This is a genomic window from Halomonas sp. PR-M31, assembly GCF_001039575.1.
Classification (GTDB): Bacteria; Pseudomonadota; Gammaproteobacteria; order Pseudomonadales; family Halomonadaceae; genus Modicisalibacter.
Window position 1 is genome coordinate 1 of record NZ_JIBT01000004.1, and the last position, 54,144, is coordinate 54,144.

Here is a 54,144-nt window from a genome sequence, read left to right on the forward strand (position 1 = left end):
GCCGGTCATTAGCTCATCAGAAGGAATTTCGCCTTGGGCCAAACGTTGCTGAGCGCGTTGAAAGGTGGCAACTCCCTCTCGTCGCACGAGATACAAGCCAATGAAACCCGTGGCAAGGATCAGTACAAGGGTAGCCAATAGCCCGATCTGCGCACCCACTGAAAACAGGATCACGAAATCGAGCAGAGCAAAGAGCGTGAAAGCGAGAAGAATCGGCATAGCGGCTCCAGGTCACGTTACTTCTTCAAGAATGGAGGCGGCTGGTGATAATGCAAGTCTTGATGAACGAAGCGACTGCTAGAAAATAGCCTTCATGGGCACGAAGCAAGACTGGAAAACAAGTGTTTTTTGCATTATGCTGCGATGCACAAAACATTTAAGCGCTGGAGGTAAAAATGCACATCGACGACAAGGTGATTGCGATTACAGGTGGTGCCCAGGGTCTGGGGTTGGCCATGGCCAAGATGCTAGGCGAGCGTGGAGCACGTATTGCGCTCATCGACATGGATGCCGCGAGACTCGATCAGGCAGTCAATGCCTTGGCTGACTCTCATGTCGAGGCCCTGGCATTTGTGGCGAACGTGGCTGATGAGTCTTCCGTTGTACAGGTGTTTGCGGATATTCAGGACAAGCTTGGCCCCGTGGCAGGACTGGTCAACAATGCGGGTATCACTCGGGATGGGTTGCTGGTCAAGGCCAAGGATGAAGAAATCGTTTCGACGATGTCACTGGAGCAGTGGCAGCGGGTGATCGATGTCAATCTAACCGGCGTGTTTCTGTGTGGCCGCGAAGCTGCTAGCCAGATGATCGAAACCGGTACCCAGGGTGTCATCGTCAATATTTCCAGTATTTCTCGAGCCGGTAACATGGGGCAAAGCAACTACGCTGCCGCCAAGGCGGGTGTGGCTGCATTGACCGTCACTTGGGCCAAAGAGCTGGCGCGATATGGAATCCGCGTAGGGGCTGTGGCACCAGGCTTTATCGAAACGGAAATGACCGCATCGATGCGGCCCGAGATTCTGGAGAAAATAACCAAAGGCGTGCCCCTGCGTCGTTTGGGTCTACCGGAAAACATTGCGGATAGCGTGCGCTATATTTTTGAGAACGACTATTACAGCGGCCGAGTGCTGGAATGTGATGGTGCGCTGCGGATCTGAACACCAGACGGGGATCAGCGATTCAAGTGCAACGAGAGACGTCTATAGCGATTCTCGCTGCACTGAATCAGGCTATTCAATAAGCGATTTGATCACGTAGCGATTCTACGGTGGCATCACCAATACCGTTGATCCGACTCAAGTCCTCTGCACTGTTGAAAGGACCGTTGGCTTCACGATCTTCGATGATTGCCTGAGCCTTTGCCTCGCCAATTCCAGGAAGCTGAGTCAGCATTTCCGCATCGGCACTATTGATATTAATACTTTGGGTTTCTTGTGCTAACGCCAACGAGGCGAAGCCAAGAGACAGGCTCAACAAAACTGCCTTTAAAAGTGTTTTCATCTTTGTTCCTTTTTTATGACCAAGCTGTTTGTACGGCAAAGCAACCTTATAGAAACAATTTTGTTACAAAAATAGATTATTTCGTAATTTTTTGTAGGAAATTGACTTGCTCGGCCGACGACATTGGCTCATGAACAAATAGCCATTGCTCATGCTTGATGCTCGGTTAACATGTTGGACTGATATACTGATGCAAACTTTGTTTGCGGAGCCTTCATGTCTTCTCCTGCCTCGCCGATAATAATCGCGCTGGATTACCCTTCCATGGATGCAGCCTTGTGCATGGCGGATCAGCTCGATCCTTCATGCTGTCGTGTCAAGGTGGGCAAGGAGCTGTTCACTCGTGCCGGCCCAAGCGTGGTAGAAGCTCTTCATGGGCGCGGCTTCGAGGTATTTCTGGATCTCAAGTTTCACGATATTCCCAATACCGTTGCCGGTGCCGTACAGGCTGCGGCGGAGCAGGGCGTCTGGATGATCAACGTGCATGCAAGCGGTGGGCGGCGAATGATGGAGGCTGCCCGGGAACGCCTGGAGGCTAACCGTCTGACGACTCACCTGATCGCGGTAACCGTGCTAACCAGCATGGAGCGAGGCGATATGGCGGATATCGGGTTGGATATCGACCCTCTCGATCAGGTCGAGAGATTGGCGAGCTTGGCCAATTCCTGTGGCCTGTCCGGTGTCGTGTGCTCACCGCAGGAATCGTCACGACTGCGCGAAACCTGTGGGGAGAAATTTTTCAAGGTGACGCCAGGGATACGGCTCGCCTCTCACGAAGATGATGATCAGCGCCGTACATTTACACCGAACGAAGCGATGAGCGCCGGTAGTACGCATCTCGTCATCGGTCGCCCAATCACCCAGGCGAAAGACCCCATGACGGCATTGATGGATATCGAGAATAGGCTTCTCACTGATTCTCCAGGCCGCTGATCGGTTTGATCGATCCCCATTTACGACAGCGTGGGCAGTGCCAATGCAGTTGCATGCCTGAAAAACCGCAGCGGTGACAACGATAGCGCGGGCTGCCCTCGAGTAACTTGGCGACAGGCTGTCGTAAAAGCGCCATTTGTTCGTATTGAGGCTTTGTTGCATCGAGCAGATAGAGATCCATCAAGTAATCGATACCGCGTAAACTGGGATGGATGTTCAGTTGCTCGGTGGCGAACGCGATGGCACTCAACCGATCCCCTCTGCGCTCCAATGACTGCGCAATCATGATAACGGTGCTGGTGTTGAACGTATGATCGTTCAATGAGTGCAGGTACTGTTCCAGGCCGTGTTCGTCTTCGAGCTTGAGATAGGCGTCGCGCAGAGGTTCGAGAATGATGCAGGTGAAATCTCGATCCTGCTCAGGAATCTGCTTCAAATAGCGAATCTCGGCTTTATAATTACCCACCTCGCGCTCAATGACTGCAAACAGCCAGTTGGCACGGATGCAGCTGGAATCCGTGGATAGCGCTTGACGCAAGAGTTTGCGTGCTAGAGATGGACTGGCTGCCTCCAGATGTTTTTGCGCCAATTCACAAAGCCAATGAGCTGCAGCGCATCGTATATCCTCGTCCTGACGCAGCAGCTGTGGAGACGCGACGTCCAGCGCCTGCTGCCATTCTCGCTCTCGTTCGAAAAGGTCCACCAACAAACGTTTGGCAGAACGGCGCATGTCGTCGTCATGAGCGTCACGAGTCAATTGCTGGAGAAGACGCTCGGCGCGATCATGCACGCCAAGCTGCAAGAAGTCGCGAGACAGCTCCAGCTGGACTTGATCGCTTTGTGTCGCACTCAGGGCGGGACGCGCCAACAGGTTCTGATGGATCCTGACGGCGCGATCGGCTTCGCCACGGCTACGAAAAAGCGTTCCCAGCGCAATATGCGTATCGACGGTATCGCTATTGACCTCCAGCGCCTGGATGAAGGTCTCGATAGCACGATCGGGTTGCTCATTAAGAAGGTAATTGAGCCCGGTGAAGTAGTCTCGGGGTAGTATGTTCTGCTGCTGCGAATTGCGGACTGGCGGTTCGCGCTGTAAACGACCTAACCACCAGCCGATGGCAATTGCCACCACCAGCAATGCCAGCAGCAAAAGATCGAGCATTTAGGGGCTTTCCTTGAACTCCTGGATGCGTAGCCGATCGAGTTCCTTGCGCTGCTGCTGATTATGACGTTGAGCACGGGTCAGAAGAGTGCGCAGGCGTAGATAAACGCCACTCATTGCCAGCATGCCCAGAAGAACGCCAAGCGCCAGCGCCACCAACAGCCACAATGACAGCGAGGCAGGGGGCAGTTCCGTCCAGATCAGATTGAGCGGCAATGCTTCTTGATTGTTGACGGCAAAAAGAATGCCAAGCAACAGCACCAGCAGAAGGATGATGGCTAGCAACAGCCCTTTTAGCCAACGCATAGAGGTATCCTTTTAAATTTCGGTGACAGTAGGGCGTCAATATCCCAAGGCACGACTGGCGTTGACCTGTTCACGCAGTTCCTTGCCTGGTTTGAAGTGTGGCACGAATTTACCTTCCAGATCGACGGCTTCCCCTGTCTTGGGATTGCGGCCAAGGCGAGGCTCACGGAAATGCAGGGAAAAGCTACCAAAACCACGTATCTCAACGCGCCCCCCGCTCGCTAGAGCGTCGGTAATATCGTCAAGAATGATGCGCACCGCAGCCTCGACTTCCTTGAGCGATAGCTCTGGTTGGCGCATGGCGATTTGTTCGATCAACTCGGACTTGGTCATCGGATGTCTCCGTGCGGCGTACTCTACCGCCAATAGGCCGGCAGGTATTGTTGTCTCAATGAGCATACTGCTCAAATCTTGAAAAAACAACGCACTAGCATAAGGATAAAAGACTGTTTGTCAGTTTGACGGCAGATTCCTGAATTCGCTACTGGCCTCGGTTATACTGCTCATATTCAAATCTCAACTCGCGGGGTCGGATTGTGAGCGAAGATGTTGTCCTTAAACGATTGTACTGGCACTCGCGCCGCGGCATGTGGGAGCTCGATCTTCTGCTTATTCCTTTTCTGAAGCATCGCTACAGTGAGCTTGACGATGCGGATAAAAAAGCCTATCAGGAATTGATCAAAGAAGAAGACCAGGATCTTTTCACCTGGTTGATGCGCCGCGAGTTTCCTCAGGAAGACTCGTTTCGTCGGATTGTCAAGATGATCATCGACTATGCTGAAACAACCGGCAACGATCAATATCGCGCCCTCTAGGCTATGTTGGTGGGCTTCGCTGTTGCTGGCTATGGCAATGTGTCTTCTTGTTGCGCTTTACGGACCGTCCTGGCTGGCTCTCGTGACGAGCCTTCTTTTGAGCTTGATTCTCTGGCGCGAAAGGGAGCGGCATGCGCACTGGCAGCTGCGCTGGATACCCGGTTTGGGCGGCGGTTGGCAGGCTCGTGAAGCTTCTTCTGACGATTGGCAGCGCGTGACGCTACACTGTGATTACCTGGGTCCATGGTTGGTGGGTGTCCGAGTCGGTAAGCAATATCATTGGCTATGGCCGGATAGCATGGACCAGGCAGCGCATCGCTCTCTGCGACGGCGTCTGCTGTGGTCTGCCTCAGGAGGCTAGCGTCGCTTTTGAAGCTGCCGGCACTGAGGTGTCATGATGGGGATAATCGCGATTGTAATGAAGGCCACGTGATTCGTGGCGCTCACGGGCCACTCTCAACAGCATGTCAGCCAGGACGAGGGCATGATGCAGTCGGTTAAGTGCCAGGCAGGATGCTTGATCTTGCCAATCTTTTTGCAAAAGCCCCGCACACTCCTTGTTCAGGCGTTTCAATGATTCCTCACCGGCAGCAAGCCCTTCATTACTGCGCACGATGCCCGCGCACTGACTCATCGTTTCGCGCAGGGTAGTAAATGCCTGATCGATGTTCTCGCTGCCTGTGGGTTCAGAACTCACATTCAAAGACGAGAAGGGAATAATCGGTTCAGCACGTCTTTCAGACGTGACCTTGCGTAGTGCTTGCGCCGCAGAGCGAGCGAATACCAAGCATTCCAGCAGCGAGTTGCTAGCCATGCGATTGGCGCCATGCAGACCCGTGCAGGCCACTTCGCCGATGGCGTAAAGATGGGCTACGTCACTGGCACCCTGCAGATCGGTGGCGATACCGCCACAGCTATAGTGAGCAGCGGGCACTACCGGGATGGGGTCCCGAGTGATGTCGAGTCCACGACTCAGGCAATGGGCGTGGATGGTGGGAAAGTGTTCTTGTATCCGCGCTGCCTCGAGATGGGTGATATCGAGCAGCACGTGAGATGATTCATGACGCAGCATCTCGGCATGAATGGCGCGAGCGACAATATCGCGTGGTGCGAGTTCGGCCCGTTCGTCGTAGTCCGGCATGAAGCGTATACCGTGAATATTCCGTAATAGACCGCCTTCGCCACGCACCGCTTCGCTGATCAGGAAGGGGCTTCCGTCCGGATCGTACAGGCAGGTGGGATGAAACTGCTGGAACTCAAGATTCATTAGCGTGGCGCCAAGTGCCGCTGCCATCGCCATGCCTTCGCCGCAGGCTGGCGCAGGACTGGTGGTGTGTTGATAGAGACCGCTTGCGCCGCCGGTGGCCAGTACGATGTCCTGGGCTGCCGCGAGCTGAAGCTGATCGTGGATGTCGAGGCACAGCGCTCCCCGACAATGGCCTTGCCCGTCCTTGAGCAGTTCAATGGCTTGCCACTCCTCAATCAGGCGGATGTCGGGATGATGACAGGCATGCTCGAGCAGGGTGTCTATCAGCGCTTTCCCGGTGGCATCTGCCGCGTGGATGATGCGCCGGGCACCGTGCCCGCCTTCCCGGGTAAGATGGTAGGGGTAGACGGCGTTCTCCGTCGTATCCGGTGTAAAGGGCACGCCGAGTTCAATAAGCCAGTCGATCGCCTCCCGGCCATGCTCTACGGTAAAGCGAACCGCGGCTTCATCGCACAAGCCATCCCCAGCAATCAAGGTATCTTGAACGTGAGCCTCGATATTGTCCGTAGGCGCTAGTACCGCCGCGATACCTCCCTGAGCCCAGCGACTTGCGCCGAAATCATCCAGGGCCGGACGCAGTAGTGTCACAGCACGATGCCCGGCCAACTCGAGGGCCAAGGTCAGGCCGGCAACGCCGCCGCCGATGATCAGAACGTCGTGTTCGCTATGAATCATTGTGCCGGGGTCTCGTGTCTGTAGAAGAAGGTTTGTCGGAGCCACTGCGTAACCGATGTGAATCGCTCACTAGGGTATGCTGGCTCGCGCGTCGTCTAAGTCGCTTGCTGGGCAAGTGCCGCAATCTCCCCAAGCGAAGGCTCAATTCGCGGGTCAGTCTGGTCAGCTCTCGATTAAGCCATAAATAGCCGCTGGGTCCGAACAGCATTTGGCCGCTTTCGTCCCGAGCCAAGGTAGCCTGATTGGCATATTGATCCAGATCGAAGCGTTTTACCTGCACCTCGATGGTCTGACCGGTACGCACCTGAAATGCCAGTGTGCCCAATACACGTGCAAGACGGTGCTGAGCCTCGCGCAGGCCTTTCATGGCAGCGATGCGCTCATAGCCGGTACGCGTCACCCAGCGGGTTTGCAATATCAGCTCGACGGTGGAAAGCATGCGTCGCTGCAACGATAACAGGCTATCGAGTTCGTTGCGTCGCAGTCGCCTCTCACTGTGAATGGCATCGACGAGTTTCCTTTGCTCGACCAGCTGGGCAGTAATAATCTTGAGAAGCTCGTTGGTATCGATGTCGATATCGTTTTCGGCGGAGGCGCTGGTATGGGCATGATAAAGACGCGCCAGCTTGTCGAGATTGTCGGCGAGTAAAAAGCGCAGTACGTCCGTTGCCTTTTGCGGCAGTACCAGCACGGTGACAAGGATTCCGATCAGCGTTCCCAGCAGTACGTTGGAGGCGCGCCACAGGGCAACGACAAGATCGTTGTCACCGCTGCCTACCACCAGTAATACGGAAATACCGAAGATCAGCGCACTATAGCCGTAGCGGGTAGCGAAAGTCGCATAGGTTGCCAGGGCAATGCTGATCAGCGTCCAGATAGGGACCACTCCGGTTGGCGGGTCAGGGATCAAAACCAGCACGATACCCCAGATGATCCCCAACACCGTACCCAGCAGACGTTGCCCGCCCTTGTCCAGGACGCTGCCGACATTTGGCAGATTACCGACGACCACCAAAGTACTGACCAGTGCCCAGCTACCGTGAGGAATCTGCAGCGTCGAAATGACGATGAAGGTGATGGCCAGTGCCAGGCTCGTTCGCAGTACATGTAGATAGTGGCGATAGCGGTAGCTGAAGTAAGGATCGCGCAGACGCAGCAACGACATCAGCGGTAGCTCTTCAGCGGATAGGTTGTAGTTCCTGAGGCAAGCAAGGAGCCTGGAACATCAAAAAGCATTTCAACCTCATGGGAAGGAATAAAAAAAGAAAGCACCTTTATGCCGAATGGAACGGTATTTTGCTAAAACCGATGAGCAAACGCGATTATGTGTATTAGTGTTTGAGCAGAGTGCCTACGGCAAATCTCAGCGCATCCTTACCTGCGTCGCCATGATGTCGCAGTGCTATCTCCAGCCTCTCTGTTGGCAACCCCTTGGGTGGCTGGCTCAGCAGCACGAGAAACTGTTGCCCTATCGGAGTAAGCACCAGAGATATCTCATCCAGACTGGCATCAGGATTGAAACCCCAGCCAGATTTTTCCACATCGCGTTCTTTGATCAACCCGGCGTTCACCAGCTCATTCATATGGTAAACGAATCTGTGAAAGCTGGCAGTTTCAGTATTACTCGACTCGACAAAGGTCAACCATAGGTCTGGGGTAAGCGCGCCCTCATAACTACCCTCTGCAATGAACTTGAGAATTCGCTGCATGTATAGTGTGTCAAGCATGGTGCGTTTCTCCCATTCCGTACGGCATAAGAAAGCCAATCACAATATTCTGGCCGCGCAAATTACATCCTGTGTAAACGCCAGGGTCAAGCATGGAGAAAGAGTTTACATGGTTCTTGCAGAAAGACGTTCGGTGATCGACTTACGTGTGGGCGATGGCGAGGTGGTATTGATTTTGCTGGTGCCCGGAGCGGGCTCGAACCGGCACGGAGTATAACCTCCGAGGGATTTTAAGTCCCTTGCGTCTACCAATTTCGCCATCCGGGCGGGGATAGGGGAGAGCGTATAGCCAGAAATGAAATGGAGGCTGGAGTCGGAATCGAACCGGCGTACACGGAGTTGCAGTCCGCTGCATGACCACTCTGCCATCCAGCCTTTGAAGCCATATCCTGAGGCAATGGAGCGGGAAACGAGATCCGACCGGGCTGGCGTTCCAGCTCGCGACCCTCACTGTTTCTTTGCCACCAACTACTGGAGCGGGAAACGAGATTCGAACTCGCGACCCTCGCCTTGGCAAGGCGATGCTCTACCACTGAGCTATTCCCGCTCGACTCGATGACGCATTCTACAGATAAGGGCGGCTCTGTCAAACGCTTATCGCCCTTTTGCCCGCTACATGGAGCGAGACAATTCAGGCCAGGCTGCGCGTAAATATTGCAGCATCGACCATAGCGTCAGAACCGCCGCCGCATAGAGCGTAACGACGCCGATCATTGCAATTTCAGTGCCCGGCGCCCAGCCAAGTAGCAGCAGCAGGGCAATCATTTGCAGGGTGGTCTTGACCTTGCCGATCCAGGAAACGGCAACATGGCCTCGCTTGCCCATTTCCGCCATCCATTCACGCAAGGCAGATATCACGATTTCCCGGCCGATGATGACCAGGGCCGGAAGCGTTAGCCAAAGAGAGTCGAAACGTTCGATCAAAAGCGCCAGCGCCACTGCCACCATGACCTTGTCCGCCACTGGATCAAGGAAAGCGCCGAATGGAGTGCTCTGATTCCAGCGGCGTGCCAGATAGCCGTCCAGCCAGTCGGTGAGGGCGGCCAGGCCGAACAGCAATGCAGTGAGTTTCAGACTCCAGGCATAGGGAGCATAGAACAGGACCACCAGCAACGGAATGAACACGATGCGAGCAAGTGTCAGGATGTTGGGTATGTTCATCTAGATAACATGGGTCCATGCCGGTGATCGAAAGCCATCATTCTATGCGCCTTTGCGCCAATCATCCATGCAACGCCTGATGGATGGAAGTAGCCAGGCTAACACTGATACCCGGCACACGAGCCAGTTCCTCTCGACTGGCGTGGCGGACACCCTGTAGGCCCCCGAAAAATCGCAACAGCTCGCGGCGACGCTTGGGGCCAACGCCGGGAATGTCCTGCAGTGTAGAGGTGCGACGCGCCTTGTCTCGGCGTTGCCGATGGCCGGTGATGGCGAAGCGGTGAGCTTCATCGCGAATATGCTGGACCAGATGTAAGGCCGCAGAGCTGCCTTCAAGGCTTAGGCTGTTGTCGACGGTCTCGAGAAACAGCGTTTCCAAGCCCGGTTTGCGAGTAGTACCTTTAGCGACGCCTACCAGCCTGACATGGCTGACTTCCAGCTCTTCGAATACCTCGCGCGCCATATTGAGCTGGCCCTTGCCACCGTCCACCAGCAGTATGTCCGGACGTTTGCCTTCCCCTTGTTTGAGCCGTTTGAAGCGCCGAATCAAGGCCTGGCGCATGGCGGCGTAATCGTCGCCGGCGGCAACCCCTTCGATGTTGAAGCGTCGATAGTCGGATTTTACCGGGCCGTCCTGATCGAAAACGACGCAGGAGGCAACCGTGGCTTCACCGTGGCTGTGGCTGATATCAAAGCATTCCAGGCGATCAGGTGTCGTTTCCATGCCGAGTGCATCGCGCAACGCCTCGAAGCGCTTCGATAGCTGGGTGCGGTTGGCAAGCTGAGTCGCTAAAGACTGTTCGGCGTTGGTGCGCGCAAGCTGTAGCCATTGAGCGCGATGCCCACGCACCTGATGCGTCAGGCGCACGTGTTTACCGGCCTGCTCGCTGAAAGCGGCCTGCAGTATCTCGCTGTCGGGTAGCGCATGGCTGGTGATGACTTCCTGAGGCAGTTCGCGTCTTTGACCAAGATAGAATTGACTGACGAACTCACCCAATAGCGCCGCTGCGGGAAGATCAAGGCCATTCTCGGGGTTGTGATGGCGCGCTCCAAGCATGCGCCCCTGGCGCACCGTTAGCACGCTAATGCCAAGTCCACCTGGCCGCTCCACCAGAGCAAAGATATCCGCGTCACCGGAGCCGGTATCGACGATCTGGCGTTCCTGAAGCCGACGCAGCTGCTGCACCTGATCCCGTAGGCGTGCTGCTTCCTCGAAATCCAAAGTGCGGCTGGCCGCCTCCATGGCCGTCATCAGGTGTTGCGTCACCTGTTCGCTCTTGCCCTCCAAGCACATCACGGCGTGTTCCAGATCGCGTTGATAGCCCTGCTTGTCGATATAGTCTACACAAGGCGCACTGCAGCGATTGATTTGATACTGCAGACATGGCCGAGTGCGATGGGCAAACACCGTGTCCTCGCAGTTGCGGATGCGAAAGATCTTCTGCATTAGCGCAAGGCTCTCACGCACCGCGCTGGAGCTGGGATAGGGACCGAGATACTGCCCATCATTGCGTTTATGACGCACTCGCTTGAACTCGAGAGCCGGGTAGGGATGGCGATCGCTGACAAAGACATAAGGGTAGGATTTGTCATCGCGCAGCAGGATGTTGTAGGGCGGACGCAGCTCCTTGATCAGCGTCTGTTCGAGCAGTAACGCCTCGGTCTCGCTGCGGGTAATAGTGACTTGTACGTCGTGAATACGCGCAACCAGCGCCTGGGTCTTGGCGTTGAGAGCGCCGCGAAAATAACTCGCCAGACGTGCCTTGAGGCGCTTGGCCTTGCCCACGTACAGTACGTTACCGTCGCTGTCGAGCATACGATAGACGCCCGGCGATTCACTAACGGTCTTGAGAAAGTGTTTGGCGTCGAAACTCATGCCACCATCGATATCGCTGAGTTGATAGCGTCACAATACCAGATCGTTACTGGCTTATGGGGTGCTGTCGCCTACTGCAGCGCGAATTCAACGATCTTCGCTGAATCCTTCCACGAGCCCGTGGCGAAGGCCAAGATGGGTGAGCTCCACGTCGGTTTGCAGCCCAAGCTTGTCGAAAATACGATAGCGATAGGTATTGACCGTCTTGGGACTCAAGAAAAGCCGGTCCGAAATGTCGTTCACCTTGTGACAATTGATGATCATCATGCGACCTGCATTTCTCGGCTCGAGAGCTGATCGAAAGGATTGTCCTGAGTATCCATCTTGGCCAACACCAGGCGTTGAGCGATCTCGGGGCTGATATAGCGTTGACCGAGCTGGATGGCACGAATTGCTCTTACGACTTCATTCATTTCAGTGCCTTTACTGATGAAGCCGCTGGCACCTGCTTCAAGGAGTCGCTGAGCAAAGGTCTCTTCCAAATAGGCAGTCAAAATTACCACCTTGATATCGGACATGCCTCGAGCGATCTTGCGGGTAGCTTCGAGACCGCCGATGCCGGGCATGCGAATATCCATTAGCACGATATCGGGCCGCAGCGTTCGCGCCAGGCTAAGCGCTTCTTCTCCCGTTGCAGCTTCTCCGACGACCTGGATGCCATCTTCTTCGCTGAGCATGCGGGCAATGCTGGTACGAACCAGATGATGATCGTCTGCAACTATAACCTTGATCAAGTTCGCTCCTGACATTCACGATTTCGTTTAGTATCGGCACTGCCTAAAAAGGTTGATGAGTGTAATATCCGTGAAACGTTGATTCCACTCTTGGTGATCAGCGATAGCAAGGCAAAAAATATTGACGTCGAGACGACAGGCACATATTATACGCGCCGTTCCACATTTGTGTTGATTCAGGTCTATTCAGGTCTGAATAGTCAAAAACACAAGTCGTACCGTCGAGCATTTTGCATCACCGATTGGGGCCTTAGCTCAGCTGGGAGAGCGCAACACTGGCAGTGTTGAGGTCAGCGGTTCGATCCCGCTAGGCTCCACCAATCTTATTCGCGATCTAGCCGTCTAATGTTCTTTCATTAGGCGGCTTTTTCCTGGAAGAGACTCTTTTTCGTGAATGAGCCCCTTTCAAAAATGAACCTTGCGTAAGTGATAAAGCAGTCGATGGTCACTCTTCAGCGTATCGTTCGAACAGGATCAAGTGGTCTGCCTGAATGCGCACCGGAATGTACTCACCAGAGGTATATTTATGATGGCTGTTGAAACAGGCCTCGACCACTTGCTGAGAAGGCAGGCGTAGTCGATAGAGCGAATTGGCCCCGGTAAAGATGCGTTGCTCCACCTTTGCCATGAGCGCGCTATTTTTATCGAGCACGATGTCGTCGGGTCTCAACAGAACATCGACCGGTGAGTTCATCTCGAAAGGGTAGGCGCGGTTGCCAGTGATATCGCCAATTTCGGTATTGACCGTTTCACGATCTTTCATGGTGCCCGGTATGAAAAATCCCTGTCCGATGAAGTTGGCGACGAATCGGGTCGCTGGCTCATGATAAAGATTGTAGGGCGTATCCCACTGCTGTAAATAGCCACCGTGTAGTACGCCGACCTGATCCGCCAGGGCAAAGGCTTCCTGTTGATCATGGGTGACCATGATGGCGCTGATGCCGAGCTTCTTGAGGATGTTTCGAACCTCTTGGCTAAGCTGGCGGCGAAGCTCCACGTCCAGATTGGAGAAGGGTTCGTCCAGCAATAGCAGGCGCGGCTGTGGGGCCAGCGCACGGGCCAGGGCCACACGCTGCTGCTGACCGCCGGAAAGCTCATGAGGGTAGCGCTTGGCAAGATGCGTCAAGCCGACCAGCTCGAGCAGTTCATCGACCCGCTGTCGACGCTGGTTGGCAGGCAGTTTACGGAGACCAAACGCCACGTTGTCGATGATCGTCAGGTGCGGAAACAGCGCATAGTCCTGAAATACCATGCCGACCTGGCGTTTTTCCGGTGCGACTAATGTGGCTGGATTAGAGAGCGTCATGCCTTCGAGCATGATACTGCCCGCAGCCACGGGCTCGAAGCCGGCAATGGCGCGCAGCAGAGTCGTCTTGCCGCAGCCGGACGGGCCCAATAGGCAGCACAGATCACCTCGGTTCAAAGAGAAGCTGACGCGAGAAGTCACCACGGTTGCACCGTAGCGACACTCTAGTTCGTCGACCTGCAGTAGCGGTTGGCCCATGGCAATTAATCGATGCGTCCGAGAAGCAGAAATTCCAGCAGTGCTTTTTGCGCATGTAGACGATTGCCGGCCTCTTGCCAGACCACGGCGCGCGGATCATCCAACAGGGTCTCGCTGATCTCCTCGCCGCGATGGGCCGGCAGACAGTGCAGGAAAAGCACATCAGCGGCAGCCTTGTCGAGCATCGCCTCCGTGACCTGAAACCCCTTGAAGGCGCGTTCGCGAGCGCTCTGCTCCTGCTCCTGACCCATGGAGGCCCAGACATCCGTGGTAATAAGATCCGCATCTTCTGCTGCCTGCTGGGGATCGCGCAAAATGCTCACCCGATCACCTGCAGCGGCGACAATTCCAGGATTCGGATCGTAGCCTTCAGGGCAGCAAATGCGTAGCCTGAAGTCGAATTGCCGCGCCGCATTGATCCAGGAGTGGCACATGTTGTTGCCGTCGCCAATCCATACCGCCGTCTTGCCCTTGATCGCGCCACGGCATTCGATCCAGGTCATCATGTCCGCCAACAGCTGGCAAGGATGATAATCATCCGTCAACGCATTGATGACCGGCACTGAGCTAGCCTCGGCAAAGGTTTCTATATCGCCGTGAGAGAACGTGCGGATCATTACCGCATCGACCATCTCCGACAGCACCCGTGCGGTGTCGCCGATCGGCTCGCCGCGGCCAAGCTGGGTATCCCGAGGTGAAAGAAATAGGGCATGACCGCCGAACTGTGCCATGGCAGTCTCGAAGGAGACCCGGGTACGAGTCGATGATTTCTCGAAGATCATTGCCAATGTGCGATTGGCAAAAGGCGTATAGTGGGGACCCTTGGCCTTCAATTCGCTCTTGATATGGATTGCTCGAGCGATCAGATAATCAAGCTCTTCCGCAGTGAGATCCAGCAGGGTCAGAAAATGTCGTGTCGCCATGGCGAGCTCCTTGGTCGGCGAACGAAAGCCGCGAACGAAAAACATCACATCATGGTAGCCATGGCCGCCATGCGTTGAACGAATATCTGGTCGTGGAGAAAATTCATCATCCTAGCCACAGCCGATAGCCAGCGCAACGCATGACGCGAAACGATCTCTCGCTGGGGCTGTTTTCAATCGCGCGCACCAGTAGAATGGTGACCACGCGTTCATCCACTCATTACGCGGTAGCGGTCAATTGATTCGCGCCCCGTACAGGAATCCTCTCATGAGCACGACTCTCGAAAACATCAAGCAACAGGTCAGCGAAAACCCGATTCTTATTTACATGAAAGGCACGCCCCAACTGCCCCAGTGCGGTTTTTCAGCCCAGACGGTGCAGGCGCTGATGGCCTGTGGCGAGCGCTTTGCCTTCGTCAACATACTGGACAATCCGGACATTCGTGCCGAACTGCCCAAGTACGCCAACTGGCCGACCTTCCCCCAGCTGTGGCTCAACGGCGAGCTGGTTGGCGGCTGCGATATCGTCGTCGAGATGTATCAGAACGGCGAGCTGGAGCCGATGATCAAGGAAGCTGCCGCCAAGGCCAGTGCGAGAGAAGAAAAGGCAGGAGACGCATAAGCATTTTCGGCCAAGACAAAAACAAAAGCCCTGGAGTCGCGACTCCGGGGCTTTTGCGTTGCAGCAATCAAATCCGACGATTCAGCGCTCGTCCAGTCCTTGCTCACGCTGGGTCAGACTCCACCCACCTAGATCCTTGAAGCGGTTCACAATGGCACAAAACAGTTCAGCGGTACGCTCGGTATCATAGCGTGCCGAGTGCGCTTCGGAGTTGTCGAACTCGATTCCCGCAGCGCGACAGGCTCTGGCAAGCACCGTCTGGCCATAGACCAGCCCCGATAGGTGGCGGTATCGAAGCTCGAGAACGGATGAAACGGGTTGCGCTTGATGCCACAGCGGGCAATTGCCGCATTGAGAAAGCCGTGATCGAAGGCTGCGTTATGGCCTACCAGAATGGCCCGGGTGCATTTATTGGATTTGATGGCCTTACGCACCGGACGAAAGATCTCACCCAGCGCTTCAGATTCCGACAGGCTCACTCGCTTGCGCAGCGGATTGGCAAGATCGATGCCGGTAAAATCGAGCGCCGCCTGATCGATGTTGGCGCCTTCGAAGGGCTCGACATGAAAAGCGAACGTCGCATCAGGAAGTAGATTGCCCTGGGAATCCATGGTCAGCGTGACTGCCGCAATCTCCAGAATGGCATCCCCCTCGGCGTTGAAACCTCCTGTTTCGATGTCCATCACCACGGGTAGAAAGCTACGAAAGCGCTGAGCCATCAGTGGCTGGCCATTCGCCTCGGTCATGCATCGCTCCCTTGCCAGTTTATCCAGAGTGTCGTTTTCATTTTTACTCCTTACTAGTATGGAGTGAAAATCGAACGAGAACGACCTCTATTTTTATTAGGGTTAGCTAACATTAAAAGTGCCAGTTGTTGATCTCGCAGGAAGCCTCACTGCTAGATTGAAGAGCCGGGCGACGGTATTCGCTAAGCGCCAACGGCGCTATACTAGGCCGCCATCGAATCCCCAAGAGTCAGCGAAGGAGCCTAGTAATGTCCGACGTCAAAAAGGTCGTGCTCGCCTATTCCGGCGGCCTGGATACATCCGTGATCGTCAAGTGGTTGCAGGAGACCTATGACTGCGAAGTGGTGACCTTCACGGCAGACATCGGACAGGGCGAAGAGGTTGAGCCAGCGCGCGAAAAAGCCAAGGCGTTAGGGGTCAAGGAGATCTACATCGAGGATCTGCGCGAGGAGTTCGTGCGGGATTATGTTTATCCGATGTTCCGTGCCAATACCATTTATGAAGGCGAGTACCTGCTGGGCACCTCCATCGCGCGTCCACTGATCGCCAAACGCTTGATCGAGATCGCCAACGAGACCGGCGCGGACGCCATTTCCCACGGTGCCACTGGCAAGGGCAATGATCAGGTACGCTTCGAACTCGGTGCTTACGCGCTCAAGCCCGGGGTCAAGGTCATCGCGCCCTGGCGTGAATGGGATCTGACCTCCCGGGAGACGCTGATGAACTACTGCGAGCAGCACGACATCCCGGTGGATTTTTCCAAGAGCAAGAAAAAGTCGCCTTACTCCATGGACGCCAACCTGCTGCACATCTCCTATGAAGGCGGCATCCTCGAAGACCCCTGGGCCGAGGCCGAAGAGGACATGTGGCGCTGGAGCGTTTCGCCGGAGACAGCGCCGGATCAGCCCACCTATATTGATCTGACGTTTGAAAAGGGCGATATCGTCGCCATCGATGGCGAAACCTTGAAGCCTCACGACGTACTTGCCAAGCTCAATAAACTGGGCGGCGACAACGGCATCGGGCGTCTCGATATCGTCGAGAACCGTTACGTGGGCATGAAGTCTCGCGGCTGCTACGAGACCCCCGGGGGCACCATCATGCTGCGCGCTCACCGGGCCATCGAATCGCTGACTCTGGATCGCGAAGCCGCTCACCTGAAAGATGAGCTGATGCCTAAGTACGCCGAAGTCATCTACAACGGCTACTGGTGGAGCCCGGAGCGGCGCATGCTGCAGGCGGCCATCGACGAGACCCAAACGTTCGTCAATGGCGTGGTGCGCATGAAGCTCTACAAGGGCAATGCCATCGTTGCCGGCCGCAAGTCCGAGCAGTCCCTGTTCGATGAATCCATCGCTACCTTTGAAGACGATGCCGGCGCCTACAATCAGAAAGATGCGGAAGGCTTCATCAAGTTGAATGCTCTGCGGTTGCGCATTGCCGCCAGTAAAGGCCGTAATGCAGGCTGATGAATAGTTAAAGGAGGCAGCATGCTCAAGAAACTGATCGATGGCCTGTTCCGTGGTGGTGATGTCAACGACGAGGAAATGCCGGCGACGGAGCATCGCGGCTATTTGATCACCCCGGACCCTCAGGACGCCGGTGGCCAGTACCGGGTCAGCGGCTGGATCCGCAAGCCGATCGAGCAGGGCGAAACCCTGGAGCATCGCTTCGAGCGTTCGGACATGGTCAGCAGTCGTGAGGCCTGTGTCGAACTGACCCTTAAAAAGGCTGAACGCTATATCGACGATGTCGGTGATGAAATGTTCAAGCGCTAAAGGAAGTGACACCACAACGACAAGGAAGCTCGTCATGATCAAGGTTCATCATCTGGAAAACTCTCGTTCCCAGCGCGTTTTATGGCTACTCGAAGAGCTGGGGCTCGACTACGAGATCGTCGAGTATGCTCGGGACCCGGACACCATGCTGGCACCGGCGGCACTCAAGCAGGTGCATCCTCTTGGCAAGTCGCCGGTGGTTACCGATGGGGAGATCACCCTCGCGGAATCTGGCGCGATCATCGATTATCTGATCGAGCACTACGATACAAAGCGTGGCTTGATACCCGAGGCGGGCAGCGCAGACTATCGCCATTACCGCTTTTGGCTGCATTACGCCGAGGGTCCGCCATGCCACTGTTGGTGATGAAGCTAGTATTTTCGCGCTTGGGTAAATCGCCGGTACCGGCACCCATGCGTCCTCTGGGCAACATGTTTGCAAGCGGTGTAAAAGATAAGTTTCTCGATCCGCAGATTCGTCAGCACATGGATTTCTGGGAAAACATACTGGGCAAGTCGACCTGGTTTGCCGGTGAGCAATTCACTGCAGCCGATATCCAGATGAGCTTTCCACTGCTGGCCCTGGATTCTCGCGATGGGCTCAAGGGTTCGCCCAATCTAAAAGCCTGTCTAACGCGTATGCGTGAACGTCCTGCCTATCAGCGTGCCATCGAAAAGGGTGGCGAATTCAATTTGTCCGAGTAGATGAACATGACATCTAATGCATCCCTCCGAACGGTATCGCGCAGCGGCCAGTGCCTGATCCTGGCGCTGGGTCTGTTATTGGTAAGTGTTCCTGCCTTGAGCCAGGCGCCTACCGCAGATGAACGGACGCAGCCGCGCGTTCGCTCGACCTTCAAGGCTGTGACCCCGGGCACGCCCTTGTCCAACGGCGAAGATCAACGGCAAATGCGCGTCGAACCAATGCAGCCTGCGCCGCGTTCAACCCCGGAGCGCCCCTCTGAACGCCCTCTTGAAGAGACGAGTTCACGGATAATGAATCCAGAGGCGGCGAATCAGGCCTGTCGCAATCTGCAAAACGAGATCGCCGGCAAGATACGCGCCAATCAGGTAAGCAACTTCACGCTGGAAGCCGTGCCGGCAGCAAGCGCTCAAGAAGTGATCGAGTCCGACAGCGATCAATACGCCAAGGTCGAGATCGTTGGCAGCTGCGGGGACGGTGCCTACAAGGTCGTTTATCGGCGTGGCTGAACCGCTGCTCATGCAATAAAAGTAAGTCAGGCATGCGCTTTCAGTCCGCGTTTACTCTATAGACGATGCGGCCCAGCCATTCATGTAGTGCCTGAGTGCTTTGCCGCAGATGATAGGCGCGGGGTATCCAGGCGATCAGCTTCGGCGGAGGGCGGCTGGCAAACTCCGTGGGCGCCGGGGTCACCTCGAGCCCGGCACGTTCGAACTCGGGAACCGCTCGGGGCAGATGCCAAGCCTGGGACACCAGCAGTATCCTGGCAATGCCTTCCTGTTCAAGGATGGCAGCGCTGAATTCCGCGTTCTCGGCAGTGGTCCGGCTGCGCCCCTCGATCCATCTTGCCTCGAGGCCAAAGGCCTGTCCGAGTGTTCGTGCCATCAATGTGGCCTCGGCCAGGGTTTCGTCGTTGACTCGTCCACCGCTGACCAGGATCGGCAGTCCTGTCTCTCGGGAAAGCCAGGCGCCATAGCCCAGGCGTCGCCAGGTGACGTTGTTTGGCGCATCCCCCCAGCCGAATTCCGGCGTACCGTAATCCCGTCCACCCCCCAGAATCACGATCGCTTCGGCCTGCTCCTGCAGCGCTTGGGAAGGCGGTTCGTAAGGCTCAAGGCCCTTGCGCAACCAGTAGCTGACCCAAGGTAGCGAAAAGACCAGCAATGACGCCAGGCCAAGAACGAGCAGGGAGGGTCCGAGCAGGCGATGACTCTTCCAAAGCAACAGCCCTGCCAGCATCAGCAGCGCATTGATCAAGGGCGGCAACAGCAGGTACTTGAGTGCGTGAAGCAGCATGAGGCAGGTATCCGTTTTTACAAGGCGATTATGCAAGGATGCTGTCGAGAAAGGGGTTCTTTGTCTACGCTAAGTCTATTAGAATTAAAACAAATATCAGAATAACAGCATACATAAGGAGCTTAATGCATGAGTGCCGTCGTTGTTCTATTCATTGGCTTAGGCGCCATGGCTCTAGCTTATTTCGTGTATTCGAAATTCATTGCCGAAAAAATCTACCGGCTGGACCCGGATTTCAAAACGCCTGCCCATGAGTTCGAGGACGGCATCGATTTCGTTCCTACCAACCGCTACGTGCTGTGGGGCCACCACTTTACCTCCGTCGCAGGGGCTGCACCCATCGTCGGCCCGGCGATTGCCGTGATCTGGGGCTGGCTACCGGCTTTCCTTTGGGTAATATTCGGCACCATCTTCTTTGCCGGCGTCCATGATACCGGTGCCATTTGGGCTAGCGTACGCAACCGCGCCCGATCGGTAGGATCCTTGACTGGCGATGTGGTCGGCAAGCGTGCCCGCAGCCTGTTCATGATCGTAATATTTCTGGTACTACTGATGGTCAATGCAGTGTTCGGGGTAGTCATTGCCGGACTGCTGATGAAGTTTCCCAGCGCCGTCGTGCCGGTTTGGGGTGCCATCGTGGTAGCCCTGATCATCGGTCAGCTCATCTATCGTCGCATCATCGGCCTGGCGCTGGTCTCGGTCATTGGTGTCATTGCGCTCTATGGCCTGATCATCCTCGGGCCGTCGGTCCCCATCCAGATGCCTGAGCAGGTAGGAGGTCTCGCCGGTAACGCGGTATGGATTCTGCTGCTGTTCGCCTACGCGGCGGTGGCTTCTCTTCTACCTGTCTGGATGCTGCTGCAGCCGAGGGACTACATCAACGGCCTGCAGCTCTTCGTCGGCCTGATCATTCTTTATGGCGCCCTGGTGCTGCTCAACCCCACCCTTGTCGCGCCCATGTATAACTCCAACGTACCCGCCGGTACGCCGTCGATCATACCCTTGCTGTTCGTGACCATTGCCTGTGGTGCCATCTCGGGCTTTCATGGCCTGGTTGCTTCAGGAACTACGTCGAAGCAGCTCGACAAGGAGACCGATGCCCGTTTCGTCGGCTACTTCGGCTCCGTGGGTGAAGGCATGCTGGCACTCGGCGCCATCCTTGCCGCCACGGCCGGGTTCGCGAGCCTTGGAGATTGGAATGCCATGTATGACGCCTTCGGCAAGGGCGGCGTCAATGCCTTCGTCGAAGGTGGTGCCTACATCATCAGTAACGGTCTCGGACTACCCGAAGCCACGGCGGCAACCCTGCTGACGGTCATGGCGGCGCTGTTTGCCGGCACCACCATGGATACCGGCCTGCGCTTGCAGCGCTATATCTTCCAGGAGTGGGGCGAGATCTATAACCAGCAGTGGATGAAGAAGCCCGCCATAGCAACGCTTCTGGCAGTGGGTTCTTGTCTGATCCTGGCGTTCGGTGCTGGCGCCGATGGCTCCGGCGGTTTGATCATCTGGCCGCTGTTCGGCACCACTAACCAGCTGCTGGCAGGCCTAACGCTACTGATCGTCACCGTGATGCTAGTGCGTTTGGGGCGCCCCATGTGGTTTACCCTGGTACCGCTGATCTTCCTGTTGATCATGACGGTGCTGGCACTGCTGCTACAGCTGCGCAGCTTCTATGAAGTCGGCAACTACTTCCTACTGGTGTTGGATGTCATCGTGCTGATTGCCTCGATTCTGGTGGCCATGGAGTGCGCCGCATCGCTGAAGCGGGTGCGCCGCGAGCTGGCAACCAAATCAGAGGGTTGATGGGGGGATAATATGCGCAAGGATTCCGATAGGGAGGAACCTGCTCAACGAGGCGACAGAATCAGGGCCTGGCTCAGCCAGGCCCGTTTCTATGCCGAAGAGTTCTACTCGGCCCGCTATCGCGGCGCCATCGCCCGGGCCCAGCGGGATGAAGACGATTTGTTCATGCTGATGGTGTTCTCCGAGCTGATGGGGGTGCCCAATCCGGTGTCTTATTACACCCTGGAGCTGCAGCCGCTGATGCTGGAGCGCTTCCATGATTGGCATAAGCGCATGGGGATGGAGCATTCGCCTCTCGACGATTTCCGCTGTTGCTGAAAACCAGCTCCTTGGCTCCCGCTCGCTGAATGCTTGCCGAGATCGCCTAATGAATCGGGCTCTTACAAAAACCTTTTATGTCAGCCACCTGTAGGAGCTCGCTTCAGCGAGCGAGGGGTGACCTGCCTTCGTTCGTGACGCTCCTGAAACAAGGTTTATGACGTGATAGGGCGATTTATGAAAGAACTTCTCGAAAAACGTCTGCTTTGGGTGGGCGGCAAGGGTGGAGTCGGCAAGACCACCGTGGCGGCGTCGCTGGCGGTGCTGGCGGCGCAGCGAGGGCGCAAGACGCTGGTGGTATCCACAGATCCGGCCCACAGCCTGGGAGATGCTTTCGATCGCGAACTGGACGATGAGCCGCGTCGTTTACTGCCCAATCTGGATGCCCTGGAAATCGATCCGGACGCGGAAGTCGAGGCGCATCTAAAAGGCGTCATTAGCCAGCTACGGCGCTTCACCGTGCCGCGTATGATGGATGAGATGGAGCGTCAGATGCGGCTTTCGCGTCAGTCGCCGGGCACTCAAGAGGCGGCGCTGCTCGAACGCCTATCGCGTCTGATGCTGGATGATGAGTCTTATGATCTGATCGTGTTCGATACTGCGCCTACCGGTCATACGCTGCGCTTGCTTAGTTTGCCCGAGGCGATGGCGGCCTGGACGGATGGCCTGCTGGCCCACAGCCGCAAGTCCGAGGAGCTGGGCAAGGTACTCAAGCATCTTACTCCCAAAAGCGGTCAGGACATCAGCTCGCCTTTTGCCGAGCCGGAAGAAGAGGGGATGAGCGATCTGGACGATCGGGCTCGTTCCATTGCCGAAACTCTCAAACATCGGCGCCGCCTGTTTCATCAGGCGCGACGGCGCATCAAGAATCCGGAAGAGAGCCAGTTTTTGTTCGTGATGACCCCGGAGCGCTTACCGATTCTCGAAACCGTGCGTTCCGTGGCCTCACTCAAGGACGCAGGCGTTCCCGTGGCCGGTGCCCTGGTCAACCGGGTAATTCCAGAAGACGCGGACGGCGAGTTTCTGCGTAAGCGTCGCGAGCAGGAAAGCCTGTATCTCAAGCGCATCGATGAAGAGCTCTCGGCTTTGCCGCGACCACGATTACCGCTTCTGGCTTCCGATGTGCAAGGCATCGAAGCGTTGGAAGAGATGGCAAGTCGTTTAGAAACAGCAGGCTTTTAAGTAATCTCCGTTTTGTCAGGATACTCACACAAATCCTCGATCACGCAGCTGCCACAGCGTGGCTTGCGTGCCACGCAGGTGTAGCGCCCGTGCAGGATCAGCCAATGATGCGCATCCTGGCGAAATTCCTTGGGCACATGGCGCATCAGCTTTTGTTCTACTTCTACGACGTTCTTGCCCGGGGCGATGCGAGTACGATTACACACCCGGAAGATATGAGTATCCACGGCGATGGTAGGCTGGCCGAAAGCGGTGTTTAAAATCACGTTGGCAGTCTTTCGACCAACACCGGGCAGCGTTTCCAGTTCGGCGCGCGTCTGGGGCACCTCGCCGCCATGATGCTCGACTAGGAGCTGGCAGGTCTTCATCAAATTCTTGGCCTTGTTGTTGTAGAGGCCGATGGTCTTGATGTGCTCCTTCAGCCGCTCAAGGCCGAGTTCCAGGATCGCCTCTGGGGTATTGGCTATGGGGAACAGCCGAGCGCAGGCCTTGTTGACACTTACATCCGTTGCCTGAGCCGAGAGCAATACCGCGGTCAGCAGCTCGAAAGGGCTGGTCCATCGCAGCTCGGTAGTCGGGGTCGGCGTATGTTCGCGAAGGCGGGCGAAGATGGCTTGGCGTTTTTGTGCGTTCATTGGTGTTCTTGAGCCTTGGGAATTGCTGAATAAATTGCCGAGCGAAATGAAGAGCAAGGCGCACGGAGCGCAGGAAATGAGACATAACATGGGGTTAGGCGAATCTCGACCGGGCTGGCGCACCAGCACCGCGCAACGTAGCAATTCGTTCGTGTAGGCATTTATACAGTGATTCCTTATCGTATCGTGCCGGTGACTCGCACCCGCCGACTCTCCCGGGGCTGATCCGCCTGCCGAGCCAAACGGCGTCGCTCCGTGCGGTCGTCGATGACGTTCTTGGCCGCAATCAGCAAGCCGGTGGCGAAGAAGGCGCCCGGGGGCAGCACTAAAAACAGGAAGCTGTAATCGGAAAAGACGGTGAGCTGCCAGTTCGCTGCCATTGGCCCCAGCAGCAGTTCCATGCCAGCAAATAAAGTGCCTTGGCCGAACAGCTCACGCACCGCGCCGAGCACCACCAGCACTGCGGCGAAGCCGAGCCCCATCATCAAGCCGTCCGTAGCGGCGGGAAGTACCGGGTTCTTCGCCGCGAAGCCATCGGCGCGGCCGAGGATCGCGCAGTTGGTGACGATCAGCGGAATGAAGATGCCGAGGATTTGGTAGAGCTTGAAAGCATAGGCCTGCATCAACAGTTCGGCGCAGGTGACGAAGGCAGCGATGATCATCACGAAGGCCGGCAGCCGCACATTGGCTGGAACGTGGTTGCGAATCAGCGACACCGAGACGTTACTGCCGATCATGACCAGCAGGGTTGCCAAGCCCAATCCCAGCGCATTGACCACGGTGCTGGTGACCGCAAGCAAGGGGCACAATCCCAGTAGCTGCACCAGCGCCGGGTTGTTGGACCACAAGCCGTTGCGTGTCAGCTCATTGAATTGGCTCACTGGGGCCTCCCTCTAATATTTCCAGCAGCCGCTCTCGGTGGGCGGCGAAGTATTCCAGGCTATCCTGCACCGCATTGACCACGGCCCGGGGGGTTATCGTGGCGCCAGTGAAGGCATCGAAGCTACCGCCATTCTTTTTCACCGTCCACTGCTCCGCCGGCGGATTGCCTAGAGAGAGCCCTTCGAACTGCTTGATCCAGTCGCTCTTGCGCGCCTCGATCTTGTCTCCCAGCCCAGGGGTTTCCTGATGCGACAGCACTCGCACTCCAGTAAGTTCGCCGTTGGCTTTGATGCCCACCAGTAGCGCGATATCGCCGCTGTACCCTTTATGAGTAATCGTCGGCAGAATGACCGCTGTGACGTTGCCATTCTGGCGCGCCTGCCAGGCTGTGAAAGTATTTTCTTGGCCGAGTTCTTCAGCGGCGGACAAGGTGACGGTATCGTCCACCAAAGCATTGTCGTGCAAGGCGGCAGGCACCACCTCTTCCAGCACCTGATACTGGCTGGCCAGGCGATTGCTCGCGATACGCTCGAAGGTGACCGAATGGGTCAAGCCCACCACTCCGGCGGTGACGATGGCGAACAGACCGAGCCCCAGCACGCCGCGAACGATGCTGTGTGCCAGCGGGCTCATGGAGCATCCTCGTCATCGTCGATTTGATGCACCTTGATGCCACGGTTGGGACGCGTATGACCATAGGTACGCGGCTGGGTGTAGTAGTCGATGAAGGGCACGGCGAAGTTCATCAATAGCACGGCGAAGGCCACCGCATCCGGGTAGCGCCCCATGTGCGAATCAGCATGATCAGCACGCCAATAGCGGCGCCATAATAGAGCTTGCCCTTGCGACTGGTGGCGGCGCTGACCGGATCGGTGGCAATGAAGAAGGCGCCAAAGATCGCCGCACCTCCCAGCAGGTGAAATAAAGGAGTGCCGTGGTGGCTCGGATCGCTGGCATACATGAGGGTGGCAAGCACCAGCAAAGCGCCCAGCAGGCTGACCGGGATGTGCCAGCTGATGATGCGCTTGAACAGCAGCAGGGCGCCGCCGGCCAGCCAGGCCAGGGCGACGGCATGCCAGGCGTCCAGGGTGCCGGGGGGCAAGGGGTGAGTTGCCCAGAATTCGCTGGCGAGCACGGTTTCGCCCTTGTGCTTGAAGGCATCCAGTGGCGTGGCCCCGGTCATGGCATCCGTTGGTTCCACTATTCCCAGAAAGTGTCCTAGCGCAGCGCCTGGGCCGATGGCATTCGCGCCGAATAATCCTTGCGGAGCCGCCCACTGGGTCATCTCGACGGGAAAGGAAATCAGCAGCAGCGCATAGCCGACCATGGCCGGGTTGAAAGGATTCTGACCCAGGCCGCCGAAAAGCTGCTTGGCGACCACGATGGCGGCGACCATGCCGACTAAAATCAGCCACCAGGGGGCGAAAGGCGGCAGTGACGCGCCCAGTAGCACGCCGCTCACCAGGGCGCTGTTGTCCTGCAGCGTCACGACTAGCGGTCGAGCGCGCAGGCGTAGAATCAAAGCCTCTAAACCTATTCCCAGCCCGGCGGCGAAGAGCACATTAATCAGCACACCCCAGCCAAAGAACCAAGTCAAGGTCGCGATGCCCGGCAGGGTAGCGAGCAGTACCCAGGCCATGACGCTGCCGGTGGAGGTTGCGGCGCGAGTATGGGGCGAGCCGGTATGCATCAAGCTCATGAGGGATTCGTTTCCTGATCCTGGCTCTGAGCCTGCAGCATCGTCAAACGCGCCTCGGTGGCCTGCAGGTTTTCCCGAGCGGTGGCCAATTGGATTTCCATATCCTCGAGCTCTGTCTTGTCGGACTGGCGGGCTTCGCTGATTCGGGCCAGATTTTTCTCAGCCTTCTTGACCGCAGCCCTGGCGGCGGCCTGAGCGATCTTAAGCTTTCTGAGCTGAGCTGTGAGATCGGCGGTCGTCGGGGCGGGTTCAGAGCGAGCAGTTGAGCTGTCGCTCTCAGTAGTGTTTGCCGCCTGGGCCGATGAGTCTTGGGGGCGTTTCTTGCGCGCCTCGCGCCGGGCCTGTTTTTCGGCCTCTTCCCGGACGATCCGCGCCTGTCGAAACTCAAAACGATGCCGAGCGTGCTCGGCCTTGCGCGCCTCCTGCTCACGAGCGCGAATGTCGCTCTTGCTGGCGCGATAGTACTGCACCAAGGGGATATGGCTGGGGCAGACGTAGGCGCAGGCACCGCATTCGATGCAGTCGAACAGATTGAAAAGCTCCGCCTTGTCGTGCTCACGCCCCTTGGCGAACCAGTAAAGCTGCTGGGGCAATAGCGAAGCCGGGCAGGCAGTTTCGCAAGCGCCGCAGCGAATGCAAGGCTGTTCCGGCGGGGCTGGGGGCAGTTCTTCGGCGGTGGCGGCGATCAGGCAGTTGCTGGTCTTGATCAGCGGCAGAGAGCCGGTATCCAGAGTGAATCCCATCATGGGACCGCCTTGAATCAGCTGCGACAGCCGTTCCGGTTTCAGACCGGCAAAGGCCAGCAGTTCCTGCATGGGTGTGCCGATTCGGGCTTCGACGTTGCCGGGTCTATCCAGCGCCTCGCCGGTCAGAGTGACGATGCGCGAGATCAGTGGCTCGCCGTCACGCACCGCTCGTAGCGCTGCCAACAGAGTGCCGGGGTTGTGGCAGAGCACGCCGACATCTGTTGGCAGCCCCCGCGATGGTACCTCGCGTCCGGTGAGTAGTTGCACCAGCTGTTTCTCGCCCCCGCTGGGATAGCGGGTCGCGACGACCTTGAGTTCAACAGCTATGTCATCAGCGATAGGCTTACGCAGCGCCTGGTTTAGAACCTCAATCGCCTCGGGCTTGTTGTCCTCAATGCCGATCAATATCCGCTCGGCACCCGTCAGCCGGGCGAACAGTTGCGTCCCCTCCAGGATGTCGGAAGTGTAGTGGCGCAGGGTCATATCATCGGCGGTGATATAGGGCTCGCATTCGGCGACATTGACGATCAGCGTGTCGATGGCATGGCGCTGGCGCACCTGAGCCTTTACCGAGGTAGGAAAGCCGGCGCCGCCCAGGCCGACGATGCCGGATTCGCGCAGGCGTTCGATCAGCGTTTCGTCGTCGCTGGCACGCCAGTCGAGAGGCGGCAACCGAAGCCAATCGTCTTTTTGCTTTAACTCGCCGAAGCCCTCGTCTTTTTGCCTTGACTCGCCAAGGCCCTCGTCCTTTTGCCTTAACTCACCGGAGCCTTCGTCTTTCTGTACTAACTTGTGGGTGCTATCGGCATCGATGACGATACAGAGCGCGCGAACTTCACCCAGCGTCGCGGAAGGGTGCGGTACCGGATGTTCCTCGATGGCGCTGACGGTGCCGGTGATACTGGCATGCAGGTTTGCCGAGATCATGCCCTGGGCACGGCCGATCACTTCGCCGGTACGCACCCGCTGTCCAAGGGTAACTACCGGTTCCGCCGGCATGCCGAGGTGCTGGGTCAAAGGCAAGATCACCCGCCCGGGTAGCGGCGCCTGCACCAATGGCACACGATTGGAAAGCGTCTTGCGCTCGGGCGGATGGATGCCGCCGGGAAAGTCGAAGTCAGCCATGCAGACTCGCCTCGTTCATCTCCCGGGTCGGCGTACGATCGCTGGCAATCAGGGCGGCGCTTATTCGATTTGCCTGATAGCCCCGGTGATGCCCAAGCCCTTGTGGACGCGGCAGCATATCGATGCAATCCACGGGGCAGGGCTCGACGCATAGATCGCAGCCGGTGCATTCATCGATGATGACGGTATGCATGTATTTTGCGGCGCCGAGAATGGCGTCCACCGGACAGGCCTGAATGCACTTGGTGCAGCCGATACATTCATCCTCGCGGATATAGGCAACCTTAGGCACGTCCTCGGCCTCGCCGTCCAGCGGCTTGGCTTCCCGGCCAAGCAGGTCGGCCAGAGCGGTGATGGTGGTTTCGCCACCCGGCGGGCACTTGTTGATCTCGTCGCCTTGGCTGATGGCTTCGGCGTAGGGCTTGCAGCCGGGATAGCCGCACTGGCCGCACTGGGTCTGGGGCAGCAGGGCGTCGATGCGTTCGACCACCGGATCGCCCTCGACCTTGAAGTACTGGCCGGCAAAGCCGAGCAGCGCACCGAACGCCGTCGCCATGCCCAGCAGGGCGACGATGGCGATCAGGATATCGTTATCGGTGAGCAGTTCGAGCACGCTTACAACCCTATTGGTTTCAAACCTGTACGAGTCCGCTGAACCCCATAAAGGCCAACGACATGAGACTTGCGGTGATCATGGCGATCGCCGCGCCGCGAAAGGGGCGCGGTACATCCGCCACCGCGAGGCGTTCTCGCATTGCTGCGAACAGTATCAGCACCAGGGAAAACCCCACCGCCGCCCCGAAGCCATACAGTGTCGCCTCCATGAAGCTCGACTGGCGATTAAGGGACAACAGCGCTACGCCCAACACCGCGCAGTTGGTGGTGATCAGCGGCAGGAAGATACCCAGCACCTGATGCAGCAAGGGGCTAGTCTTTCTGACCATCATCTCGGTGAACTGCACCACCGCGGCGATGACCATGATGAAGGCGATGATGCGCAGGTATTCGAGATTCAGGGGCACCAGCAGATAGTGAAAGGTCAGGTAGCTGACGATCGATGACAGGGTCAGCACGAAGGTGGTGGCCATCGCCATGCCCATGGCAGATTCCAGCTTATTGGACACGCCCATGAACGGGCACAGCCCCAAAAACTGCACCAGCACGAAGTTGTTGACCAGAACGGTGCTTACCAGAATCAGGAAATATTCGGTCATCGCCACCAATCGAAGCGAAATGACGCCAGGCGTCCCTTGCTTTTTCAAGACGCCGACGTGATTAGAAAGTGATCGGCATTATACGCTTCCAATCATGGTCGGCATACCGCCATGGCTGGCGATGGTATGTCGCAACCGATAGCGAAGAAATTGCCAGGGTATTACAGCTTCGGGGGTTCGCCCTGCCAGGTTGCTCTGATGCCGAGAGACGCGAGCTCTCCTGTCAGATCGTGCACCGCCTGGCCCTGCACGAATCCCATCATGACCTTGGTGCGATGCAGGTTACCGCGTACCTCGATGGCAAAGGGGTTCTGATCGAGCACGATGAAGTCCGCTGATTTCCCTGCCTCCAGCGAGCCGGTTTCATGCTCCAGATCCATGGCGTAGGCCCCGTTCCAGGTCACCACGCGCAGTGCTTCTTCCAATGAGATCGGCGTGCCGAAGCGCTCTTCTTCCTGATTCCACGGATTCTGACGCGTGACGAGGGTTTCCAGCGCGATCCAGGGGTCCAGCGATGCGACGGGGAAGTCGGTGCCGATGGTGGCGATGCCGCCGGCGTCGATCACGCCACGCAGGTCATAGGCCCGGGCCAGGCGCTCGGGGCCGTAGCCGGCACGCGCGCCGCTGGTGAAGCGGGACGGATACCAGGCGGCGGGGGAGAACTCGGCGATCACATCGAGTTCTCGGAAGCGCCGCAGATTGCCGCCATGCAGAATGGTGCTATGCGCACACTGGTGGCGCACGCCGTTGGGGCCGTTCTTGCGTCGCGCATGGGCGATCGCATCGAGGAACAGATCAGAGGCTGCATCGCCGGTGCAATGAGCGATCACCCGGATGCCGCGTCGGTCCATGTCCGCGACCATGCGCTTGAGATGCTCCGGGGTGAGGTTGACCTTGCCCCGCCAGTCGTCGCCGTTCTGCCAGGGCGATAGCAGGAAGGAGGAGCGGGGCTCCACGGTGCCGTCGAAATGGAATTTCACGGCGTCGGCATTGAGCCGTGCGCTGGCGTAGTAGTGGCGCTCACCGGCCAAGAGTTCCCAGCGGCGTTTGACCGGGAAGATGTCATCTTGCCAGCTGATCGCGGCCTCTACCCGCACGCTGAGCTCGCCCTCGTCGTCGAGCTGCTTCAGGGCGTTCAGGCGGTGCTCGCAGACGTGCACGTACTTGGTGGCGGTAACGCCCCGGGCCGTCTGGAGGCGTATGCCGTCGCGGTAGGCGTGCTTGAGTACCGCCACCGGTGTCGGCGGCATGGCGGCGTGAATCAGGGCATAGGCACCGTCGATCAGCAAGCCGGTGGGTTCGCCGCTGAACGGATCCCGCTCCAGATAGCCGTTGCGCGGGTCCGGGGTGTCTCGGTCGATGCCGGCCAGCTCCAGGGCCTTGCTGTTGACCATCATGGTGCCCCACATGCGATCGAGGATCGCGACGGGCCGGTCGGGCATCACGGTGTCCAGCCACTCTCTTCCCGGGGTGAGCCCGGCCTGCAGGAAGGTATAACGGACGAAATACGCGCCATGAATCCAAGGCTTGTCAGGGTGCTTGTCGGCATAGTCGAGGATGGCATCGCGCACCTGATCCGGCGAGGGGTCTTCGAGGCCTATGTCGAGATTGTCGTCGTAGCGGGTCGCAAGGCCCAGGTCCGGGTGGGTGTGCATGTCGTGAAGGCCGGGCATGACGAAGCGACCTTGCACATCGATGACCCGGGTGTCGCTGCCGATCAGGTGCTGGATTTCGTCCTGTGAACCGATGGCGCGGATTCGCCCGCCGCCGATGGCCATGGCCTCCGCCCAGGGGCGTCCCGGGTCGACGGTATAGATTCGCGCATTGATCAGCGCCAGATCGGCGCTGGCGCCTGAGCGCCCGGAATGCGTGGACTGCCAAGGGTCGAATGCCATGGTGAATGCCCCCCATCAAGAGTCATTCAACAATACCCCACTATTTTCAGCAGTTGAGTGGCAATTTTTCGCCACAATGGAAAATATTATTCAACATTTAAGCTCATGCCTGACGAAACAGATTGAGCTTCACCTTCAGCCAGTCGCTGAAGGCACGCACCTTGGGGTCGTCCGCGTTACGGTGCGGGGTTACCAGGTAATACGCCTTGTCGCCACGAATCTGCATGTCGAAGGGGCGCACCAACTGGCCGCGCTTCAACGTATCGCCGCATACCACGTCGTCACCGATGGCAATGCCTTGTCCGGTGATGGCGGCGCTGACCACTAGCAGAATATTGGTGAAGTAGACGCCGGATTCGGTTTGCAGCTGGGCTTTGGTGCCGCTACCGGATAGCCACAGGCGCCAGTCATGATCGTTATTCAGATGCAGCAGCGTCGCGCGCTCCAGATCCTGGGGATGCTTGATTTGAAGCTCGTTCAACAAGCCAGGACTGCAGACCGGGGTGTACATGGGGTGGGCCAGCATTTCCACGCTGTGTTCGGCCCAGGCGCCATCGCCGTGGACCACGAACAGGTCCAGATTGGCCGGGTTGGGCGGCTCGTTCTCCCGGTTGGTGCCGATATGTAGCCGGATACCGGGATAGTTGCGATAGAAGTCGTTGATACTGCGGCTGACGACGCTCGCGGCGAAGCCGGGCGGCATGCTGACGCGCAGGTGACCGTTGTATTCATGGTCCGGCAGGTTGGCATGGACGTGGTCGAGCATGGCCAGTACACGGCGAATCTCATGGGCGTACTGCTGGCCCGTCGGTGTCAGGATCACGCCGCGCCCGCGACGTTCATACAGTTTGAGCCCAAGCTGATCCTCGAGCAGACGCATTTGATGGCTGATCGCGCTGCGAGTGAGGCTCAGGGCGTCCGCCGCCTCGGTAAGGCTGCCAAGCCGAGCCAGGGCATCGAATGCGCGCAGCGCCTGCAGGGACGGCATATAGCAATTGGACTGTTGAATCATTTCGACCAATAAGATGATTATCTTTCGCTTGGAGCAAACGATTTTTGACGTATAGTCGTTTAAAAGCAACTACATCATGAGCGTAATTGCATGTCTCATCATGACGCTATTCTGCAGTTCGTCGATCGGCACATGCCGGAGCTGTCCGAGTGGAATCAGACCATCTGGCAGTTGGGCGAAACGGCGTGGCGGGAATATCGGTCGGCCCGGTTTTACGTGGACCTGCTCCGGGGGCGGGGTTTCGAGGTTGAGGAAGGGTCCGGGGGCATGCCCACCGCTTTCTGTGCCGTATGGGACAACGGCCCCGGCCCGACCCTGGGCGGCTACGCGGAATACGATGCGATCCCCGGCAACTGTCAGGCGGCGGACGTGGTGCAGCGGCCACGGGATGGTTTGAGCCCCTGGGCCGGGGGGCACACCGACCCGCATTCGGCGCTGGGCATCGGGGCTCTGGGGGCTTTCTTGCGGCCCAGGACGCCATGAAGGCGCACAACATTCCCGGACGCCTGAAATTCTTCGGCGAGCCCGCGGAGAAGGTGCGCGGTTCCAAACCGCTGCATGCCGCCGCCGGGTATTACGACGATCTAGATGCAGCGATCAGTTTCCATCCTTTCTACATGTTGCCCCTGTGCAACACGACTCGCTGGGATACCCATTGCGGCGCCGCCTATGGCGTGATCTATACCTTTACCTGCGATCAGCCGCATACCTGGATGACGAGCGAAACGAGTTCGCCAATCCCAGCCTCTCATGCCAGTGCGCGGGCTCCCGGCGCCAACGATGCGGTGGTGCAGATGTATCAGTTGGGCAAGGGGCTGCGTGAGCATGTGTTGGCAAGCGGCGTGAACTGGTCCATGAACGAGGTGATTCTCAATGCCGGCCAGGCCACGGCGGACAACCAGCCTGCTCAGATGTCTCAGATCATGTATTTCATCCGCGTGCCGACGGTGGAAATGGCCGAGCACGTGGTGCGCGGCCTGGATCATTTCGCCGAAAATGCCGCAGCGCTGACCCACTGCGAGGTCAAGCGCGACTGGGTGGCGAAATCACGCCCCGGCCTGCCCAATCACGTCATGGCAGAGCTCACCTATCGCAATCTTGAGCGGGTAGGCGCGCCGCAATTCGGCCCCGAGGCCATCGAACTGGCGCGGCAAATTCAGAAAAACCTAGGTTTGGCGCCGATGGACAAGCCCTATCTGCCCGCCATCGAATCCCTCATCGAGCCCCAGGAAGCCGAGCGTCTTTTAAGAGAGATCCTGCCCCCAACTCAGAAGCATTTCACCTCCGACGATTACACCGAATACAGCTGGCACGCTCCCACGGTGCGGCTGTATATAGGGCGTCCGGCGCTTGACCTGCCGGCGGGTGTAAAGGAGGGCTATCCGGCCTGGGTGATGAATGCACTTGGTGGCCTGGCGCCCTGTATCGATCCAATGATCGAAGTGGCGTCAAAGACCATAGGGTTAACCTTGATGGATTTGCTGACGCAACCCGAGGTGCTGGAAAAAGCCCAACGCGAGTTCCAGGAGCGAACCGGCGGCGGCATCGGGGGAGATGAGTGGATGGCGCCGCTTTGCGACTACCCGCCGCCTCTCGATTTTCGCTGGCCAGAATACATCACCACGGCTCGCGGCAAGAACGACTGGGTAATTCCGGCTCGAGATGGCGATATGAAAGACTGATTTGAAAGGAAGCCAGGCGATATGAATTGCGCGGAATGGTTGGTGGAGCTGCTCGAACATACCTATGGCGTGGACACCATCTACGGCATTCCCGGTGTGCATACGGTCCAGATGTACCGGGGCGTCGCTACCAGTGGGATTCGACACGTCACCCCTCGGCATGAGCAGGGCGCCGGTTTCATGGCCGATGGCTATGCCCGGGCAAGCGGTAAGCCCGGAGTGTGTTTCATCATCACCGGGCCGGGCATGACCAACATCACCACCGCCATGGCCCAGGCCTATGCCGACTCCATTCCCATGCTAGTGATTTCCAGCGTCAACCCGCGCAACCAGCTGGCATTGGGGGAGGGCCGGTTGCACGAGCTGCCGAATCAGCAGCAGCTGGTAGATGGCCTGTGCGCCTTCAGTCATACCTTGATGGATGCGAAGAACCTGCCCAAGGTGCTGGATCGCGCCTTCAGCGTGTTCCAGGGTGGCCGGCCACGGCCGGTGCATATCGAGATTCCCCTTGATGTCATCGTGCAGGAGATGCCTAAAGAGCTGCTCAGCCATCGATGGCGATCACCCACGCCGATTGCCGCACCGGCCACGGCGGTGAACGAGGCGCTTGACTGGCTGCAAGGCGCCAAGCGTCCTTGGCTGTTGGTGGGTGGCGGGGCGCTGGCTGCCGGCGAACAGGTACGCGCGTTGGCAGAGTGCCTGGGGCTGCCGGTGTTCACTACGGTCAACGCCAAGGGCCTGATGCCTGCCGGGCATCCACTGAATATGGGTTCGACCCAGTCCTATGAGTGTGTCCTGCGTGAAGCGCCCGAGGCTGACGTCGTTCTGGCCATCGGCACCGAACTGGGAGAGACGGATTACGACGTCTCCTTCCAGGATCGTTTTCGTATAGCAGGGCGGTTGATACGGGTGGATGTGGAAAGCGCGCAGCTGTATCGCAACCAGGCACCCGACCTGGCCATTCACGCAGACGCCGCCACGTTCATCGATCAACTGCTCGAGCGTGCCCATCAGACACAGACTCGACGCGCAGCGGATGAAGCGGGCATTGCCAAGCTCAAGCAGGAAATCGATGCCGAAACCCCCGCTGAATGGAAAGCGGTGGCACGACTCATGGAGAGCGTCTATGAGGTGCTGCCGGATGCCGTGATGGTCGGGGATTCCACCGAGCCGGTCTACGTCGGCAATATGACCGTACAACCCAATGCGCCGCGGCGCTGGTTCAATTCATCCACCGGCTACGGCACGCTTGGCTATGCCCTGCCGGCGGCGATCGGGGCGCGTCTGGCGCGGCCCGACCTGCCGGTGCTGGCTATCGTGGGAGACGGCGGCTTTCTTTTCACTCTGAGCGAGCTGGCGACAGCGGTCGAAGCCAAGGTGGGTCTGATCGTCTTGCTGTGGAACAACAGCGGCTATGGCGAGATTCGCAAGTACATGGACGACCATGACGTTCAGCGGGTCGGGGTGGATTTGTGGATGCCGGATTTCGAACCCATCACCCAGGGGTTCGGCTGTCGCCACGACCATGTGACAGGCCCCGATGGGCTGAAAGAGCTTCTAGAGGAAGGTGCGTCCGCCGATCGACCCTGGATCATCGAGATCGACCAGGCCGCCTGGATGGATGCCTGTGTAGAAAAATAGCGTTTATTGGCTAAAACGACGGACACCGGTAGTCATCGAACAAGGTCTGTCATGTATCTGGCGCGCTGAATCCGCGTCTACAAGCGAGGAAGAACCATGAATAACGACAAGAGCTTCAAGAACGCCTGGGTGAAAAGTTTCGCTGTGGTGACACTGGCAATGGGCGCCTTGGCCCAAGTCGATGCGCCGGCCTTGGCCCAGGACGAGACCGTCACGTTGCGCATGCAGCGCTACACCGGCACCGAAGAAGACAAGATTTTCCAGCGCTACGTGGACAAGCTCTCCGAGGCGAGCGATGGCCGTATCAAGGTCAACATGTTCCGTGGCGGTGAGCTGGTACCGAACGATCAGATGTTCGGCGCGCTGCGTGCCGGCACACTACAGATGATCTACGGCTATGGCGGCTACTGGGGTGGCCAGATGGATACCGCCATTACCGAATCCGGATTGCCGCTGGCCTGGACCGATCTAGAAGAGGCCAAGGAGCTTTGGAACGAGCGGGGCTTCGGTGAGCTGCTCGCCAACAACTACGAGAAGATGGGCGTGCATTACACCGTGCCGGTCTTCGGTGGAAAATTCGATCTGCTTTCCAAGGAGCCGGTCGAATCGCTGGAAGAAATGGGTGAACGGAAGATTCGCGCTACCCCATCCGTGGCGGCGGTGCTGGAGAAGTTCGGTGTATCAACGGTGTATATTCCGCCCCAGGAGTTCTATATCGCCCTCAGCACCAACGCCATCGATGGCCTGATCTACGGCGGCCCTTATGACTATAGCGTGCTCAAGCTCAATGAAATCGCGACGGATTACACCAACCTCAACATGCTTTATCCCGGCTTTGTGGACAATGTGCTGATCAACAAGCGTGTCTGGGACAAGATTCCCGAAGACTTGCAGAACGTGATCACCGAGGTGACAGCGGAGTGGGCGGACTATCGGCACCAGAAATTCGTGGAATGGAACGAAGCGGCGGAAGAGGAGTTCACGATCCATAGCCTGCCTGAGAGCGATCAGAAGCGCATGACCGAAGCCGCCCAGTCGGTCTGGGATGCGGAAGCCAAGAAATCCGACACCGCCGCCGAGGCAATCGAAACGATTCGTCAGATGGCCAAGGACAAGGGCCGCCTGGAATAATCCAGGCCGCGTTGCGTGGAGTCGCCTATGCGCTGGTTGAAAGCCTGGATACGCTGGCAGGACCGCCTGAGTGAAATACTCGGGCGGGTCATTGCCTGGATGTGTTTTGCCATCGTCTGCATCCTGATGTTCGAGGTCATCTCGCGTCAGTTTCTGGACTCTCCCACCACCTGGGCGCATGAGTCCTCCACGTTGATGTATGGCACCTATGCGATTCTTGCCGGGTTCTACACCGAGAAATGGCAAGGCCATGTGCGCACCGACATCATTTACCAGCACTTCCCCCCACGGCTCAAGGCGCTGGTAAGCATGCTCATAGGTATCGCGGTGATCACCCTGTTATTGGTGGTCTTGAAAGGGGCGGTCGATTTTGCCTGGATGTCCTTCGAGATTCGCGAGCAGTCCTTTCGCAGCACCTGGGCGCCGATCATCTGGCCGGTAAAGCTGATGATTCCGGTTGCCATCATACTGATTATCCTGCAAATGCTGGCCAGTATCGGGCGCCATCTCTGTGCCGTGCTGGGCGCGCCGATGGATGAGCCGAAACACGACCCGGAGATCCCCCATGCTTGAGATCGATCCGGTCCTGCTTACCGCCTTGATGTTCGGCTCCATGCTGGTGCTGATGGCCGTCGGCATGCCATTGGCCTGGACGCTGCTTGGCGTGGGCGTGGTGTTCGGCTATGTGATCTGGGGGCCGGACAGCTTGGGCATTCTCATGCCGTCGCTGTTCGGGCTGATGAATGAGTTCATTCTCGTCGCCCTGCCGCTGTTCATTCTGATGGGCATGATCCTGGAGCGATCCGGCATCGCCGACAGCCTGTTCGAGATGGTCTACAAGCTGATGGGCAGCGTGCGCGGTGGTCTGGGCATGGGTACCGTGCTGATCTGTGCCCTGATCGCGGCGATGGTGGGCATCACCGGTGCGGCGACGATCAGCCTCGGCCTGATCGCCTTGCCGGCAATGCTGAAGCGCGGCTATGACAAGCGCCTTTCAGCGGGGGTTATCATGGCCGGTGGCGCGCTGGGATTCTTGATCCCGCCCTCCCTGGTCATGATCATGTATGCCTTCCTGACTCGGGAATCCATCGGCAAGCTATTCGCCGCCGGCGTCATGCCGGGGCTGATGCTGGCCGTGATCTACATGATCTATATCGCCATCCGTTGCAAGATCAATCCGCAGCTGGGGCCGCCCCTGGATAAATCCGAACGAGTCGATACTTGGGGCAAGATCAAGGCGCTGCGTGCCATCATCCTGCCGGGCGGTCTGATCGTGGTAGTGCTGGGCTCCATGGCGCTGGGCTACACATCGCCCACCGAAGCCTCCGCCGTCGGCGCCGCCGGGGCCATGCTATGCGCGCTAGCGAACGGACGGCTCAATTTCAAGATGCTTTCCAGCGCGCTATATTCCACGGCACGCATCATTGGCATGCTGATGTGGATCATGATCGGCGCGGTGGTGTTCTCCAAGATCTACATTGCACTCGGCGCCGGTCAGGAGATCGTTAATCACATCATCGCAGGCGATCTGAGCCCCTATGTGGTGCTGACCGTCATCTTGCTGAGCTACCTGATACTCGGCATGTTCCTCGATGACTCGGCGATTTTGTTCATTACCGTGCCGCTGTACGTCCCGATCATCAAGGCGCTGGGGTTCGATCCCATCTGGTTCGCGACGATTTTCGTGCTGGCCATGCAGACGGCCTATCTCACGCCGCCTTTCGGCTACAACCTGTTCTACATGCGCTCGGTGGCGCCACCGGAAGTGACGACCGGAGATCTTTACCGCGCAGTGCTGCCGTTTATTGCGCTGCAGGTGGTAGGCATCATTCTGGTGGTGGTGTTCCCGCAAATCGCCCTGTGGCTACCGAATCTGATTTTCGGTTGAGACAGAAGCTGGCACGGCGGGTCGATTAACGGGTCAGTGCCTGCAAGTCGCGATCGAGCGCCGGCCAGTCGCATTCCGCGGTCTGGCCGATGAATACCAGACGCGTGCCCGGCGTGTCGCGATGGGGAAACGGGCGGGTCTCGAGCTGGCCGGCGGCGCGCTGCAGTTCCAGTTGCCGCTCATCTTCTAACTGAACCACACCCTTGATGCGCAGGATGGCCCCTGGCAATCCTTGCAGCAATTTGGACAGCTTGGCGCCGTCCATGGCGCCTCGATGCTCGAAGCTATGGCTGGACAGCCCCAGCTCGGCAATACCGGTATGGTGATGAATGGCATCCTTGGCGGAGGGTTCGAGACTCACCGGCGCGTCGCTGCGCCAGAAGACCAACTCCGGAGGCAGGCGGGCCTGCTCGGTTTCAATCACCCGCGCATTGGGCAGCAGCCAATTTTCCTTTAGTTCTGCGTGGATACCCGGCAAGGCCTGGTCGGCCTTGTTCAATATCAGCCAGTCGGCGCAGGCGATCTGCGATTGCAGCAGTGCACGCAGTTCCCCTTGGCTTGAATTCAGGGATCTGGACAGATCGATCAACGTCATTACCGCATCCAGATGACAGCGCCGCCGCAGCGAGGGGTAGCCCAGTACGCTGACCACCCGGGCTGGGTCCGAGACGCCGCTACATTCGATCAATACATGATCGAGCCGCTCGCCACGATTGATAAGCAGCCCCTCGATGCTGCTAGCCAGCTCACCCTGCAAGTTGCAGCATACGCAGCCGTTGCTCAGAGAAATCAGTCCTTCCTCTTCTTCACTGATCAGTTCGCGATCGATATTGAGCGCACCAAAATCATTCACCATGATTGCCAGGCGACGCCCATCGGCATGCGTCAACAGGTGATTGATCAAGGTGGTCTTGCCGGAACCCAGAAAACCTGCGATCACGGTCACGCCGATCGAAACAGGCGATGAGTTCAAGAAGACCTCTGGAGTGGCTGATTGTGTTGATACGGGGGAGATTTACGACGTTTCACCGGCTTTTTACGCGAAGGCGTAGCATCGAATTGAAGGTCGTAGACAGTGGATAAACGCGAGTCGGCGCTGGAGGCAAATTCAGAAATGGAGTGCATATGATGCTCCGCTTTAGCAGTTGAACAAAGTAGGGCTGCAAGCTGTGTCAAATCCCCTATTGAGTCTCAATAACAACAGAGCGATTGGTGTCTGTCAACGTGGGTAAGCATTATTGGCGTGAAATAGACGAGGCGTAAGAAACTAAAAACAAGGAACAATCGGGAGTACGCGTGAAGTACGCCTAAAGAAGAGCAAAACAAGACGCGCCGAAGGCCCGGCGCGCTCGTCAAGGTCTCTAGGGCCCAGATCTCAGGTCACGCGGCTTCCAGGTTCCACGCCGGAGTGCGGCTCCAGCAGGTAGATGCCGTCGCCGTTGCCTGCTGCCAGTACCATGCCTTCCGACACGCCAAAGCGCATCTTACGCGGCGCCAGGTTGGCGACCATCACCGTCAACATGCCTTCCAAGGCTTCCGGAGCATAGGCCGAGCGAATGCCGGAGAACACTGTGCGCGTCTCGCCGCCCAGATCCAGCGTGAGCTTTAGCAGCTTGTCGGCGCCTTCGACATACTCCGCCTTGGCGATGCGCACGATACGCAGATCGACCTTGGCAAAATCCTCGAAAGCGATCTCTTCGGCGATGGGGTTGTCCGTCAACGGGCCCCTGGGGGTTTCTTTCAATTTCTTCTCCTCCGCCAGGTCTTCCTTGGAGGCCTCGATCATCGCATCGATCTTGTCGCGCTCGATGCGGGTCATCAGCGGCTTGAACTTGTTGATGGTGTGGCCTTTCAGCACGGCTTCGCGGCTCTGCCAATCCAGGGATTCCAGATTGAGAAACGCCCGGGCATCCTCGGCCATCTTGGGTACCACCGGGGCGAGATAGACCATCAGCTGGCGGAAAAGATTGATACCCACGGAGCAGATATCCAGCACCTCCTGTTCGCGGCCTTCCTGCTTGGCCAGCACCCAGGGTTCCTTTTCGGCGATGTAAGTATTCGCTTCGTCCGCCAGCTCCATGATCCGGCGCATGCCGCGCCCGAACTCACGGCTATCGTAATCCTCGGCGATGGCCTCGCCGGCGTCGATAAAGCGCTGCATCAAGTCGGGCTCGGCGCAGTCAGCGGAGAGCGTGCCATCCCCCAGCTTCTTGACGAAGCCCGCGCAGCGGCTGGCGATGTTGACTACCTTGCCTACCAGATCCGAGTTCACCCGGTAGGCGAAGTCCTCCAGGTTCAAGTCCAGATCGTCGACCCCGGAAGTGAGCTTGGCAGCGAAGTAGTAGCGCAGGTATTCCGGATTCAGATACTCGGCGTAGGTGCCTGCCTTGATGAAGGTGCCCCGGGACTTGGACATCTTCGCCCCATTGACGGTGACGAAGCCATGGCAATGCACACCGGTAGGGGTGCGCAGCCCCGCACCTTCGAGCATGGCCGGCCAGAACAGCGCGTGGAAGTAGACAATGTCCTTGCCAATGAAGTGATAGACCTCGGCCTCCGAGTCCTTCTTCCAGTAACTGTCGAAGTCGATGCCTTCCCGGTCGCACAGGTTCTGGAAGCTGGCTAGATAACCGATCGGCGCGTCCAGCCACACATAGAAATACTTGCCCGGCGCATCCGGAATCTCGAAGCCAAAATACGGCGCGTCCCGAGAGATATCCCATTCGTTCAACCCGGACTCGAACCACTCCTGCAGCTTGTTGGCGATCTGCGGCTGCACGTGGCCACCCTGAATCCACTGTTTCAGGAACGCCTCGAAATCCGGCAGCTTGAAAAAGTAGTGAGTCGAGCTGCGCACTTCCGGCGTGGCGCCGGAAATCGCCGAGACCGGATCGATCAACTCCGCCGGGGTATAAGTGGCGCTGCAGGCCTCGCAGTTGTCGCCGTACTGATCCGGCGTCTTGCACTTCGGGCAGGTGCCCTTGATGAAGCGATCCGCCAGGAACAAGCCCTTCACAGGGTCGTACATCTGCTCGATGTCCCGAGTCGCGATGTGGCCCGCATCGCGCAGCGCGATATAGATGCGCTCGCTGTGAAGGCGATTCTCTTCGGAATGGGTTGAGTGATAGTTATCGAAGGCCACATTAAAGCGCGCGAAATCCGCCTGATGCTCCTCAGACACCCGAGCGATCAACTGCTCCGGCGTCACGCCTTCCTGTTCGGCCCGCAGCATGATGGCGGTGCCGTGAGCATCATCGGCACAGACGTAGTAGCAATCATGGCCACGGCTTTTCTGAAAGCGCACCCAGATATCGGTCTGGATGTACTCAAGTAAATGGCCTAGGTGAATCGAGCCGTTGGCGTAGGGCAGGGCGCTGGTGACCAGGATCTTGCGCTTGGCATTGGCGGTAGTCGGCATGGTGGCTCTAGTGACTGAATCGAAAGGGAATGAGCGTCACGAGGACGAAAGGCCGATTGTAGCCCGCTTGGCGGCTGGGTGCATCCGTGGGGGGTTCTACTCGTCGCTTCGAATCATCCTCTCAGGCTCGACAGCATCAATTGCATGACACATTGCTGTTTATGCATGTTCAAGGACTTTTCAGGCCTGTCGATACAGTATTCATAGCGCTTTGTGAAAACGTCTCGAGCGTGATGACAGCTATCTAGAACAGGAATTCAACAAGTGCATAAGGCATCTATAAAAATGATACGCAGATCGTTTTTACCTGCGATTCCGGAGTTTGAAAAGGCGGCTGACTTGCTGTCGCAAGCAGCAGATTTTTTGATAGCAGGGGATCTTGAAAACTGTGGGGAATGCCTGGTTCAAGCAGACCTGCGGCCACTGCGTGAGTTTGCCTTTCTTATTGCAGGTCCAATCAAGCTAGAAATCCACCGCCAGTCAAAAAACCCGGTTTTCGATCCGGTGCCAAAAGAGAATAGGCCCCGAATGCCTAGCCTGTCAGAGTCGAGGGCTATTTTTGCCAGAGATGGCTATCGATGCCGATTCTGTCAGTCGCGCATTGTCGTCAAAGAAGCCCACAAGGTATTCGCAAAATTTCTTCCGGAACAGGCAAGAAAGAGCCGAATCAATGAGGACAACCACTTCGGCATCTCAACGTTGACCGGGTCCATTGATCATTTGCTGCCTTACAGCCGGGGCGGTGGTAACGAGCCCGAAAACTTGGTCACTGCCTGCGGCCCATGTCAGTTCGGACGCAATCAATGGACGCTTGAAGAAGTACAGATTGAAAACCCTATGAAGTATGAGCCCATAGTCGACGACTGGGATGGATTGTCTCGGCTAATGCCGCTGGGAAGGAAGAGCTTTTCTTTTACTGCTTGAAGGGTGTGGTCAATTTTCACCGCTGAGGTGCGAACCTTAGATTACAAACCGCCAAGGTCAGATGAGTCGAACCTAAAGCATAGCTACTGATCTTCCATAAACTCCTTAATGAATAGGTGAGGCTCGCAGAATTCGCCGAACCCAGTCACGATAGCGTTTGATCCATCGGGTAGCGCGGCATAACCACTCGCCCAGCGCCAGGACATTTCTGAACGCCCGATTGGCACAGCGGCGCTTCAGCCAGCTCCACACCGCTTCGATGGGATTCAGCTCGGGCGCATAAGGCGGCAACGCGACCAGGCGCAGTCGGTCTTGGACCTTTGGTTGGCGCAGTAAATCACGCACGGCGCGACAGCGGTGTACCGGCGCGTTGTCCCAGACGATACACAGCTTGCCCGGTCAATAGCGCAGCAACGTCTTCAGAAAGGCCACAATATCGCTTTCTTTCACCGTGCTTGACGTCCACTGAAAATAGCAGCGCCCCTCGGTCGAGGCGGCGCCGATCACCATGTGGCGCGGCGACTGGCCGCGCCTGCCCTTGACGACCGGGGTCTTGCCCACCGGGGCAAACGTCTTCAGATGAGGCGAGCAGAGATGAAAGCTCGATTCATCGACGAAGATCAGCGTCTCGCTCCGGGCCTCGGCCTGTTTTTTTTAATTCTGGCCAGAGCTGCTCTCGCCAGTGGTCGATGGTGGCCTCGTCGCGTCGACTATCCCGGCGTTTGGGCACCTGCCAGGACCAGCCCCACTGCCGGAGCAGGTCACTGATCTTCGAGGTGCTGTAACGGACATCGGTCAGCCGCGCGATGGCATCGGCGATACGTTGCGTCGTCCAACGTTGGTCGTCGTAGCCGAAGCCTTCCGGGCCCAAGGCCTCTAATGCCGCCAACACCCGAGGCACGAGTTCAGCGGGAAGACGTGGCGGTCGACCGGAGCGCGGTTGTGTCTTGAGGGCGTCTTCGCCGCCCTCACGCGCCCGGGCAACCCATTGGCTGACAGCGCCTTGGGTGACCTCCAGGCGTCGAGCGGCTTCCGTTTGGCTCATACCGTCCTCGACCCACTTGACGGCGAGCTAGCGACGATAGGTGTCAGCGGAGTCGTGTAGCATAACGATAACATGTCAGAGCATGTTCTCGGTCGACAGGCATGCCATTATGAAGTTCCTGTATCGTCAGTAATAACCAAAACCCTGCACTTCGCAGCCAGCTGCACCGTGGAAGAGGGTCGCACAAGCGGCCAGCACTGTTGCCTTCGATCAAGATTTATTCAAAAAATTAAGACGCTACTGCCAATACCTAATATATTTATATATGTTTTACATAAAAATGTCTCTGCAGCGTGGCGACATGATGAATAGAAAAGCGACAGGAGGGCGTGCGAATGCGCTATGACTTCCTGTGGCGGTAGCGTGGGCGGAGCAGTCACCAACATGATGTTCAATAAGCTGGCTGTCCGTTCAGTCTATTTTCCTTGGCGAAGACCAATGGCGGCACAGGCCTGGTCGCTTAGTTGAAGGCGGTTCCCAAGCATGGACGTGACTCCTGTCGAGTGCGCGTTTTTATACAGTACTATTGCGTGAGCAAATCACAGCAGTCAAATGATTACGTAGCAGCCAGCAGGGTGGCGGCATGAGTTGTTGTTTTATGAATTTTTAGGTGGACACTATTGGGAGTCAGAAACCGTAATCATGAAGCGGTCGGATTTCCGCAGTATCGAAGCGGTCTAACTAACTTGCTGTTATACATGAGAAGAAACTCAGATGAGCCTGAAAGAACACTTTGAATTGCTAGCCACCTACAATCAGTGGATGAACTCGAAGGTTTATGAGGCTGCGGGACAACTCTCTGCGGCAGGATTGGTGAAAGACCGTGGGGCCTTTTTTGGCTCAGTTCTTGGAACTCTTAACCACATCCTTGTTGGCGATACCATCTGGCTCAAACGCTTTGCTACACATCCGTCCTGCCTAGTGTCGTTGCGGGAGGTCGCTAATCTTCAAAATCCGACTGGCCTAGATCAGATGGTCTTTAAAGATCTTGGTGGCTTATCTGAGCACCGACTGGCAGAGCTTTCTGAAGGTCAATCAACTGGTGGGCAGCATGAGCCGTCGAGATAACTGCCACGACAACGCTGTCGCCGAAAGCTTCTTCCAACTCCTCAAGCGTGAACGGATCAAGCGGCGAATCTATCCGACTCGGGAAGCTGCCAGAAGCGATGTGTTCGATTATATCGAGATGTTCTACAACTCAAAGCGCCGTCATGGGACGAGTGATGATCTATCACCCTTTGAGTATGAACGGCGTTAGTTCCAGAGCCTGATGGGTATCTAGCAGACCCGGGGCGATTTAGCCTGCTGGCGGCGTTAGGCTGAAAAAGTCGATGAACACTACCATCAGAGGTGGCAATGCAATTAGTGAACATGACTATCGATAGAATAATAATCCATCAAGTTTATCGAAGAGATCAAGATGGAAGCAAAGTAGAGCCTTTGCAAAGCCATGAATATACAAGATTCGATAGCAGCGCTATGGAGGAATTCAAATCGAGAATAAGAGATGCACTTGGTGAAGGCTCAAAGGCTGTCCAAATGCAAATAGTGGATCAAGGAAAAGGAGACTTGCCACACATTGTAGAAAGCATCATATCTGAGGATGACGCGAACTTTGCAGTTTCGTCTTATGATTTTGCTAAAAAGCTAACTGATGCTCAGCAACGAAAATCCATTCCTGGTGGTATATTAGTCGTTTTCACTGGAAAACAAGGTTATCTGCAAAAGAGGTTCTTGGGTGTCATTAAGGCGGAAATTCATAGCGGCTATGAAAAACATGAAGATCTCACCACTCAAGAAATATCTTTAAAGTTTGTTCAGGAACTTTTGCTGACACCAGGAACAAGGCTATATAAGACCGCTTCGTTTTTTGAAAAAGATGGTATTGACAATGGTAGCCAAGATCTAAATGATAAATGGGCTGTTATGATATCGGACTATCAAATAAGCCAAACGGACGGAAAGGCGGCAGCTCAATATTTTTACTCTGATTTTTTAGGCTGTGGTTATCCAGAAACCAGTGCCAGAACAACTAAGAAATTCTATGATTCAGCAAGCTCTTTTATTGATCACCTAGACGCTTCCTCTGAAAAGAAGAGTGATCTTTATAATGCGCTGACTACCTACATGAAAGTTGATACCTCTTCGACAATAACACCATCTGACTTTGCGTCAAGCTATTTCGATGTAGACACCCAAGATTCATTTAACGCGCATATGGAAGAGGCCGGTATCCCTAGCTCTTCATTCACTAAGGATAATGCTCATATAGAATCGAAGCTTAAATTTAGAAAGGTTGATTTTAGCAAGAATGTTAAGATCACTGCACCGTCAGAAGTTTTCAAGAACTACGTTAAAATTGAATCAATTGAAGGTGATCCAGACGAATCGGGAACTCCTCAGACCTGGACTAAAGTCATCATCAAAGACAGGATAACTCGGCAAGAATGAATGAATCCGACTTTAGAAAGACATGGGATGAAGAAAAGCCTGTTTACAGGGCTTGGGGTAAGTACGTTGTTGATAAAATCATTAATTATATTGAAGATGACGATATAAAATCTAACGAATTTTTTAAGATTCCGCCTAGCTTCAGGCTTAAAGATGATGGCTCTTTAATTGATAAGGCTTTCTATCGTAGCGGGAAAAATTACTCGGACCCTTACAGTCAAATTGAAGATAAGGTTGGTTCACGCTTTGTCGTATTGCTCTTAGAAGATATAGCCAAAATATGCCGAATGATTGAGAGCTCCGGTGCATGGCAATTTGATAGGTGCAAACATTTTGATGAAGATCGAAAAAATGATCCTTTGTTGTTCACCTATCAGTCGGTACATTATATTCTTTGTCCAAAGTCTGATCTTGAATTTGATGGGGTTACGATTCCTTGCTCTACTCCTTGCGAAGTACAAATTAGGACTCTCTTACAGCATGCACACGCAGAACTGACCCATGACGCAATCTACAAATCTAAAAGAGCCGTACAGCCTGCTGTGCACAGAACTGTGGCCAAAAGCATGGCCCTTATTGAAACAACCGACGACTTTTTTGTCGATGTTACGAAACAGTTGAATTTTGGCCCGCTAGAAGAGCACGCCATTCCCGAAAGATTAGATGGAATTTACTGTAGTATTACGGGGTATAAGCCCCATAATCAGAAATCATCGATCGTGATATGGGATGCATTTGAACAGTTTTTGAATCAGGATTTAATTGACAGTATCCAAGATTTAGTTGAAAATAATCCGCATATTCCTGAAACAATTAAGTCTCGATATATGAAGGGTAATCTGTATCAGCAAAGTGTGGTTCTTTTCGTATACTGGCTATTAAAAAAGAAAAGAAAGCGTTTATTGAGCGACTGGCCTTTGCCAAAAGAAACTTTAAATCCGCTGGCGAATGATATGGGTGTCAGCACCTGGGATGAATAGAGTTTTGCCTAGTTGCCGACATAGCCTAATTGCTGTTAGGAAAGTAAAAATATTGGGGATAAGGGTCTGAAATGGAGAACATTTGGGTTTTCGTACAAGAAAACGTCTTTAACGTGGTTTTAGTGGGCGCGGCCCTTCAAATATTTGGGAGTGCCGTCCTCGGCTTGTTCTCCTTCCTCGGATTAAAAATATCAGAAAACAAAGATGCTTACATTGAGGGCACTTTGATGGTCGAAGTGCCGAGCGGGTGGATGTGGGCTGCAAAGATATCACTAGTTGTCTTACTGGTCGGCGTCGCGATCTCAGCATTAGGCGCTTTGGCTTCTATCTCTCTGGGTTGAGCTACCCAAAGATGCCGCAAATTCCTAACCACTTATTGCAGTTTGTTCCGGACCTGATGGCCCTACACCGGACACCTACTACGCTGCGCTCCGTAGTCGCCGCTAAATAAAAGCGTTATGCCCTACAGCAAATGGCCTTCAGGCAACACGCGTTTGTGCAGGATACGGATGATTTCCACAACATCTTCCGGACCTTGCCGGTAAAAAATGATATGGCTTTCTTGGGTATGCTGACGGTAGCCAGTACTTATTTCATCACATGTTCGACCCAGGTTCGGGTTTTCGCCGAGAAGATGAAAGCACTGATCAAACTGAAGAACGTAGTGGTTTCGTTGTTCGCGCCCCCATTTACGCTCCGTGTAGCGCGCAATGGTTTTGAGATCAGCCTTGGCCTTCTTGGAAAGCTTGAAATTCGGCATCAGCGAGTTTCATTATCCAGTTCATCAATGAATGAGTCATAGGAGTAGTCTTCAAAACCACTATCTTCGCCTTCCTTGAGTAATTTTCGCAGTGTGATCAAGCGGGTTTCGGATTCCTCGAGCAGGCGCAATCCTGCCCGTACAACCTCGCTGGTTGAACTGTATCGGCCGTTCTTGAGCTGTTCCGCAATGAACGCATCAAAATGTTGGCCTAGAGTGATGCTGGTGTTCTTTTGCATGGCGCCATCTCGTCAGTACCAATAATTGGTATATTTTGGTGCAGGGTGCATGACCATGCAATTCCTGCGATGAGGGGTTTGACTGGTGAGATGAAATTTGATTTATGTCAAGCAGACTTGAAAAGGTGCTAAAAAATCGGCGTTCAGTGCCTTAAGGCAAAAGTGCATGAACTCTGCTAAGGCCACCGACGCCGGCCCTCTCCATATGCCTCTGTCGGCTAACAGGCCGCTGTACGCCGCTCCGTTAGCACGTTATCGGGCGCGGCGTTTTTCCTCCACATCTTCCGAAAGCCAGGCTTTGATCAGTGACTGATAAGGCATGTCACGTTTGTTCGCTTCGATTTTGATACGATCAAGCAGTGTTTCCGGCAAGCGGAGCGATATTGTCTTGGTTGAGGGCTTCAGTTTTGGAAAAGAAACCGGTTGAGCGCGACTCCAGTCCACGTACTCAGTGGAATCATGGCTTTCCCAGAACTCTCTTTCCTCTGCTTCGGTTGTGAATTCAGGCATCTTTTTCAATTTGCTCATAAATTGCCCTCTCTTTGCGGTGCATATCACGAGCGGAAATCACTTGGACCAGAGTGCCGTCACCTTTCAATGTGAAGGTGATATGCAATAAACGTGCGTCGTCGGTTTCGCCAAGGGCGTGATACCGGGCTTCCTTTTGGCTGTGCTTGCTGTCTTCCAGCACCAGAAGCGGCTCATTGAAAAATATTTCCTCTGCTTCGGACTGGCCAACGCCGTGCTTTTCCGCGTTCTTGCGCGAATTGCCTTCGTCCCAGTCAAAGCCCGTTATTTGCGCCCGATCAATCATGTTTGTATATTATCAACATATACACACCCGTCAATCAGCGCTAACGTTGTCACTTACCAGGACATGTGTGTCCGCCTGATTTCTGTCATACGGTCTTGCAAGAAAGAGGTAGAGCTGTATCGGCCGCTCTTGAGCTGTTCGGCAATGAACGTATCAAAATGCTGGCCTAGAGTGATGCTGGCGTTATATTAAGCGTACGTATTGACGTGCGTACTTAATAACGTACGATAGTGATGATTTGAATCAACCAGAGGTGCGTCATGACTGGAATCACCGCAACCGAGGCGCGTAGCAATCTTTATCGGCTTATTGACGAAACAGCAGAGTCTCATCAGCCGGTGTTGATCATGGGCAAGCGGAACAGGGCGGTATTGGTTTCTGAGGAAGATTGGGCGGCAATCCAGGAAACATTGTTCCTGTTATCGGTGCCCGGCATGCGTGAATCGATTCGTGAGGGCATGGATACCTCGGTCGATGAGTGCCAGGAGGAGCTGGGCTGGTGACATGGAAGTTGGTTTACACCAAGCAGGCTCAAAAGGACGCTAAGAAGCTGGCGTCCAGCGGCCTGAAGTCAAAAGCACAGGAACTGCTTGTTCTAATCTCCGAAGATCCATATCGAAAGCCTCCCCCGTTTGAAAAACTGGTTGGCGATCTGGCGGGAGCTTATTCACGCAGGGTAAATATCCAGCACCGCCTTGTTTACCAAGTGCTCGATGACGAGAGAGTAGTGAAGGTTCTTCGACTCTGGAGCCACTACGAATAATGCATAATCAGCCCCGTCGTGCGGATATCCTTCCCTCCGCTTTGCGTTGTACAGACTACCGCTGTATTCCACGTTAGCAGTTACTGCCTATTGCTCCTCCTACCTTGCTGATTGAGTAAAAAGAGAATAATTTATACTCATGAATGATGTTGAGTTCGATGACGACAAGAGTCAGGCCAATCTGGAAAAGCATGGAATCGACTTCCAGGCCGCTCAGGAGCTATGGAAGGATCCGGATCTTCTGGAAATCCAGGCCAAATCGGAAGATGAGCAACGATTCCTTCTCATCGGCCGGATAGGTGAAAAACATTGGTCTGCTGTCGTCACGTACCGGGGCATGCGTGTCCGCCTGATTTCTGTCAGGCGGTCTCGCAAGAAAGAGGTAGAACTGTATGAAAGCTAAGAATTTCGATAAAAAATTTGATGACAATAAAGAGGATATCGTTGATGACCTTGATCTTTCGACCGCGCGCAGGGTGAGCCAGGAGAGCAAGCGCATCAACGTCGATTTTCCATCCTGGGTGGTTGAGTCTTTAGACCGGGAAGCGGCCCGTATTGGTGTTACACGGCAGTCGATCATCAAGGTCTGGCTGGTTGAGCGCCTTCGGGCTGAAGCCTCTAGCAGACCGCCCAATAATGACGCTGCAAATGGTACCCATTAGCGAAGCATCACAAAATACCACCGTGGAGCAGCAGGGCTTCATCCTTACCCGCAACACTCCCCCGCATTGCCGTCCAATCCAACCTCGCTTAGGCTTGGTCCCCTTCGAATATCCGTAATGCTTACCGGGAAGGTTTTCATGAAAAGAGCAATTTGCCTGAGCGTGGCGTTGTTGATGGCAGGCGCAGCGAGTGCCGATGAGAAAGTAGAGTGGGGCTACTCCGGTGAAAAAGGGCCAGAGAACTAGGCTCAGCTGAGTTCGGATCACTCCATTTGCGAGGGAAAGAATCAGTCACCGATCAATCTGACCGGGTTTATCGAGGCGGAGCTTGAGCCAATAGCCTTCGACTACCAAGAGGGTGGTCAGGAGATTCTCAATAACGGTCATACCGTGCAGGTGAACTATGCCTCTGGCAGCAGTATCAAAGTCGACGGCACGAGTTTTGAGCTAAAGCAGCTTCACTTCCATGCGCCGAGCGAGAATCATATCGAGGGCAAGTCCTATCCGCTGGAAGCGCATCTTGTGCATGCAAGCGATGAGGGCGACTTGGCGGTGGTGGCGGTGATGTTCGAAGAGGGTGGGGCGAATGAAGGGCTTGAGCAAGCCTGGTCCAGCATGCCGGAGCAGGCAGGCGAAGAGAAGACGCTACAATCCAGCCTGAGCGCGGACGACATTCTGCCATCGGATCGGGACTACTACCGCTTCAATGGCTCTTTGACCACGCCGCCCTGCACTCAAGGCGTGCGCTGGCTGGTAATGAAGCAGCCGGTCACCGCATCGAAAGAGCAGATCGAGCATTTTGCGGACGTGCTGCATGAGCCTAACAATCGTCCACTTCAGCCGGTCAACGCGCGGCCTGTCCTGCAGTGAATCTTCTTGAACGACGAGTCATCGTTGGACAGTGCCGATACCCAACATTGCCCGATCGACCTTCAGCTACACTGAGGGCTCAACTATCAGGTGGGAAACACTCATGGATGATATTTTCTTCAGCGGATGGCCGGCGCTTTTCCGGGTCGCGGTCTCGGCGGTAATCGGCTATATCACGCTGGTTGCCTTGTTGCGCATTTCCGGGCGTCGAACCTTGGCGAAGATGAATGCCTTCGATCTGGTAGTGACCGTGGCGCTGGGCTCGGTGCTTGCCAGTATCATCCTCAGCAAGAGCGTCACGCTGTTTCAAGGGGCCTTGGCACTGGCGCTGCTCATCGGTATGCAGTACGCCGTGACCTGGTCCAGTGTGCGGATGAGCTGGGTGCGCCAGTTGGTGACCGGTGAGCCGGCCTTGCTGTTCTACCAAGGGCAAGCGCTGCCGGATGCCTTGCGCAAGCTCGAGTGACCCAGGATGAACTACAGGCAGCGGTTCGCGCTTCCGGGCTGATTGATATGAGCGAGGTGCAGGCGGTGGTGCTGGAAACCGATGGATCGTTCAGCGTGATGAGCAACGCCACCACGCCCAAGCAATCCAGCCTCGAAGATGTCATGGTGCCGGGCAGTCAGCAGATATAACGAAAGCGCTGAGCAACGATCTGTTTCAGCAAACACAAAAAAGAGCGCTCAGGCGCTCTTTTTTGTATGGGTTGCCAAGTCATTCAAGGCATCAGTGCATAGCCATCAAGTTGCAGTTGCGGGATGGCGATCAATGCCGATACCACTGGTTCCACATACTCATTGACCTGAGTATCAGGGTCGATATCGAAACCGGCGGCAGCCTGATCGCATAGATAGATTTTTACGCCGTTGTCCGTGAGTCTTTTCATCAGTTCCAGGTTGGGATTGGATGCGTCGTTGCGCTGCTGGTAAAGCTCGTCGGTCATGGCAATAGGGGTGGCGGAGCCATGAATCACGGCAACCGCGTGAACGTTTTCGGGCGGCACGTCAGCAGCGCTCATCAGGTTCATGAAGCGGGCTACGTGCCATAGTTCAGCGTTCACACCATCCGTCTGTTTGTCCCCATCCACGCTGAACACGACCTTGTACTGCTGGTCTTGGCTGGGCTGCATCTTGGCGTTTTCATCGTATTTGATCTTGCCGTAGCCTTCGATCAACGGCGTGGTCCAATCCGCCGCGAGAGCACCGCTGCTGACGCCCAGTGAAACGACCAATACAGCCAACGTTTTGAATATCGACATCTTCATACCTCCATGTTTGCTATCCCGTACCTAGAAACCCGGTACATCCCTATTGCGAGCCTGAATAAATTAACTTGCTAATAACCAGAAGCCTAGTTCCTTTCGCTTTCATGTCAAGAGCGCGCCTGCGCTTCAAGAATCGACAGAACCTTGGCGAGCTTTCAACGCCAGTCGCGCAACGCCAGCCGCATGCTCGCTCAATGAGAGCCTGCCCTCGGCAATATCTGCAAGCTTGATCCAGGCCGCCTCCATGGCGTCGTCCGCTGCCTGCGGGGTTCCAGAAAGATAATCGCAAAGCACCGCAGTCAATACGTAGTGAAATGTCACCTCGTCGTTTTCTCGGCGTATGACATCGATCGTCGTCAAATAAGACTGGGCAGCGGCATGAACATCGGTTTCTTCGGCCAGCTCTCGGGTTGCACATTCGAATACGGTTTCACCGGATTCGATGCGCCCTCCGGGGAATCCCCAGAGCCCCGCATCTGGTTCGTTTCTGCGCCGGACCAGCAGGCGTCCTGCCCGTTTAGAACGACTGCCAGCGCTGCGGGTTTGGGAGTTGCGTGCATATCAGATGCCTATTTGCTGGAGAAACAGATGGAGGGCACGAGGATCAATCAGAAGGGTAATCACGACACCGCCGATGGCGCCACCAAGATGCGCCTCGTGAGCGAGACCGCCGACCTGATTCGGGCCGCGATTCTGCATGGCGTAGAGCGAGAGCGCCACGAAACCGATGGCGAACAGAATGGCGGGAATGGGAATGGCAAAGAAGAGATACAGCATCCGAAAGGGTTCGTACAAACAGAAGGCGAAAAGCACACCGGTGATGGCGCCGGAAGCGCCGACCGCTGAATAGCGAGGGTTGCCACGCTGGATGATCAGCGACAGTCCATGAGCCGAGAGTTCAGAGCCGAAGTAGAGAATCAGATAGCCAACAGGGCCTAAAACGATCTCGAGCCAAGGGCCAAAGAAATAAAGCGTCAGCATGTTGACCAGCAAGTGGGCGCCGTTGACGTGCACGAAGCCTGCGGTCACCAGCCGGTAGATTTCGCCATGACGCAGAATGCGCTCAGGACGAAAGGCCAGACGTGCGATGAGCTGAGGGCGGCTTTTCAGCACATAGAGACTAACGACGATATTGATGACGAGCAGCGCCAGGGTGATCGGCGTCTGGGTCAGATCCAGCATGAACGGGTCTCCGCGAGAGGGTGATTCGATGCCATCATGGTGTCAGATTGTGCGGGTGCGGTCTTGTGCGTATGTTGAAGATAGGTTTTTTGAGTGTTCGATTGCGCGGGAGCTGATTATGCATATGCGCCGCAAAGGATGGCTTATCGGCATGTTGTTGGCCATTCTGGTGGCCTGCGCCGATGAA

At 56.2% G+C, this 54,144-nt stretch carries 63 protein-coding genes, 4 tRNA genes and 6 pseudogenes (1 of these 73 only partly in view); 34 read left to right on the top strand and 39 right to left on the bottom strand.

Annotated features, from left to right (window positions below):
• Window positions 1–219 (bottom strand): FxsA family protein (locus CH74_RS01730; RefSeq protein WP_048305765.1); only part of this gene is annotated, 219 nt, incomplete at its 3' end.
• A gap of 176 nt (window positions 220–395) precedes the next feature.
• Between CH74_RS01730 and CH74_RS01735 the strand changes: the two genes are divergently transcribed.
• On the top strand, window positions 396–1,157 hold the full coding sequence (locus CH74_RS01735; RefSeq protein ID WP_048305766.1) for an SDR family oxidoreductase: 762 nt from the start codon (window positions 396–398) through the stop codon (window positions 1,155–1,157).
• A 76-nt stretch (window positions 1,158–1,233) separates the two neighbouring features.
• Here the strand turns inward: CH74_RS01735 and CH74_RS01740 are convergent, their stop codons facing one another.
• Complete coding sequence (locus CH74_RS01740; RefSeq protein WP_048305767.1) at window positions 1,234–1,500, bottom strand: ComEA family DNA-binding protein; 267 nt, start codon at window positions 1,498–1,500, stop codon at window positions 1,234–1,236.
• Window positions 1,501–1,716: 216 nt separating this feature from the next.
• Between CH74_RS01740 and pyrF the strand changes: the two genes are divergently transcribed.
• Window positions 1,717–2,433 carry an orotidine-5'-phosphate decarboxylase gene (gene pyrF / locus CH74_RS01745; protein WP_048305768.1) on the top strand — a complete coding sequence of 239 codons (717 nt, stop codon included), beginning with the start codon at window positions 1,717–1,719 and terminating at the stop codon, window positions 2,431–2,433.
• Here pyrF and lapB read toward each other — a convergent pair.
• Genes lapB through CH74_RS01760 form a run of 3 tightly spaced genes read right to left on the bottom strand, consistent with a single transcriptional unit; the run spans window position 2,411 to window position 4,234 of the window.
• On the bottom strand, window positions 2,411–3,595 hold the full coding sequence (lapB, locus tag CH74_RS01750; RefSeq protein ID WP_048305769.1) for a lipopolysaccharide assembly protein LapB: 1,185 nt from the start codon (window positions 3,593–3,595) through the stop codon (window positions 2,411–2,413). The genes pyrF and lapB overlap by 23 nt on opposite strands.
• Window positions 3,596–3,901 carry a lipopolysaccharide assembly protein LapA domain-containing protein gene (locus CH74_RS01755; RefSeq protein ID WP_048305770.1) on the bottom strand — a complete coding sequence of 102 codons (306 nt, stop codon included), beginning with the start codon at window positions 3,899–3,901 and terminating at the stop codon, window positions 3,596–3,598.
• A gap of 36 nt (window positions 3,902–3,937) precedes the next feature.
• Entirely contained in the window at window positions 3,938–4,234 is a 297-nt protein-coding gene (locus CH74_RS01760; protein ID WP_048305771.1) for an integration host factor subunit beta, read from the bottom strand.
• A 203-nt stretch (window positions 4,235–4,437) separates the two neighbouring features.
• On the opposite strand from CH74_RS01760, the gene CH74_RS01765 reads away from it, so the two are divergent.
• On the top strand, window positions 4,438–4,716 hold the full coding sequence (locus CH74_RS01765; RefSeq protein ID WP_048305772.1) for a succinate dehydrogenase assembly factor 2: 279 nt from the start codon (window positions 4,438–4,440) through the stop codon (window positions 4,714–4,716).
• Between the two features lie 82 nt (window positions 4,717–4,798).
• Window positions 4,799–5,077, top strand: coding sequence for a hypothetical protein (locus CH74_RS17675; RefSeq protein WP_156181303.1), 279 nt, complete (start codon window positions 4,799–4,801; stop codon window positions 5,075–5,077).
• On the opposite strand, the gene nadB is transcribed toward CH74_RS17675, so the two are convergent.
• The 9 genes and pseudogenes from nadB to uvrY all read right to left on the bottom strand — a co-directional run bounded on the left by nadB (window position 5,066) and on the right by uvrY (window position 12,156).
• Window positions 5,066–6,658, bottom strand: a complete 1,593-nt coding sequence (gene nadB, locus CH74_RS01775) for an L-aspartate oxidase (RefSeq protein ID WP_048305773.1) — start codon at window positions 6,656–6,658, stop codon at window positions 5,066–5,068. The genes CH74_RS17675 and nadB overlap by 12 nt on opposite strands.
• The gene (locus CH74_RS01780; protein WP_082140248.1) at window positions 6,648–7,823 is read right to left on the bottom strand and encodes an FUSC family protein; all 1,176 of its coding nucleotides are present in this window, start codon (window positions 7,821–7,823) and stop codon (window positions 6,648–6,650) included. Before CH74_RS01780 ends, nadB begins: the two co-directional genes overlap by 11 nt.
• Window positions 7,824–7,989: 166 nt before the next feature.
• A complete protein-coding gene (locus tag CH74_RS01785) occupies window positions 7,990–8,385 on the bottom strand; it encodes a hypothetical protein (RefSeq protein WP_048305774.1) in 396 nt (131 codons plus the stop codon).
• Between the two features lie 179 nt (window positions 8,386–8,564).
• Window positions 8,565–8,652: transfer RNA gene (locus CH74_RS01790), tRNA-Leu, on the bottom strand.
• Between the two features lie 34 nt (window positions 8,653–8,686).
• Window positions 8,687–8,760: transfer RNA gene (locus CH74_RS01795), tRNA-Cys, on the bottom strand.
• A 97-nt stretch (window positions 8,761–8,857) separates the two neighbouring features.
• Window positions 8,858–8,932: transfer RNA gene (locus CH74_RS01800), tRNA-Gly, on the bottom strand.
• 65 nt (window positions 8,933–8,997) lie between these two features.
• Window positions 8,998–9,546, bottom strand: a complete 549-nt coding sequence (pgsA, locus tag CH74_RS01805) for a CDP-diacylglycerol--glycerol-3-phosphate 3-phosphatidyltransferase (RefSeq protein ID WP_048305775.1) — start codon at window positions 9,544–9,546, stop codon at window positions 8,998–9,000.
• Between the two features lie 61 nt (window positions 9,547–9,607).
• Window positions 9,608–11,422 carry an excinuclease ABC subunit UvrC gene (gene uvrC / locus CH74_RS01810; RefSeq protein WP_048305776.1) on the bottom strand — a complete coding sequence of 605 codons (1,815 nt, stop codon included), beginning with the start codon at window positions 11,420–11,422 and terminating at the stop codon, window positions 9,608–9,610.
• An 87-nt stretch (window positions 11,423–11,509) separates the two neighbouring features.
• Window positions 11,510–12,156, bottom strand: a pseudogene (uvrY, locus tag CH74_RS01815) (UvrY/SirA/GacA family response regulator transcription factor).
• A 244-nt stretch (window positions 12,157–12,400) separates the two neighbouring features.
• Here uvrY and CH74_RS01820 point away from each other — a divergent pair.
• A tRNA-Ala gene (locus CH74_RS01820) sits at window positions 12,401–12,476 on the top strand.
• Window positions 12,477–12,601: 125 nt separating this feature from the next.
• Here CH74_RS01820 and CH74_RS01825 read toward each other — a convergent pair.
• Both CH74_RS01825 and argF read right to left on the bottom strand, forming a co-directional pair.
• Window positions 12,602–13,660, bottom strand: a complete 1,059-nt coding sequence (locus tag CH74_RS01825) for an ABC transporter ATP-binding protein (RefSeq protein ID WP_048305777.1) — start codon at window positions 13,658–13,660, stop codon at window positions 12,602–12,604.
• A 5-nt stretch (window positions 13,661–13,665) separates the two neighbouring features.
• The gene (gene argF, locus CH74_RS01830) at window positions 13,666–14,583 is read right to left on the bottom strand and encodes an ornithine carbamoyltransferase (protein WP_048305817.1); all 918 of its coding nucleotides are present in this window, start codon (window positions 14,581–14,583) and stop codon (window positions 13,666–13,668) included.
• A gap of 268 nt (window positions 14,584–14,851) precedes the next feature.
• On the opposite strand from argF, the gene CH74_RS01835 reads away from it, so the two are divergent.
• A complete protein-coding gene (locus tag CH74_RS01835) occupies window positions 14,852–15,205 on the top strand; it encodes a Grx4 family monothiol glutaredoxin (RefSeq protein WP_048305778.1) in 354 nt (117 codons plus the stop codon).
• Window positions 15,206–15,286: 81 nt separating this feature from the next.
• Here the strand turns inward: CH74_RS01835 and rnt are convergent.
• Window positions 15,287–15,951: pseudogene (rnt, locus tag CH74_RS01840) on the bottom strand (ribonuclease T).
• Between the two features lie 248 nt (window positions 15,952–16,199).
• On the opposite strand from rnt, the gene CH74_RS01845 reads away from it, so the two are divergent.
• The 5 genes from CH74_RS01845 to CH74_RS01860 are packed head-to-tail and all read left to right on the top strand — an operon-like array spanning window position 16,200 to window position 18,941.
• Window positions 16,200–17,420 carry an argininosuccinate synthase gene (locus CH74_RS01845; RefSeq protein WP_048305779.1) on the top strand — a complete coding sequence of 407 codons (1,221 nt, stop codon included), beginning with the start codon at window positions 16,200–16,202 and terminating at the stop codon, window positions 17,418–17,420.
• Window positions 17,421–17,441: 21 nt separating this feature from the next.
• A complete protein-coding gene (locus CH74_RS01850) occupies window positions 17,442–17,729 on the top strand; it encodes an HlyU family transcriptional regulator (protein ID WP_048305780.1) in 288 nt (95 codons plus the stop codon).
• A 34-nt stretch (window positions 17,730–17,763) separates the two neighbouring features.
• On the top strand, window positions 17,764–18,096 hold the full coding sequence (locus CH74_RS19890) for a glutathione S-transferase (RefSeq protein WP_367379072.1): 333 nt from the start codon (window positions 17,764–17,766) through the stop codon (window positions 18,094–18,096).
• The gene (locus CH74_RS19895) at window positions 18,081–18,434 is read left to right on the top strand and encodes a glutathione S-transferase family protein (protein ID WP_367379073.1); all 354 of its coding nucleotides are present in this window, start codon (window positions 18,081–18,083) and stop codon (window positions 18,432–18,434) included. The genes CH74_RS19890 and CH74_RS19895 overlap by 16 nt, the downstream gene beginning before the upstream one ends.
• A gap of 6 nt (window positions 18,435–18,440) precedes the next feature.
• The gene (locus CH74_RS01860) at window positions 18,441–18,941 is read left to right on the top strand and encodes a DUF1161 domain-containing protein (protein WP_172656293.1); all 501 of its coding nucleotides are present in this window, start codon (window positions 18,441–18,443) and stop codon (window positions 18,939–18,941) included.
• Between the two features lie 40 nt (window positions 18,942–18,981).
• On the opposite strand, the gene CH74_RS01865 is transcribed toward CH74_RS01860, so the two are convergent.
• Window positions 18,982–19,728 (bottom strand): YdcF family protein, encoded by a 747-nt coding sequence (locus CH74_RS01865; RefSeq protein WP_048305782.1) that lies wholly within the window; start codon window positions 19,726–19,728, stop codon window positions 18,982–18,984.
• Between the two features lie 129 nt (window positions 19,729–19,857).
• On the opposite strand from CH74_RS01865, the gene CH74_RS01870 reads away from it, so the two are divergent.
• The 3 genes from CH74_RS01870 (at window position 19,858) to CH74_RS01880 (ending at window position 23,034) form a co-directional block, all read left to right on the top strand.
• Complete coding sequence (locus CH74_RS01870; RefSeq protein ID WP_048305783.1) at window positions 19,858–21,534, top strand: carbon starvation protein A; 1,677 nt, start codon at window positions 19,858–19,860, stop codon at window positions 21,532–21,534.
• 12 nt (window positions 21,535–21,546) lie between these two features.
• Window positions 21,547–21,852 carry a cory-CC-star protein gene (locus CH74_RS01875; protein ID WP_048305784.1) on the top strand — a complete coding sequence of 102 codons (306 nt, stop codon included), beginning with the start codon at window positions 21,547–21,549 and terminating at the stop codon, window positions 21,850–21,852.
• A 177-nt stretch (window positions 21,853–22,029) separates the two neighbouring features.
• Window positions 22,030–23,034, top strand: a complete 1,005-nt coding sequence (locus CH74_RS01880) for an ArsA family ATPase (protein WP_048305785.1) — start codon at window positions 22,030–22,032, stop codon at window positions 23,032–23,034.
• Here CH74_RS01880 and nth read toward each other — a convergent pair.
• The 9 genes and pseudogenes from nth to CH74_RS01925 form a co-directional block, all read right to left on the bottom strand.
• Window positions 23,031–23,669 (bottom strand): endonuclease III, encoded by a 639-nt coding sequence (gene nth, locus CH74_RS01885; protein ID WP_048305786.1) that lies wholly within the window; start codon window positions 23,667–23,669, stop codon window positions 23,031–23,033. The genes CH74_RS01880 and nth overlap by 4 nt on opposite strands.
• Before the next feature lie 176 nt (window positions 23,670–23,845).
• The gene (locus CH74_RS01890) at window positions 23,846–24,550 is read right to left on the bottom strand and encodes an electron transport complex subunit E (RefSeq protein WP_048305787.1); all 705 of its coding nucleotides are present in this window, start codon (window positions 24,548–24,550) and stop codon (window positions 23,846–23,848) included.
• Window positions 24,534–25,184, bottom strand: a complete 651-nt coding sequence (rsxG, locus tag CH74_RS01895) for an electron transport complex subunit RsxG (protein ID WP_048305788.1) — start codon at window positions 25,182–25,184, stop codon at window positions 24,534–24,536. Before rsxG ends, CH74_RS01890 begins: the two co-directional genes overlap by 17 nt.
• Window positions 25,181–26,250, bottom strand: a pseudogene (locus CH74_RS01900) (RnfABCDGE type electron transport complex subunit D). The gene rsxG and the pseudogene CH74_RS01900 overlap by 4 nt, the downstream one beginning before the upstream one ends.
• A complete protein-coding gene (gene rsxC / locus CH74_RS01905) occupies window positions 26,247–28,121 on the bottom strand; it encodes an electron transport complex subunit RsxC (protein WP_048305789.1) in 1,875 nt (624 codons plus the stop codon). Before rsxC ends, CH74_RS01900 begins: the two are co-directional and overlap by 4 nt.
• A complete protein-coding gene (gene rsxB / locus CH74_RS01910) occupies window positions 28,114–28,734 on the bottom strand; it encodes an electron transport complex subunit RsxB (RefSeq protein ID WP_048305790.1) in 621 nt (206 codons plus the stop codon). Before rsxB ends, rsxC begins: the two co-directional genes overlap by 8 nt.
• 19 nt (window positions 28,735–28,753) lie before the next feature.
• A complete protein-coding gene (gene rsxA, locus CH74_RS01915) occupies window positions 28,754–29,335 on the bottom strand; it encodes an electron transport complex subunit RsxA (RefSeq protein ID WP_048305791.1) in 582 nt (193 codons plus the stop codon).
• A gap of 161 nt (window positions 29,336–29,496) precedes the next feature.
• Window positions 29,497–31,230, bottom strand: a complete 1,734-nt coding sequence (locus CH74_RS01920; protein ID WP_048305792.1) for an amidohydrolase — start codon at window positions 31,228–31,230, stop codon at window positions 29,497–29,499.
• 103 nt (window positions 31,231–31,333) lie between these two features.
• On the bottom strand, window positions 31,334–32,242 hold the full coding sequence (locus CH74_RS01925; protein WP_253272900.1) for a LysR substrate-binding domain-containing protein: 909 nt from the start codon (window positions 32,240–32,242) through the stop codon (window positions 31,334–31,336).
• A gap of 90 nt (window positions 32,243–32,332) precedes the next feature.
• Here CH74_RS01925 and CH74_RS18900 point away from each other — a divergent pair, with 90 nt between their 5' ends.
• The 6 genes from CH74_RS18900 to CH74_RS01950 all read left to right on the top strand — a co-directional run bounded on the left by CH74_RS18900 (window position 32,333) and on the right by CH74_RS01950 (window position 38,584).
• Entirely contained in the window at window positions 32,333–32,725 is a 393-nt protein-coding gene (locus CH74_RS18900; RefSeq protein ID WP_216594685.1) for a hypothetical protein, read from the top strand.
• Entirely contained in the window at window positions 32,722–33,924 is a 1,203-nt protein-coding gene (locus tag CH74_RS01930) for an amidohydrolase (RefSeq protein ID WP_216594686.1), read from the top strand. The genes CH74_RS18900 and CH74_RS01930 overlap by 4 nt, the downstream gene beginning before the upstream one ends.
• Window positions 33,925–33,945: 21 nt before the next feature.
• Complete coding sequence (locus CH74_RS01935; RefSeq protein ID WP_048305793.1) at window positions 33,946–35,565, top strand: 5-guanidino-2-oxopentanoate decarboxylase; 1,620 nt, start codon at window positions 33,946–33,948, stop codon at window positions 35,563–35,565.
• Between the two features lie 96 nt (window positions 35,566–35,661).
• On the top strand, window positions 35,662–36,696 hold the full coding sequence (gene dctP, locus CH74_RS01940; RefSeq protein WP_053070593.1) for a TRAP transporter substrate-binding protein DctP: 1,035 nt from the start codon (window positions 35,662–35,664) through the stop codon (window positions 36,694–36,696).
• 27 nt (window positions 36,697–36,723) lie between these two features.
• A complete protein-coding gene (locus CH74_RS01945; protein WP_048305794.1) occupies window positions 36,724–37,269 on the top strand; it encodes a TRAP transporter small permease subunit in 546 nt (181 codons plus the stop codon).
• Window positions 37,262–38,584 carry a TRAP transporter large permease subunit gene (locus tag CH74_RS01950; RefSeq protein WP_048305795.1) on the top strand — a complete coding sequence of 441 codons (1,323 nt, stop codon included), beginning with the start codon at window positions 37,262–37,264 and terminating at the stop codon, window positions 38,582–38,584. Before CH74_RS01945 ends, CH74_RS01950 begins: the two co-directional genes overlap by 8 nt.
• A gap of 25 nt (window positions 38,585–38,609) precedes the next feature.
• Here the strand turns inward: CH74_RS01950 and CH74_RS01955 are convergent, their stop codons facing one another.
• Window positions 38,610–39,557 (bottom strand): GTP-binding protein, encoded by a 948-nt coding sequence (locus tag CH74_RS01955; RefSeq protein WP_048305796.1) that lies wholly within the window; start codon window positions 39,555–39,557, stop codon window positions 38,610–38,612.
• A gap of 402 nt (window positions 39,558–39,959) precedes the next feature.
• Complete coding sequence (gene metG, locus CH74_RS01960; protein ID WP_048305797.1) at window positions 39,960–42,002, bottom strand: methionine--tRNA ligase; 2,043 nt, start codon at window positions 42,000–42,002, stop codon at window positions 39,960–39,962.
• A 264-nt stretch (window positions 42,003–42,266) separates the two neighbouring features.
• Here metG and CH74_RS01965 point away from each other — a divergent pair, with 264 nt between their 5' ends.
• A complete protein-coding gene (locus CH74_RS01965; protein WP_048305798.1) occupies window positions 42,267–42,926 on the top strand; it encodes an HNH endonuclease in 660 nt (219 codons plus the stop codon).
• A 105-nt stretch (window positions 42,927–43,031) separates the two neighbouring features.
• Here the strand turns inward: CH74_RS01965 and CH74_RS19240 are convergent.
• Both CH74_RS19240 and CH74_RS01970 read right to left on the bottom strand, forming a co-directional pair.
• Window positions 43,032–43,550 (bottom strand): annotated as a pseudogene (locus tag CH74_RS19240) (IS630 family transposase).
• Window positions 43,534–43,983: pseudogene (locus CH74_RS01970) on the bottom strand (IS630 family transposase); the annotation flags it as partial. The pseudogenes CH74_RS19240 and CH74_RS01970, both read right to left, overlap by 17 nt.
• 750 nt (window positions 43,984–44,733) lie before the next feature.
• Here CH74_RS01970 and CH74_RS18060 point away from each other — a divergent pair.
• The 5 genes and pseudogenes from CH74_RS18060 to CH74_RS01990 all read left to right on the top strand — a co-directional run bounded on the left by CH74_RS18060 (window position 44,734) and on the right by CH74_RS01990 (window position 47,743).
• Window positions 44,734–45,039 (top strand): DinB family protein, encoded by a 306-nt coding sequence (locus tag CH74_RS18060; RefSeq protein ID WP_253272901.1) that lies wholly within the window; start codon window positions 44,734–44,736, stop codon window positions 45,037–45,039.
• Window positions 44,975–45,229, top strand: a pseudogene (locus tag CH74_RS01975) (IS3 family transposase); the annotation flags it as partial. The gene CH74_RS18060 and the pseudogene CH74_RS01975, both read left to right, overlap by 65 nt.
• A 113-nt stretch (window positions 45,230–45,342) precedes the next feature.
• Window positions 45,343–46,422, top strand: a complete 1,080-nt coding sequence (locus CH74_RS01980) for a nucleoid-associated protein (protein ID WP_216594687.1) — start codon at window positions 45,343–45,345, stop codon at window positions 46,420–46,422.
• A complete protein-coding gene (locus CH74_RS01985; RefSeq protein WP_048305801.1) occupies window positions 46,419–47,402 on the top strand; it encodes a GTP pyrophosphokinase family protein in 984 nt (327 codons plus the stop codon). Before CH74_RS01980 ends, CH74_RS01985 begins: the two co-directional genes overlap by 4 nt.
• Before the next feature lie 71 nt (window positions 47,403–47,473).
• Window positions 47,474–47,743 (top strand): hypothetical protein, encoded by a 270-nt coding sequence (locus tag CH74_RS01990; RefSeq protein ID WP_048305802.1) that lies wholly within the window; start codon window positions 47,474–47,476, stop codon window positions 47,741–47,743.
• 122 nt (window positions 47,744–47,865) lie between these two features.
• Here the strand turns inward: CH74_RS01990 and CH74_RS01995 are convergent, their stop codons facing one another.
• The 5 genes from CH74_RS01995 to CH74_RS19900 all read right to left on the bottom strand — a co-directional run bounded on the left by CH74_RS01995 (window position 47,866) and on the right by CH74_RS19900 (window position 49,391).
• The gene (locus CH74_RS01995; protein ID WP_048305803.1) at window positions 47,866–48,162 is read right to left on the bottom strand and encodes a type II toxin-antitoxin system RelE/ParE family toxin; all 297 of its coding nucleotides are present in this window, start codon (window positions 48,160–48,162) and stop codon (window positions 47,866–47,868) included.
• Complete coding sequence (locus CH74_RS02000; protein WP_048305804.1) at window positions 48,162–48,401, bottom strand: type II toxin-antitoxin system ParD family antitoxin; 240 nt, start codon at window positions 48,399–48,401, stop codon at window positions 48,162–48,164. The genes CH74_RS01995 and CH74_RS02000 overlap by 1 nt, the downstream gene beginning before the upstream one ends.
• Window positions 48,402–48,653: 252 nt before the next feature.
• Window positions 48,654–48,929 (bottom strand): BrnA antitoxin family protein, encoded by a 276-nt coding sequence (locus CH74_RS02005; RefSeq protein ID WP_048305805.1) that lies wholly within the window; start codon window positions 48,927–48,929, stop codon window positions 48,654–48,656.
• Window positions 48,904–49,215, bottom strand: coding sequence for a BrnT family toxin (locus CH74_RS02010; RefSeq protein WP_048305806.1), 312 nt, complete (start codon window positions 49,213–49,215; stop codon window positions 48,904–48,906). The genes CH74_RS02005 and CH74_RS02010 overlap by 26 nt, the downstream gene beginning before the upstream one ends.
• A 53-nt stretch (window positions 49,216–49,268) precedes the next feature.
• Window positions 49,269–49,391 carry a type II toxin-antitoxin system ParD family antitoxin gene (locus CH74_RS19900; protein ID WP_082140253.1) on the bottom strand — a complete coding sequence of 41 codons (123 nt, stop codon included), beginning with the start codon at window positions 49,389–49,391 and terminating at the stop codon, window positions 49,269–49,271.
• A gap of 84 nt (window positions 49,392–49,475) precedes the next feature.
• Between CH74_RS19900 and CH74_RS02015 the strand changes: the two genes are divergently transcribed.
• From CH74_RS02015 to CH74_RS19245, 7 genes are all read left to right on the top strand, one after another.
• Window positions 49,476–49,718, top strand: coding sequence for a type II toxin-antitoxin system Phd/YefM family antitoxin (locus CH74_RS02015; RefSeq protein WP_048305807.1), 243 nt, complete (start codon window positions 49,476–49,478; stop codon window positions 49,716–49,718).
• Window positions 49,715–49,978 carry a Txe/YoeB family addiction module toxin gene (locus CH74_RS02020; RefSeq protein ID WP_048305808.1) on the top strand — a complete coding sequence of 88 codons (264 nt, stop codon included), beginning with the start codon at window positions 49,715–49,717 and terminating at the stop codon, window positions 49,976–49,978. Before CH74_RS02015 ends, CH74_RS02020 begins: the two co-directional genes overlap by 4 nt.
• A 139-nt stretch (window positions 49,979–50,117) precedes the next feature.
• Window positions 50,118–50,381 carry a BrnT family toxin gene (locus CH74_RS02025; protein ID WP_048305809.1) on the top strand — a complete coding sequence of 88 codons (264 nt, stop codon included), beginning with the start codon at window positions 50,118–50,120 and terminating at the stop codon, window positions 50,379–50,381.
• The gene (locus CH74_RS02030) at window positions 50,371–50,640 is read left to right on the top strand and encodes a hypothetical protein (RefSeq protein WP_048305810.1); all 270 of its coding nucleotides are present in this window, start codon (window positions 50,371–50,373) and stop codon (window positions 50,638–50,640) included. Before CH74_RS02025 ends, CH74_RS02030 begins: the two co-directional genes overlap by 11 nt.
• A 270-nt stretch (window positions 50,641–50,910) precedes the next feature.
• Entirely contained in the window at window positions 50,911–51,510 is a 600-nt protein-coding gene (locus CH74_RS02035; RefSeq protein ID WP_301280843.1) for a carbonic anhydrase, read from the top strand.
• 103 nt (window positions 51,511–51,613) lie between these two features.
• Window positions 51,614–51,976: a DUF421 domain-containing protein gene (locus CH74_RS02040; protein WP_253272896.1), complete on the top strand. Its 363-nt coding sequence runs from the start codon at window positions 51,614–51,616 to the stop codon at window positions 51,974–51,976.
• Window positions 51,973–52,146 carry a YetF domain-containing protein gene (locus CH74_RS19245; RefSeq protein WP_253272897.1) on the top strand — a complete coding sequence of 58 codons (174 nt, stop codon included), beginning with the start codon at window positions 51,973–51,975 and terminating at the stop codon, window positions 52,144–52,146. The genes CH74_RS02040 and CH74_RS19245 overlap by 4 nt, the downstream gene beginning before the upstream one ends.
• 83 nt (window positions 52,147–52,229) lie before the next feature.
• Here the strand turns inward: CH74_RS19245 and CH74_RS02045 are convergent, their stop codons facing one another.
• The 3 genes from CH74_RS02045 to CH74_RS02055 form a co-directional block, all read right to left on the bottom strand.
• Window positions 52,230–52,769 carry a DsrE family protein gene (locus CH74_RS02045; protein WP_053070594.1) on the bottom strand — a complete coding sequence of 180 codons (540 nt, stop codon included), beginning with the start codon at window positions 52,767–52,769 and terminating at the stop codon, window positions 52,230–52,232.
• Window positions 52,770–52,901: 132 nt separating this feature from the next.
• Entirely contained in the window at window positions 52,902–53,279 is a 378-nt protein-coding gene (locus tag CH74_RS02050; protein ID WP_216594690.1) for an NUDIX hydrolase, read from the bottom strand.
• A 57-nt stretch (window positions 53,280–53,336) separates the two neighbouring features.
• Window positions 53,337–53,957 carry a rhomboid family intramembrane serine protease gene (locus tag CH74_RS02055; protein WP_048305812.1) on the bottom strand — a complete coding sequence of 207 codons (621 nt, stop codon included), beginning with the start codon at window positions 53,955–53,957 and terminating at the stop codon, window positions 53,337–53,339.
• 118 nt (window positions 53,958–54,075) lie between these two features.
• Here CH74_RS02055 and CH74_RS02060 point away from each other — a divergent pair, with 118 nt between their 5' ends.
• Window positions 54,076–54,144, top strand: the 5' portion of a protein-coding gene (locus CH74_RS02060) for a hypothetical protein (protein WP_048305813.1). 276 nt of this gene lie beyond the right edge of the window; the window shows 69 of its 345 coding nt (coding positions 1–69); its start codon is at window positions 54,076–54,078; its stop codon lies off the right edge, out of view.

Bases quoted from the DNA above. Each gene is read 5' to 3' on its own strand.
- CH74_RS01735 (WP_048305766.1), top strand. From the start codon at position 396: ATGCACATCGACGACAAGGTGATTGCGATTACAGGTGGTGCCCAGGGT.
- CH74_RS01740 (WP_048305767.1), bottom strand. From the start codon at position 1,500: ATGAAAACACTTTTAAAGGCAGTTTTGTTGAGCCTGTCTCTTGGCTTC.
- pyrF (WP_048305768.1), top strand. From the start codon at position 1,717: ATGTCTTCTCCTGCCTCGCCGATAATAATCGCGCTGGATTACCCTTCC.
- lapB (WP_048305769.1), bottom strand. From the start codon at position 3,595: ATGCTCGATCTTTTGCTGCTGGCATTGCTGGTGGTGGCAATTGCCATC.
- CH74_RS01755 (WP_048305770.1), bottom strand. From the start codon at position 3,901: ATGCGTTGGCTAAAAGGGCTGTTGCTAGCCATCATCCTTCTGCTGGTG.
- CH74_RS01760 (WP_048305771.1), bottom strand. From the start codon at position 4,234: ATGACCAAGTCCGAGTTGATCGAACAAATCGCCATGCGCCAACCAGAG.
- nadB (WP_048305773.1), bottom strand. From the start codon at position 6,658: ATGATTCATAGCGAACACGACGTTCTGATCATCGGCGGCGGCGTTGCC.
- CH74_RS01780 (WP_082140248.1), bottom strand. From the start codon at position 7,823: ATGTCGTTGCTGCGTCTGCGCGATCCTTACTTCAGCTACCGCTATCGC.
- CH74_RS01785 (WP_048305774.1), bottom strand. From the start codon at position 8,385: ATGCTTGACACACTATACATGCAGCGAATTCTCAAGTTCATTGCAGAG.
- pgsA (WP_048305775.1), bottom strand. From the start codon at position 9,546: ATGAACATACCCAACATCCTGACACTTGCTCGCATCGTGTTCATTCCG.
- uvrC (WP_048305776.1), bottom strand. From the start codon at position 11,422: ATGAGTTTCGACGCCAAACACTTTCTCAAGACCGTTAGTGAATCGCCG.
- CH74_RS01825 (WP_048305777.1), bottom strand. From the start codon at position 13,660: ATGGGCCAACCGCTACTGCAGGTCGACGAACTAGAGTGTCGCTACGGT.
- argF (WP_048305817.1), bottom strand. From the start codon at position 14,583: ATGGCGACACGACATTTTCTGACCCTGCTGGATCTCACTGCGGAAGAG.
- CH74_RS01835 (WP_048305778.1), top strand. From the start codon at position 14,852: ATGAGCACGACTCTCGAAAACATCAAGCAACAGGTCAGCGAAAACCCG.
- CH74_RS01845 (WP_048305779.1), top strand. From the start codon at position 16,200: ATGTCCGACGTCAAAAAGGTCGTGCTCGCCTATTCCGGCGGCCTGGAT.
- CH74_RS01850 (WP_048305780.1), top strand. From the start codon at position 17,442: ATGCTCAAGAAACTGATCGATGGCCTGTTCCGTGGTGGTGATGTCAAC.
- CH74_RS19890 (WP_367379072.1), top strand. From the start codon at position 17,764: ATGATCAAGGTTCATCATCTGGAAAACTCTCGTTCCCAGCGCGTTTTA.
- CH74_RS19895 (WP_367379073.1), top strand. From the start codon at position 18,081: ATGCCACTGTTGGTGATGAAGCTAGTATTTTCGCGCTTGGGTAAATCG.
- CH74_RS01860 (WP_172656293.1), top strand. From the start codon at position 18,441: ATGACATCTAATGCATCCCTCCGAACGGTATCGCGCAGCGGCCAGTGC.
- CH74_RS01865 (WP_048305782.1), bottom strand. From the start codon at position 19,728: ATGCTGCTTCACGCACTCAAGTACCTGCTGTTGCCGCCCTTGATCAAT.
- CH74_RS01870 (WP_048305783.1), top strand. From the start codon at position 19,858: ATGAGTGCCGTCGTTGTTCTATTCATTGGCTTAGGCGCCATGGCTCTA.
- CH74_RS01875 (WP_048305784.1), top strand. From the start codon at position 21,547: ATGCGCAAGGATTCCGATAGGGAGGAACCTGCTCAACGAGGCGACAGA.
- CH74_RS01880 (WP_048305785.1), top strand. From the start codon at position 22,030: ATGAAAGAACTTCTCGAAAAACGTCTGCTTTGGGTGGGCGGCAAGGGT.
- nth (WP_048305786.1), bottom strand. From the start codon at position 23,669: ATGAACGCACAAAAACGCCAAGCCATCTTCGCCCGCCTTCGCGAACAT.
- rsxG (WP_048305788.1), bottom strand. From the start codon at position 25,184: ATGAGCCCGCTGGCACACAGCATCGTTCGCGGCGTGCTGGGGCTCGGT.
- rsxC (WP_048305789.1), bottom strand. From the start codon at position 28,121: ATGGCTGACTTCGACTTTCCCGGCGGCATCCATCCGCCCGAGCGCAAG.
- rsxA (WP_048305791.1), bottom strand. From the start codon at position 29,335: ATGACCGAATATTTCCTGATTCTGGTAAGCACCGTTCTGGTCAACAAC.
- CH74_RS01920 (WP_048305792.1), bottom strand. From the start codon at position 31,230: ATGGCATTCGACCCTTGGCAGTCCACGCATTCCGGGCGCTCAGGCGCC.
- CH74_RS01925 (WP_253272900.1), bottom strand. From the start codon at position 32,242: ATGATTCAACAGTCCAATTGCTATATGCCGTCCCTGCAGGCGCTGCGC.
- CH74_RS18900 (WP_216594685.1), top strand. From the start codon at position 32,333: ATGTCTCATCATGACGCTATTCTGCAGTTCGTCGATCGGCACATGCCG.
- CH74_RS01930 (WP_216594686.1), top strand. From the start codon at position 32,722: ATGAAGGCGCACAACATTCCCGGACGCCTGAAATTCTTCGGCGAGCCC.
- CH74_RS01935 (WP_048305793.1), top strand. From the start codon at position 33,946: ATGAATTGCGCGGAATGGTTGGTGGAGCTGCTCGAACATACCTATGGC.
- dctP (WP_053070593.1), top strand. From the start codon at position 35,662: ATGAATAACGACAAGAGCTTCAAGAACGCCTGGGTGAAAAGTTTCGCT.
- CH74_RS01945 (WP_048305794.1), top strand. From the start codon at position 36,724: ATGCGCTGGTTGAAAGCCTGGATACGCTGGCAGGACCGCCTGAGTGAA.
- CH74_RS01950 (WP_048305795.1), top strand. From the start codon at position 37,262: ATGCTTGAGATCGATCCGGTCCTGCTTACCGCCTTGATGTTCGGCTCC.
- metG (WP_048305797.1), bottom strand. From the start codon at position 42,002: ATGCCGACTACCGCCAATGCCAAGCGCAAGATCCTGGTCACCAGCGCC.
- CH74_RS18060 (WP_253272901.1), top strand. From the start codon at position 44,734: ATGAACTCGAAGGTTTATGAGGCTGCGGGACAACTCTCTGCGGCAGGA.
- CH74_RS01980 (WP_216594687.1), top strand. From the start codon at position 45,343: ATGACTATCGATAGAATAATAATCCATCAAGTTTATCGAAGAGATCAA.
- CH74_RS01985 (WP_048305801.1), top strand. From the start codon at position 46,419: ATGAATGAATCCGACTTTAGAAAGACATGGGATGAAGAAAAGCCTGTT.
- CH74_RS01990 (WP_048305802.1), top strand. From the start codon at position 47,474: ATGGAGAACATTTGGGTTTTCGTACAAGAAAACGTCTTTAACGTGGTT.
- CH74_RS01995 (WP_048305803.1), bottom strand. From the start codon at position 48,162: ATGCCGAATTTCAAGCTTTCCAAGAAGGCCAAGGCTGATCTCAAAACC.
- CH74_RS02000 (WP_048305804.1), bottom strand. From the start codon at position 48,401: ATGCAAAAGAACACCAGCATCACTCTAGGCCAACATTTTGATGCGTTC.
- CH74_RS02005 (WP_048305805.1), bottom strand. From the start codon at position 48,929: ATGAGCAAATTGAAAAAGATGCCTGAATTCACAACCGAAGCAGAGGAA.
- CH74_RS02010 (WP_048305806.1), bottom strand. From the start codon at position 49,215: ATGATTGATCGGGCGCAAATAACGGGCTTTGACTGGGACGAAGGCAAT.
- CH74_RS02015 (WP_048305807.1), top strand. From the start codon at position 49,476: ATGACTGGAATCACCGCAACCGAGGCGCGTAGCAATCTTTATCGGCTT.
- CH74_RS02025 (WP_048305809.1), top strand. From the start codon at position 50,118: ATGAATGATGTTGAGTTCGATGACGACAAGAGTCAGGCCAATCTGGAA.
- CH74_RS02030 (WP_048305810.1), top strand. From the start codon at position 50,371: ATGAAAGCTAAGAATTTCGATAAAAAATTTGATGACAATAAAGAGGAT.
- CH74_RS02040 (WP_253272896.1), top strand. From the start codon at position 51,614: ATGGATGATATTTTCTTCAGCGGATGGCCGGCGCTTTTCCGGGTCGCG.
- CH74_RS02045 (WP_053070594.1), bottom strand. From the start codon at position 52,769: ATGTCGATATTCAAAACGTTGGCTGTATTGGTCGTTTCACTGGGCGTC.
- CH74_RS02055 (WP_048305812.1), bottom strand. From the start codon at position 53,957: ATGCTGGATCTGACCCAGACGCCGATCACCCTGGCGCTGCTCGTCATC.